General features: G+C 66.1%; 51 protein-coding genes (1 of these 51 running past the window's edge). 18 read left to right on the forward strand and 33 right to left on the reverse strand.

What is annotated here, in order from left to right; translation table 11 throughout:
- From NMD1_RS04880 to NMD1_RS04890, 3 genes are all read left to right on the forward strand, one after another.
- Positions 1-1551, forward strand: a 1551-nt coding sequence (locus tag NMD1_RS04880) for a lipopolysaccharide biosynthesis protein (RefSeq protein ID WP_233497365.1), incomplete at its 5' end; no start/stop codon positions are given.
- A gap of 55 nt (positions 1552-1606) precedes the next feature.
- On the forward strand, positions 1607-2563 hold the full coding sequence (locus NMD1_RS04885; RefSeq protein ID WP_124811314.1) for a retroviral-like aspartic protease family protein: 957 nt from the start codon (positions 1607-1609) through the stop codon (positions 2561-2563).
- Between the two features lie 95 nt (positions 2564-2658).
- Positions 2659-4476, forward strand: a complete 1818-nt coding sequence (locus NMD1_RS04890) for an ABC transporter ATP-binding protein/permease (RefSeq protein ID WP_125953932.1) — start codon at positions 2659-2661, stop codon at positions 4474-4476.
- 21 nt (positions 4477-4497) lie between these two features.
- Here the strand turns inward: NMD1_RS04890 and NMD1_RS04895 are convergent, their stop codons facing one another.
- The 4 genes from NMD1_RS04895 to NMD1_RS04910 all read right to left on the reverse strand — a co-directional run bounded on the left by NMD1_RS04895 (position 4498) and on the right by NMD1_RS04910 (position 7435).
- Positions 4498-4701, reverse strand: a complete 204-nt coding sequence (locus tag NMD1_RS04895) for a DUF1737 domain-containing protein (RefSeq protein ID WP_125953933.1) — start codon at positions 4699-4701, stop codon at positions 4498-4500.
- Between the two features lie 166 nt (positions 4702-4867).
- Positions 4868-6169 carry an ATP-dependent protease ATPase subunit HslU gene (gene hslU / locus NMD1_RS04900; RefSeq protein ID WP_125953934.1) on the reverse strand — a complete coding sequence of 434 codons (1302 nt, stop codon included), beginning with the start codon at positions 6167-6169 and terminating at the stop codon, positions 4868-4870.
- A 111-nt stretch (positions 6170-6280) separates the two neighbouring features.
- Positions 6281-6850: an ATP-dependent protease subunit HslV gene (hslV, locus tag NMD1_RS04905; RefSeq protein ID WP_125953935.1), complete on the reverse strand. Its 570-nt coding sequence runs from the start codon at positions 6848-6850 to the stop codon at positions 6281-6283.
- A gap of 87 nt (positions 6851-6937) precedes the next feature.
- Entirely contained in the window at positions 6938-7435 is a 498-nt protein-coding gene (locus tag NMD1_RS04910; RefSeq protein ID WP_124811319.1) for an outer membrane protein assembly factor BamE, read from the reverse strand.
- Positions 7436-7649: 214 nt separating this feature from the next.
- Between NMD1_RS04910 and NMD1_RS04915 the strand changes: the two genes are divergently transcribed.
- From NMD1_RS04915 to NMD1_RS04925, 3 genes are read left to right on the forward strand one after another with little or no spacing between them, the layout of a single operon-like run.
- On the forward strand, positions 7650-8198 hold the full coding sequence (locus NMD1_RS04915) for a ubiquinol-cytochrome C chaperone family protein (RefSeq protein WP_124811320.1): 549 nt from the start codon (positions 7650-7652) through the stop codon (positions 8196-8198).
- Positions 8195-8728, forward strand: coding sequence for a DUF177 domain-containing protein (locus NMD1_RS04920; RefSeq protein ID WP_125953936.1), 534 nt, complete (start codon positions 8195-8197; stop codon positions 8726-8728). The genes NMD1_RS04915 and NMD1_RS04920 overlap by 4 nt, the downstream gene beginning before the upstream one ends.
- Positions 8729-8769: 41 nt before the next feature.
- Entirely contained in the window at positions 8770-10236 is a 1467-nt protein-coding gene (locus tag NMD1_RS04925; protein ID WP_125954148.1) for an MATE family efflux transporter, read from the forward strand.
- A 284-nt stretch (positions 10237-10520) separates the two neighbouring features.
- Here the strand turns inward: NMD1_RS04925 and NMD1_RS04935 are convergent, their stop codons facing one another.
- The 7 genes from NMD1_RS04935 to NMD1_RS04965 all read right to left on the reverse strand — a co-directional run bounded on the left by NMD1_RS04935 (position 10521) and on the right by NMD1_RS04965 (position 17387).
- Positions 10521-12185 (reverse strand): ATP-binding protein, encoded by a 1665-nt coding sequence (locus NMD1_RS04935; protein ID WP_233497366.1) that lies wholly within the window; start codon positions 12183-12185, stop codon positions 10521-10523.
- A gap of 138 nt (positions 12186-12323) precedes the next feature.
- Positions 12324-13085 carry a TIGR02186 family protein gene (locus NMD1_RS04940; RefSeq protein ID WP_125953938.1) on the reverse strand — a complete coding sequence of 254 codons (762 nt, stop codon included), beginning with the start codon at positions 13083-13085 and terminating at the stop codon, positions 12324-12326.
- Positions 13082-13996, reverse strand: a complete 915-nt coding sequence (locus tag NMD1_RS04945; protein ID WP_124809314.1) for a sulfite exporter TauE/SafE family protein — start codon at positions 13994-13996, stop codon at positions 13082-13084. Before NMD1_RS04945 ends, NMD1_RS04940 begins: the two co-directional genes overlap by 4 nt.
- A gap of 81 nt (positions 13997-14077) precedes the next feature.
- Positions 14078-15226 (reverse strand): hypothetical protein, encoded by a 1149-nt coding sequence (locus NMD1_RS04950; RefSeq protein WP_125953939.1) that lies wholly within the window; start codon positions 15224-15226, stop codon positions 14078-14080.
- Between the two features lie 2 nt (positions 15227-15228).
- Complete coding sequence (locus NMD1_RS04955) at positions 15229-16239, reverse strand: glycosyl transferase family protein (protein ID WP_125953940.1); 1011 nt, start codon at positions 16237-16239, stop codon at positions 15229-15231.
- 72 nt (positions 16240-16311) lie between these two features.
- Complete coding sequence (locus tag NMD1_RS04960) at positions 16312-16986, reverse strand: hypothetical protein (protein WP_125953941.1); 675 nt, start codon at positions 16984-16986, stop codon at positions 16312-16314.
- A gap of 173 nt (positions 16987-17159) precedes the next feature.
- Positions 17160-17387: a DUF6471 domain-containing protein gene (locus tag NMD1_RS04965; RefSeq protein ID WP_125953942.1), complete on the reverse strand. Its 228-nt coding sequence runs from the start codon at positions 17385-17387 to the stop codon at positions 17160-17162.
- A gap of 105 nt (positions 17388-17492) precedes the next feature.
- Here NMD1_RS04965 and NMD1_RS04970 point away from each other — a divergent pair, with 105 nt between their 5' ends.
- The 3 genes from NMD1_RS04970 (at position 17493) to NMD1_RS04980 (ending at position 19545) form a co-directional block, all read left to right on the forward strand.
- Positions 17493-18458, forward strand: a complete 966-nt coding sequence (locus tag NMD1_RS04970; protein ID WP_125954149.1) for an IS1595 family transposase — start codon at positions 17493-17495, stop codon at positions 18456-18458.
- Positions 18459-18702: 244 nt separating this feature from the next.
- Positions 18703-18900, forward strand: coding sequence for a hypothetical protein (locus tag NMD1_RS04975; protein WP_125953943.1), 198 nt, complete (start codon positions 18703-18705; stop codon positions 18898-18900).
- 48 nt (positions 18901-18948) lie between these two features.
- Complete coding sequence (locus NMD1_RS04980; RefSeq protein WP_125953944.1) at positions 18949-19545, forward strand: hypothetical protein; 597 nt, start codon at positions 18949-18951, stop codon at positions 19543-19545.
- Here NMD1_RS04980 and NMD1_RS04985 read toward each other — a convergent pair whose 3' ends face one another.
- Both NMD1_RS04985 and NMD1_RS04990 read right to left on the reverse strand, forming a co-directional pair.
- On the reverse strand, positions 19546-20022 hold the full coding sequence (locus tag NMD1_RS04985; RefSeq protein WP_125953945.1) for a hypothetical protein: 477 nt from the start codon (positions 20020-20022) through the stop codon (positions 19546-19548).
- 55 nt (positions 20023-20077) lie between these two features.
- A complete protein-coding gene (locus tag NMD1_RS04990) occupies positions 20078-20464 on the reverse strand; it encodes a glycosyltransferase (RefSeq protein ID WP_158453914.1) in 387 nt (128 codons plus the stop codon).
- A gap of 330 nt (positions 20465-20794) precedes the next feature.
- Here NMD1_RS04990 and NMD1_RS04995 point away from each other — a divergent pair, with 330 nt between their 5' ends.
- A complete protein-coding gene (locus NMD1_RS04995; protein ID WP_125953947.1) occupies positions 20795-21250 on the forward strand; it encodes a Dps family protein in 456 nt (151 codons plus the stop codon).
- 39 nt (positions 21251-21289) lie between these two features.
- Here the strand turns inward: NMD1_RS04995 and gspN are convergent, their stop codons facing one another.
- The 9 genes from gspN to NMD1_RS21200 form a co-directional block, all read right to left on the reverse strand.
- Positions 21290-22018 carry a type II secretion system protein N gene (gene gspN, locus NMD1_RS05000; RefSeq protein WP_125953948.1) on the reverse strand — a complete coding sequence of 243 codons (729 nt, stop codon included), beginning with the start codon at positions 22016-22018 and terminating at the stop codon, positions 21290-21292.
- Positions 22015-22497: a type II secretion system protein GspM gene (gspM, locus tag NMD1_RS05005; protein WP_125953949.1), complete on the reverse strand. Its 483-nt coding sequence runs from the start codon at positions 22495-22497 to the stop codon at positions 22015-22017. The genes gspN and gspM overlap by 4 nt, the downstream gene beginning before the upstream one ends.
- Complete coding sequence (gene gspL, locus NMD1_RS05010) at positions 22494-23642, reverse strand: type II secretion system protein GspL (RefSeq protein WP_125953950.1); 1149 nt, start codon at positions 23640-23642, stop codon at positions 22494-22496. The genes gspM and gspL overlap by 4 nt, the downstream gene beginning before the upstream one ends.
- A gap of 6 nt (positions 23643-23648) precedes the next feature.
- Positions 23649-24092, reverse strand: a complete 444-nt coding sequence (gspG, locus tag NMD1_RS05015; protein ID WP_125953951.1) for a type II secretion system major pseudopilin GspG — start codon at positions 24090-24092, stop codon at positions 23649-23651.
- A 5-nt stretch (positions 24093-24097) separates the two neighbouring features.
- Complete coding sequence (gene gspF / locus NMD1_RS05020) at positions 24098-25327, reverse strand: type II secretion system inner membrane protein GspF (RefSeq protein WP_125953952.1); 1230 nt, start codon at positions 25325-25327, stop codon at positions 24098-24100.
- Positions 25327-26826, reverse strand: a complete 1500-nt coding sequence (gene gspE, locus NMD1_RS05025; protein WP_125953953.1) for a type II secretion system ATPase GspE — start codon at positions 26824-26826, stop codon at positions 25327-25329. Before gspE ends, gspF begins: the two co-directional genes overlap by 1 nt.
- Before the next feature lie 3 nt (positions 26827-26829).
- Positions 26830-29061 carry a type II secretion system secretin GspD gene (gspD, locus tag NMD1_RS05030; protein WP_233497367.1) on the reverse strand — a complete coding sequence of 744 codons (2232 nt, stop codon included), beginning with the start codon at positions 29059-29061 and terminating at the stop codon, positions 26830-26832.
- A gap of 59 nt (positions 29062-29120) precedes the next feature.
- On the reverse strand, positions 29121-29960 hold the full coding sequence (locus NMD1_RS05035; protein WP_158453915.1) for a type II secretion system protein N: 840 nt from the start codon (positions 29958-29960) through the stop codon (positions 29121-29123).
- A 139-nt stretch (positions 29961-30099) separates the two neighbouring features.
- Positions 30100-30561 (reverse strand): hypothetical protein, encoded by a 462-nt coding sequence (locus NMD1_RS21200; protein WP_158453916.1) that lies wholly within the window; start codon positions 30559-30561, stop codon positions 30100-30102.
- 129 nt (positions 30562-30690) lie between these two features.
- Between NMD1_RS21200 and NMD1_RS05040 the strand changes: the two genes are divergently transcribed.
- The gene (locus NMD1_RS05040; RefSeq protein WP_125953956.1) at positions 30691-31170 is read left to right on the forward strand and encodes an NUDIX domain-containing protein; all 480 of its coding nucleotides are present in this window, start codon (positions 30691-30693) and stop codon (positions 31168-31170) included.
- Between the two features lie 18 nt (positions 31171-31188).
- Here NMD1_RS05040 and NMD1_RS05045 read toward each other — a convergent pair whose 3' ends face one another.
- Positions 31189-32043: a helix-turn-helix domain-containing protein gene (locus NMD1_RS05045; RefSeq protein ID WP_125953957.1), complete on the reverse strand. Its 855-nt coding sequence runs from the start codon at positions 32041-32043 to the stop codon at positions 31189-31191.
- A 106-nt stretch (positions 32044-32149) separates the two neighbouring features.
- Here NMD1_RS05045 and pobA point away from each other — a divergent pair, with 106 nt between their 5' ends.
- The gene (gene pobA, locus NMD1_RS05050; protein ID WP_125953958.1) at positions 32150-33319 is read left to right on the forward strand and encodes a 4-hydroxybenzoate 3-monooxygenase; all 1170 of its coding nucleotides are present in this window, start codon (positions 32150-32152) and stop codon (positions 33317-33319) included.
- Between the two features lie 114 nt (positions 33320-33433).
- Positions 33434-34105: a response regulator transcription factor gene (locus tag NMD1_RS05055; RefSeq protein ID WP_124809329.1), complete on the forward strand. Its 672-nt coding sequence runs from the start codon at positions 33434-33436 to the stop codon at positions 34103-34105.
- A gap of 82 nt (positions 34106-34187) precedes the next feature.
- On the opposite strand, the gene NMD1_RS05060 is transcribed toward NMD1_RS05055, so the two are convergent.
- A complete protein-coding gene (locus tag NMD1_RS05060) occupies positions 34188-36782 on the reverse strand; it encodes a TonB-dependent receptor (RefSeq protein ID WP_124809330.1) in 2595 nt (864 codons plus the stop codon).
- A 93-nt stretch (positions 36783-36875) separates the two neighbouring features.
- A complete protein-coding gene (locus NMD1_RS05065; protein ID WP_125953959.1) occupies positions 36876-38504 on the reverse strand; it encodes a sulfotransferase in 1629 nt (542 codons plus the stop codon).
- A gap of 75 nt (positions 38505-38579) precedes the next feature.
- Between NMD1_RS05065 and NMD1_RS05070 the strand changes: the two genes are divergently transcribed.
- The gene (locus NMD1_RS05070; RefSeq protein WP_125953960.1) at positions 38580-39884 is read left to right on the forward strand and encodes an amino acid permease; all 1305 of its coding nucleotides are present in this window, start codon (positions 38580-38582) and stop codon (positions 39882-39884) included.
- Here the strand turns inward: NMD1_RS05070 and NMD1_RS05075 are convergent.
- Together NMD1_RS05075 and NMD1_RS05080 are read right to left on the reverse strand one after the other, a co-directional pair.
- A complete protein-coding gene (locus NMD1_RS05075; RefSeq protein WP_125953961.1) occupies positions 39838-41451 on the reverse strand; it encodes an NAD(P)/FAD-dependent oxidoreductase in 1614 nt (537 codons plus the stop codon). The genes NMD1_RS05070 and NMD1_RS05075 overlap by 47 nt on opposite strands.
- Positions 41452-41572: 121 nt before the next feature.
- Positions 41573-42754, reverse strand: a complete 1182-nt coding sequence (locus NMD1_RS05080; protein ID WP_125953962.1) for an aromatic ring-hydroxylating dioxygenase subunit alpha — start codon at positions 42752-42754, stop codon at positions 41573-41575.
- A gap of 108 nt (positions 42755-42862) precedes the next feature.
- On the opposite strand from NMD1_RS05080, the gene NMD1_RS05085 reads away from it, so the two are divergent.
- Entirely contained in the window at positions 42863-43477 is a 615-nt protein-coding gene (locus NMD1_RS05085) for a TetR family transcriptional regulator C-terminal domain-containing protein (protein ID WP_233497368.1), read from the forward strand.
- 16 nt (positions 43478-43493) lie between these two features.
- Here NMD1_RS05085 and NMD1_RS05090 read toward each other — a convergent pair whose 3' ends face one another.
- The 6 genes from NMD1_RS05090 to NMD1_RS05115 form a co-directional block, all read right to left on the reverse strand.
- The gene (locus NMD1_RS05090) at positions 43494-44906 is read right to left on the reverse strand and encodes a M20/M25/M40 family metallo-hydrolase (protein WP_125953963.1); all 1413 of its coding nucleotides are present in this window, start codon (positions 44904-44906) and stop codon (positions 43494-43496) included.
- Positions 44907-45041: 135 nt separating this feature from the next.
- The gene (locus tag NMD1_RS05095) at positions 45042-45896 is read right to left on the reverse strand and encodes a p-hydroxycinnamoyl CoA hydratase/lyase (RefSeq protein ID WP_124809336.1); all 855 of its coding nucleotides are present in this window, start codon (positions 45894-45896) and stop codon (positions 45042-45044) included.
- Between the two features lie 45 nt (positions 45897-45941).
- Positions 45942-47342: an aldehyde dehydrogenase gene (locus tag NMD1_RS05100; RefSeq protein ID WP_125953964.1), complete on the reverse strand. Its 1401-nt coding sequence runs from the start codon at positions 47340-47342 to the stop codon at positions 45942-45944.
- Between the two features lie 399 nt (positions 47343-47741).
- Positions 47742-48725: an NADPH:quinone oxidoreductase family protein gene (locus tag NMD1_RS05105; protein ID WP_125954151.1), complete on the reverse strand. Its 984-nt coding sequence runs from the start codon at positions 48723-48725 to the stop codon at positions 47742-47744.
- A gap of 615 nt (positions 48726-49340) precedes the next feature.
- On the reverse strand, positions 49341-50261 hold the full coding sequence (locus NMD1_RS05110) for a response regulator (protein ID WP_125953965.1): 921 nt from the start codon (positions 50259-50261) through the stop codon (positions 49341-49343).
- A 1-nt stretch (position 50262) separates the two neighbouring features.
- Entirely contained in the window at positions 50263-51840 is a 1578-nt protein-coding gene (locus NMD1_RS05115; RefSeq protein ID WP_223806623.1) for an ATP-binding protein, read from the reverse strand.
- A 370-nt stretch (positions 51841-52210) separates the two neighbouring features.
- Between NMD1_RS05115 and NMD1_RS21350 the strand changes: the two genes are divergently transcribed.
- The 3 genes from NMD1_RS21350 to NMD1_RS05130 form a co-directional block, all read left to right on the forward strand.
- Complete coding sequence (locus NMD1_RS21350; RefSeq protein ID WP_194918562.1) at positions 52211-52390, forward strand: hypothetical protein; 180 nt, start codon at positions 52211-52213, stop codon at positions 52388-52390.
- A gap of 302 nt (positions 52391-52692) precedes the next feature.
- Positions 52693-54729 carry a TonB-dependent siderophore receptor gene (locus NMD1_RS05125; RefSeq protein WP_125953967.1) on the forward strand — a complete coding sequence of 679 codons (2037 nt, stop codon included), beginning with the start codon at positions 52693-52695 and terminating at the stop codon, positions 54727-54729.
- A 453-nt stretch (positions 54730-55182) separates the two neighbouring features.
- Positions 55183-56990, forward strand: the 5' portion of a protein-coding gene (locus NMD1_RS05130; protein WP_125953968.1) for a glycogen/starch/alpha-glucan phosphorylase. It continues 604 nt past the right edge of the window; 1808 of the gene's 2412 nt are visible here — the first part of the coding sequence; its start codon is at positions 55183-55185; its stop codon lies off the right edge, out of view.

Consider the following 56990-nt stretch of genomic DNA (forward strand, 5'->3'; position numbering starts at 1 on the left):
TCGCATGAGCAGCGGTGCATGAGCACGGCCGCCGACACGCCGCCGCAGGTGCCCCAACCGCAGATGCCCCCTCCGCAGATGTCCGTGCGCACCGCCGCCGCCTGGGCGCTGGTATCGCAATATACCTCGTTCGCGATCCAGTTCCTGACCAGCGTGGTGCTGGCGCGCTGGTTCATCACGCCGGCGGAACTCGGGCTGTTCTCGATCGCCTTCGCCGCGGTCACCATCGTCGCCTTCCTCCAGGATTTCGGCGTGACCCGCTACGTCAACGGCGAACGCGACCTGACACCCGAAAAGCTCCACATGGCGTTCACCGTCTCGGTGGCTTTCGCCTGGGGCATCGCGATCCTGACGATCCTCTCGGCCAAGCCGATCGCCCTGTTCTACGGCGATCCGCGCCTGCTGCCGATCACGCTGGTCATCGCCTGCTCCTATCTGGCGGTGCCGCTGGCCATCGTGCCGCAGGCAACCTGCCAGCGGCGCATGGACTACAAGTCCAACACGATGATCGAGGTCGGCTCCTCCATCGCCAACGCCGCCACGGCAGTCACCCTGGCGGTGCTGGGCTATGGCGCGCTGGCGCTGGCCTGGGGCGCGTTCGCGCAGCAGGCGGCGCGGCTGGTGGTCAGCCAGTGGCGCGCCGGACTGATGCTGCCATGGCCCCTGCGCGTGCAGGGCGCCGCGCCGGTGCTCAAGCTGGGCGGCACCAATTCCGTGCTGGCGACGTGCTATTCGATCACGGGTCGCGCGCCCGAGCTGGTCATCGGCCGGCTCATCGACAACACCGCCGTCGGCCTGTTCACCCGCGCCTCGGGGCTGGCGCTGCAACTGCGTCTGCTGGTGGCCGGCGCGGTGACCGGCGTGTTCTACCCGGCCTTCCGCCAGGTGCGCGACAGTGGCCAGCCGCTCGGCCCGCCCTACCTGCGCGTCGTCGCCGCCTATACCGGTGTCACCTGGCCCGCGATGGCGGGCATCGCCGTGCTGTCGGAGCCGCTGGTCAACCTGCTCTACGGCCCGAAATGGCTGGCGGCCGCGCCCTTGCTAGGCTGGGTCGCGCTGTCGCAGCTGTGCTATGTCTCGCTGCCGCTGAACGGCGATCTGCCGCTGCTGCTCGATCGCATGAAGGGCCTGATCCACCGCAACATCGTGGAAACGGTGATGTCGGTCCTGCTGATCGCGCTCACCGCGCCGTTCGGCCTGATCTGGGTTGCCATCTCGCGTTTCGCCCACGGGCTGTTCTGGGTAATGATCTACGCCCCGTTCATGCGCGGGATGCTCGATTTCCGCTGGCGCGACCTTTTCCAGATTTACGCGCGCAGCTTGCTGGCCACGCTGGCGGCGGTCGGCCCGCTGCTTGCCAGCTATGTCTTCTGGCACGGTCCGGCGGAAACCGGCTTCGGGCAGGCGGCGAGCATGGTGAGCGCCGGCATCGCACTGTGGCTGGCGACGCTGTGGGCGATCGGTCATCCCCTGTTCGCGGAAGTGACGGCGATGCTGGGCGAGATTCTGGCGGCGCTGCCGCTTCGACGGAAGACGCCCCTTCCCCGATAAACACCATGGCTCCGGCGCCCGAACAGGCGTATGCTGCCAGGCGGAGAGAGAAGCCATGGCACTATATCCGCTATTCGCGGCGGGCGCGTTGCTGCCCCTGTTCACCGCCTACCCCATCGCCGTAGCGCAGGACGGCACGGCCCAGGCCGGTTCGGTCGACATCGTGGCGATCACGCCCGACCTGCAGGCCCGCATGACCGTGCCGGTGCATATCGGCGTCGAGAACGCGCAAACGGGCAGCAAACGGGCTGGTCCCTACCGCTTCATGATCGATACCGGCGCGGAACGCACGATCCTGTCGCGCGATATAGCCCGGCAGCTTGGCCTGGCCAGCGCCGGACAGGCGCTGCTGGTGGGCGTGGCGGGCACGCAGGAAGTGGATCTGGTGGAAGTGGAGGAGATCAACCTCGGCCGCCGCAGCTTCTATGGCCTCACCGCCCCGCTGCTCGACGGGCGCTGGATCGGCGCGGACGGGATCATCGGGCTGGACAGCCTGCAGGACCAGCGCGTCCTGCTCGATTTCGACAAGAAGGTCATGGCGATCGGCGATGCCCGGCAACTGGGCGGCAACAGCGGCTTCGAAATCACGGTGCAGGCGCGGCGCCGGTCGGGCCAGCTGATCATGACCAACGCCATGGTCGATGGCGTCCGTACCGATATCATCATCGATACCGGCTCGGATACTTCGATCGGCAATCCCCCGCTGCAAAGGGCGTTGGCACGCCGTCATGCGCAGGAACAGACCTCGCTCATATCGGTGACCGGGCAATCGATCTCCGCCGACGTGGGGCTGGCGCGCACGCTGGTGCTGGGCGGGTTGACAATGTCGAACACCCCGCTCGTGTTCGCCGATGCGCCGCCGTTCAAGGCGCTCAAGCTGGACAAGCGCCCGGCGATGCTGCTCGGCATGGACCAGTTGCGCCTGTTCCGCCGCGTGGCGATCGACTTTTCGAGCCGGAGCATCCTGTTCGACATGCCACGGGGCCTGCCGATGCAGTTCGGGATGAACTGAACGCAAGAGACGCCAGCAGCGACACGGGCGCGGATAATCCACCCGATCGGGCAACGGGGCTGGCGGATCGGCGCAAAGCGCCTATGTGAAGGCCCATGCCGCCCGAAACCGCCACCGACCGCAACGCCCGCCACGATGGATGGCACACGCTGCGGCGCTTCCTTCCCTATCTCTGGCCCGCCGACAACACGGCGCTGCGATGGCGCATCGTTTTCGCCAGCCTGTTCATCCTGGCCTCCACCGGCACGCAGCTTGTCCTGCCCTATCTGCTGAAGTGGGCGGTGGACGCGATGAACGTGTCCGGCCCGCGCCTGATGCGGTTCGCCATGCTGATGGTGCTGGGCTACGCGGCCGGGCGCTTCGCCGGCGTCGCCTTCGACAACCTGCGCAACATCGTGTTCGAACGGGTGGGGCAGGATGCGACGCGCGCGCTGGCCGAAAACGTGTTCGCGCGCCTGCACCGCCTGTCGTTGCGTTTCCACCTCGCCCGCCGCACCGGCGAAGTAACCAAAGTGATCGAACGCGGCACCAAGAGCATCGACACGATGCTCTACTTCATGCTGTTCAACATCGCGCCCACGGTGCTGCAGCTCGCGATCGTGGCGGTGATCTTCTACTTCACCTTCGGCTGGGGCCTTGTCGCGGCGACGGCGGTGGCGATCGCGGGCTATATCTGGGTTACGCGCACCATCACCGAATGGCGCACCCATCTGCGGGAAAAGATGAACCGGCTCGATGGGCAGGCGCTTTCCCGCGCGGTCGATTCGCTGCTCAACTACGAGACGGTGAAATACTTCGGCGCGGAGGCGCGCGAGGAAGCCCGCTATGCGCAGGCGACGCGTGCCTATGCCGATGCCGCGGTAAAGAGCGAGAATAGCCTGGGCCTGCTCAACATCGCGCAGGCGGTCGTGGTCAACCTGCTGATGGCCGGGGCGATGGCGTGGACGGTCGTCGGCTGGGCCAAGGGCCAGTACACCGCTGGCCAGCTGGTGTTCGTGCAGACCTACCTCACCCAGCTTTTCCGCCCGCTCGACATGCTCGGCATGGTCTATCGCACGATCCGGCAGGGGCTGATCGACATGGCGGAAATGTTCCGCCTGATCGATACGCACGTGGAAGTCGCCGATGCACCCGGCGCGCCGGCGCTGATCGTGCGGCGGCCCTCGGTGGTCTTCGACAACGTGGTGTTCGGCTACGATCCCGACCGCACGATCCTGCACGGCCTTTCGTTCGATGTGCCGGCCGGCAGCCGCGTCGCCATCGTCGGCCCTTCGGGCGCGGGCAAGTCCACCATCGCGCGGCTGCTGTTCCGCTTCTACGATCCGGGATCGGGCCGCATCCTGATCGACGGGCAGGACATCGCCGGCGTCACGCAGGCGTCCCTGCGCGCCGCGATCGGCATCGTGCCGCAGGATTCGGTGCTGTTCAACGACACCATCGGCTACAACATCGCCTATGGCCGCGAAGGCGCGACACAGGCCGACGTGGACGCCGCCGCGCGCGGGGCCGCCATTTCCGATTTCATCGCCCGCCTGCCGCAAGGCCTCGATACCGAAGTCGGCGAACGCGGCCTCAAGCTTTCGGGCGGCGAAAAGCAGCGCGTGGCCATCGCCCGCACGCTGGTCAAGAACCCGCCGATCCTGCTGTTCGACGAAGCGACCAGCGCGCTTGACACCCGGACCGAGCAGGACATCCTGGGCACGCTGCGCATGGTCGCCGCCAACCGGACCACGATCTCGATCGCGCACCGCCTGTCGACGATCGCGGACTCAGACCGCATCCTCGTGCTGGATCAGGGACGGCTGGCGGAAAGCGGTAGCCACCTGGAACTGCTGCGCCGCGACGGTCTCTACGCCGAGATGTGGGCGCGCCAGGCGGCGGAAAGCGAAGAGGTGAGCGAGGCGGCGGAGTAATCCGCCGGCCTGCTCCGGCGTTCACTTCATCACATCGGCTTCATGCCACACGACCGCCTGCGCCGCCTTCATGCAGCTATTCTCGATATCCCACGCGAGCGAGGGCGAGCCATAGAGCCGCCAGCCCTGCGCCAGCGCCTCTGACACGCGCTCGCAAAAGGCACGGTCGTCCTTGCCGGTGAGCAGGCGGTAGATCGGGCGGTCTTCGGGGGTCTGGTGGGTCATCGCATGGCCCTACCAGATCCTCCCCAGGATGGGGAGGGGGACCACCCGAAGGGTGGTGGAGGGGGGGCTTGGCCTTGCGGCCCATCCTCACCGAGACTGCCACCCAGCCGAGAAGCCCCCTCCACCGTCCTGCGGACGGTCCCCCTCCCCGCATCGGGGAGGATTTTTACAGGATATACTTCGACAAGTCCGCGTTGCCGGCAAGGCTCGCCAGCTTGTCCGCCACATAGGCCTCGTCGATCGTCACTGTGGAGCCCACGCGGTCCTCGGCGTCGAAGCTCACTTCCTCCAGCAGCTTTTCCATCACCGTCTGCAGCCGCCGCGCGCCGATGTTCTCGACGCTTTCGTTGACTTGCGCGGCGGTGCGGGCGATCGCGCGAACGGCTTCCGGCGTGAAGTCCAGCGTCACCTGTTCGGTGCCCAGCAGGGCGCGGTACTGTTCGACCAGATTGGCGCGCGTTTCCGACAGGATGCGCACGAAATCGTCCTCGCTCAGCGCCTTCAGCTCCACGCGGATCGGCAGGCGGCCCTGCAGTTCGGGCAGCATGTCGCTGGGCTTGGCCACATGGAACGCGCCGCTGGCAATGAACAGCACGTGGTCGGTCTTCATCGGGCCGTACTTGGTGGCGACGGTCGTCCCTTCGATCAGCGGCAGCAGATCGCGCTGCACGCCTTCGCGGCTGACCGAGCCGCCGCGCACGTCGCTCACCGCGATCTTGTCGATCTCGTCGAGGAAGACGATGCCGTTGGTTTCCGCGTTCTGCAGCGCGACACGGGCAACGTCGTCCTGGTCCATGCGCTTTTCGGATTCCTCGTCCACCAGCTTGTCCCAGGCATCGGCCACGCGCAGCTTGCGACGCTTCATGCGCTGACCGCCGAACGCCTTGCCCATCATGTCGGACAGGTTGATCATGCCGATATTGCCGCCCATGCCCGGCAGTTCCATCGGCATCGAGGGCGCGTCCTCCACCTCGATCTCGACCTCGACATCGTTCATCGAGCCATCGGCCAGACGCTGCCGGAAGCTTTCGCGCGTCGCCTCGCTGGCGCCATCGCCGACCAGCGCCTTGAGCAGCCGATCCATCGCCGCCTTGCTCGCCGCATCGCGCACCGCGTCGCGCCGGCGGTCCTTCTCCAGCCGGATCGCCTCTTCCGCCAGATCGCGCGCGATCTGTTCCACGTCGCGGCCGACATAGCCGACCTCGGTGAACTTGGTCGCCTCCACCTTGACGAACGGCGCGTCGGCCAGCTTCGCCAGGCGGCGACTGATCTCGGTCTTGCCGCAGCCGGTCGGCCCGATCATCAGGATGTTCTTGGGGCTGACCTCGTCGCGCAGGTCGGCCGAGAGATGCTGGCGCCGCCAGCGGTTGCGCAGCGCCACGGCGACCGCGCGCTTGGCGTCCTGCTGCCCGACGATATGTTCGTCCAGCGCGCGGACGATGGCCTTGGGGGTAAGGTTGTCTTTCATTCTGAAGCTCCCCCCTCCCGCTTGCGGGAGGGGATGGGGGTGGGTCTTTGGGGTGTAGCGTGTGAACAGCCCACCCCCGGCCTCTCCCGCAAGCGGGAGGGGGGATGATGCCTATATGGTTTCCACCGTCACGCGATCGTTGGTGAACACGCAGATATCGGCCGCCACCTGCATCGCGCGGCGGGCGATCGTCTCGGCGTCGTCCTCGTAGTCGGTGATCGCCCTGGCGGCGCTCAGCGCGTAGTTGCCGCCAGAGCCGATCGCGGCGATGACCGCGTCGTTCTTGGCTTCAGGCTCCAGCACATCGCCGTTGCCGGTCAGCACCAGCAGCGTCTCCGCGTCGGCCACGATCATCAGCGCTTCCAGATTGCGCAGGTACTTGTCGGTGCGCCAGTCCTTGGCGAGTTCCACCGCCGCGCGCATCAGCTGACCGCGGTGCTGCTCCAGCTTGCGCTCCAGCCGTTCGAACAGGGTGAAGGCATCGGCGGTCGCGCCGGCGAAACCGGCGATCACGTTGCCGTCGCCGATCCGGCGGACCTTGCGGGCATTCGGCTTCATCACCGTGTTGCCCATGGAAACCTGACCGTCGCCGGCAATCACCGTGCGCCCGTTCTTTTTCACCCCGATGATGGTGGTGCCGTGCCACTGGATCAGGCCGTGGCTCGCCCTGCTGTCGTCCATGACCGCGATATGGGGAATGCTCCCGGCTGTTCAAGCTGGCGCCGGTTCAAGTTGGCGGCGGTTCAAGCCGGCCGGGAACGACCAAGATCAGCTTCCGTTCGGACCGGACCCGCCCGGACGGCCGCTCTGGCCCGTCGCGCCCGGCACGGCGCCAACCGCGCCGATATTGCCGAACAGATCCTCGAAGAAGCTGCGGTCGCGTCCCAGTGTCGGCGTCTTGTCGCGATCGGGATTGATCCGCACGACCTTTTCCATGCCACCCCGTTCGACGCTGGCGACATTGCCCGCCGCATCGAAGTTCACCTTCATGATGAACTCGGCATTGGTGCGCGGCCGGGTGAACGGCCTCTGCTTGGTGTCGATCGACACGTAGTACCAGGTCGGCTTGCCGAACTGGCTCTTGAACGTCGGCTGCCCCAGCGCCTTTTCCACGGAAAGGCGGTTGTCCACGCCCGGCTGCACCGAATCGGTCAGCGCGGGATCGATCAGATAGCCGCGATGGTCGCGAATGCTCGAACATCCGCCGGCCAGCACCGCAAGCGTCACCGCCGCAACGCCCCGCACCATCAGCCGATTATCGCGCATTCCCGAACTCCGCTTCTCGATCCGGGCGTCAGGCCCGGCTATGGCAGGCATCCCGTTTGCCTTCGCGCCCGGGTTCCCTATATCGCGCAAGCCTTAGGGGCCAAACGGCGGAACCGCAATGGACAGCGCGATGCCACGTGGCCACAGGCGATTTAATCGGTCCTGAACGAATCCCGCAAGCCGTGCGGGCAGGATCGCAGGGAAGGAAGTTCCGATGTCGTTTCTAGCCCGGCTGTTCGGCCCCGGCCGCGATGACCGCGCCACCGTGCGGCCGTTGTGGCATGCCGTGGTCGCCGCCTCGCGCGGGAAAGCCTGGTACGCGGAATACGGGATCGCCGATACGCTGCCCGGGCGGTTCGACGCGATCACGCTGGTGCTCAGCCTGGTGCTGCTGCGCATGGAACGCGAACCGGCGCTGGTGGAACCGTCGGTGCGGCTGACCGAACTGTTCGTCGATGACATGGACGGGCAGCTGCGTGAAAGCGGCGTGGGCGACATGGTGGTGGGCAAGCACATGGGGCGGCTGATGAGCACGCTGGGCGGACGGCTGGGCGCCTATCGCGATGCGCTGGCGACGGCGGACGACAGCGCGCTGAGCGAGGCGATCACCCGCAATGTCACGCTGGTCGAAGGTCTGGTGGGCGAAGGCCAGGCGGACGAAGGTACGGGACCGCAGGCGCTCGTCGGCCGGGTCCGCGCGCTCGCTGGCGCGCTGGACGCCGTCCCGGCCGAACGCCTGCTTGCCGGGGAGATCCCCGCATGACCGGCACCCCCGAACTCAGCCGGATGATCGACATCCGCCAGATCACCGGCGCCCCCGTAGTGGTCGAACCCGATGCGGACGAGCGCCGCCGCCTGGCCGGCCGCTTTGGCATCAGCGCGATCGACACGATGCGCGCGGACATCCGGCTTTCGGTCGAAGGCGAAACCGTGCTGGCGCGAGGCCGGCTGACCGCGTCGATCATCCAGCCCTGCGCCATTTCAGGCGAGGATTTCCCGGTAGCGATCGACGAGCCGATCCTGCTCCGTTTCGTGCATCCCGGAGCGGAAGGGGCGTCCGAAGACGAAATCGAGATCACCGCGGACGATTGCGACGAGATCGAATACGAGGGGATGACGTTCGATCTGGGCGAGGCCTTGGCGCAAAGCCTCGGTCTGGCGATCGATCCTTTCGCGGAAGGCCCCGAAGCGGATGCCGCGCGCCAGAAGCACGGCCTTGCCGGAGAGGAAGCCTCCGGCCCCTTTGCCGCCTTAGCCGCGTTGAAGGCCGGAAAATCCGACCTGAACGATTGAGGAAAGCACTGGTGACCGATCCCGCCGCTTCACCGCCAGCGATGGCGCAGCCCTCAGCGTCGCGCCCGGCAGCGCCCGGCGGCCATCGCGATCTGACCAAGGGTCCGATCCTGCGCACGCTGCTGCTGTTTTCCGCGCCAACGCTGGCCGCCAACATTCTCCAGTCGCTCAACGGATCGGTCAATTCGGTCTGGGTCGGGCGGCTGCTGGGCGAAAGCGCGCTCGCGGCAACGGCCAACGCTAACGTGGTGATGTTCCTGGTCTTCGCCGCGGTGTTCGGCTTCGGCATGGCGGCGACGGTGAAGGTCGGCCAGGCGTTCGGCGCGCGGAACATCGACGCGGCACGGCGCACTTTCGGCACGGCGCTCGGGTTCTGCCTCGGGCTTTCGCTGTGCGTCGCCACGGCCGGCTGGATATTCGCGCCGGCGCTGCTGCGCGCGATGGCTACGCCCGGCGAAACCTATCATTTTGCGCTGACCTATCTGCGCGTGATCTTCGTGGCCATGCCGGCCTCGATGATTACGGTCATGCTGGGCATGGGCCTGCGCGGATCGGGCGATGCGCAGACGCCGCTCAAGTTCATGATCCTGTCGGTCGTGCTCGACATCGCGCTGAACCCGCTGCTGATCGCGGGCATCGGCCCGTTTCCACGGCTGGGCATCGCCGGGGCGGCCACGGCCACCGCCACGGCGTCCTACGTCTCGATGCTGGCGATGGTAACCTGGGTCTATGCCCGCGACCTGCCGCTGCGGCTGCGCGGGACGGAGCTGGCCTATCTGATCCCGCAACGATCCGAACTGGGCTATATCGTTCGCAAGGGCCTGCCGATGGGTGCGCAGATGCTGCTGATCTCGGCCGCCGGGATCATCATGATCGGGCTGGTCAACCGCGAAGGCGTGCTGATCAGCGCGGCTTATGGCGCGTCGCTACAACTGTGGACCTACCTGCAGATGCCGGCGATGGCGATCTCGGCGGCGGTCAGCGCCATGGCCGCGCAGGCCATCGGCGCCGGGCTGCTGCACCGGCTGGGGCAGATCACCCGTTCGGGCGTGCTGCTGAACTTCGCGATGACCGGGGCGATGACGGTGATTCTGCTGCTGTTCGATCGCGGTTCGCTGGAACTGTTCCTCGGGCCGAACAGCCCGGCGGTGGACGCCGCGCGGCACATCCAGTTCCTGGCGAGCTGGAGCTATGTGCTGTTCGGCGTCACCATCGTCCTGTTCGGCACGATGCGCGCCGGCGGTGTGGTGATCGCGCCACTGATCGTGCTGGCCATCGCGATGTATCCGGGGCGTCTGGGTTTCTACTACCTGGCCTATCCCCACATCGGGGCGGACGCGCTGTGGCTGGCCATGCCGTTCGGATCGGTCATCGCTACTTCGCTGGCCCTCTACGTGTACAGCCGCTCTGGCTGGCGCACGCGCAGCCGCGCAATTCCCGAACTGGAAGCGGAGGAGGAAACTTGCGCCGATGGCGATGTGGCGGGCCGGATGACGCCCACGCTGTAGGCGCTGTCGCGCGTCGACTTAGGGTCAGGACCCATTACTGGCGCGGTCGAGGCGTCCAAATGGCGAACATATCGGGCCGAAAGGCGCGCCGCAAAGGCTGGTTGCCTTTGCAAGCGCCTTTCGGTTCGAGATGGAAGCCATTGGGACGTCCCGCAGGGATTTGACCAAAATGGCCCAGCGCTGCGTCGGAGCGGCTTGAAATATCCACATATTCCTGCGCCCCTCCTCCTTGCGCCGGGCCATTTTGCCTCAAACCTCGACCGCGCCAGTAATGGGTCCTGACCCTAGCGGCTTTGCGATCGCCAACGCTGCACCGTGCGCTGCACGGCCATATCCTCGCCGCCCGAACGCGCCCAGAGTTCGGAGAACGAAGGGTCGGCGGAAGCAGGACGCCGCGCCTCTTCGAGATCGTCGAACGACAGCCGCACCGGGATCGAAACGCCTTCGCCGCAGATGATGCATTCGCGATTGCGCAGCGCCGGGATGGCATCGAGGAAGCCCCGCGCGCCTTCGGGCATGGCCGCGCGCACGAACGCCTGGTCGCGCTCGTTGTTGAGGCGCATCGAGATGATCGTGCCGCACTGCGACAGCACGCCTTCGGCAAGGTCGGACGGACGCTGCGTGATCAGCCCCAGCGAGACGCCGTACTTTCGCCCTTCCTTGGCGATCCGCGACAGCACTTTCGCCGCCGACGAATTGCTCGCCACGCGTTCGTTGGGCACGTAGCGGTGCGCTTCCTCGCAGACCAGGAGGATCGGCTGCGTCTCTTCGTCGCGCGACCATATCGCATAGTCGAACACCAGCCGGCTCAGCACCGCGACCACGGTCGAGGTGATTTCCGAGGGGATGCCCGAAACGTCGATGATGGTGATCGGCTTGCCGCTGGCCGGCAGGCGGAACACCTTGGACAGGAAGTCGACCATCGTATCGCCGACCAGCATGCCTGAGAACATGAACTGGTAGCGCGGATCGCCCTTGATCTCGTCGACCTTGGCCTTGATCCGCATGTAGGGGATCGCGCCGTGGCCCTTGTCGAGCTTGCCCATCTCGTTCTGGAGCACCAGCAGCAGGTCCGAGAGCAGATAGGGTATCGGCGAATCCACGGTGATCCGGCCGACCTGTTCGGCCAGGCGGTTCTTCATCCGGGCCTGCAACAGGCACTTGGCGAGGATGTCGGCATCCAGTTGCCGCTCGGCGCCCTGCGTGGTCAGGAACACCTCGCAATGTTCCTCGAAATTCATCAGCCAGTACGGCATCTGCAGGTTCGTCACGTCCAGCAATTGCCCGGTGTGGCGGAACGCTTGTGCATATTCGCCATGCGGATCGATCATCACGATATGGCCATCGGGCGCCATCTCGCAGATGCGGTGCAGGATCAGCGCGGCGCTGGTCGACTTACCGGTGCCGGTCGATCCCAGCAGCGCGAAGTGCTTGCCCAGCAGCGCGTCGATGTAGACACCCGCGCGGATGTCGCGCGTGGGGAACACGGTGCCGATGACGATGCTGGACCGGCCATCGCTGGCATAGACCTGCCGCAAGTCTGCGCTGGTCGCCGGATAGACCAGCGCGCCCGGCACCGGAAAGCGCGTCACGCCACGCCGGAAGCCGTAAAGCCGCCCGGTCAGGCGTTCCTCGTCGCCTTCGCCCAGGAAATCGATCTGCGCGATCACGCCGCCTTCGAACGCCGCATCCTGCCGCTGGTTGCGCACCGTGGCCAGAAGCCACGAATTGCCCACGCGGATCTTCACCGGACAGCCGACCTGGCCCGACAGCGCGACGGAAGCGTCGTCATCGCCCATGCATTCTTTCAGCCGCGCCAGATCGATGCCGATCACGCCACCCGCCCCCGAGACATCGGCGACGAAGCCGATCGGCTTGCGCGCATTTTCGTGGCTGTTCGCACGAAGATCGGCGGGCTGGGCGGGCGACCCGGTTTCGAAACCCTGCATGCTCATTTCCGACATCACCCAATACCTCGAGCCGATCACGCGTGACCGTCGGGAGGTAATCCAGCTCGGTTAAAATGAGGCTAATGAAGGAGATGGCGCGGTTCTTGACACCGCCAACGCCCGCCTAGGGTCCTGACCCTAGACCAGCGCGAACAGGCGGCCGGCGATCCAGCCCATCGCCACCGACACCAGCACCGCGAACAGGCCATAGAGCAGCCCGTTGCGCTGGGCATTGACCGCCACGAACCGCTCGAACCCCTCCTTGGTCACCTCGACCCGGGTAATGGCTGACGCGACGACCCTGCCATCGCGCACCGCGAAGGTTTCGGCAGTGTAGGTGCCGGTCAGAACGCTCGAAGGCAGGGCGATGCGGGCCTGGTACAGCACCTGCCCGCTGATCTTCACCGCGCCTTCGTCCTGCCGGTACAGCCCCTGCCGCTGCATCAGGTCCACAAGCCCCGCGGAAAAGCGCTTCTGTTCGGCGGGATCGATCACCCCGATCGGCGAAAGCTGCAACCACTTGAGCCCCAGTTCGTAGATAGCCGCCGTCTTGTCATCCACGATCCGCGCGATCGGGCGCGACGAGGCGATCGCGTAATAGCTGGGGGCGGAGCGGAACTCGGTGCTGGCGGCGTTGATCCACATGCCGGCGACCTTCTGCTTCTCGCGCAGCACGATGGAACGGACCGGCCCTTCCAGCACCACGATGATATCGTAATCCTGCGCCGCGCGCGTGCCTTCCGGGCTGAGGATCGCGCCGAACAGCAGCAGGTCGGCCCCGGTAAAGCCCTGCCGCACCTGCACTTCGTGCTGCGAGATTTCCGGCACCAGAATCGGATCACGCGCACCGCCGAGCAGAAGCAGGCACAGTACCAACAGGGCGGACCGCAGCGCGATCACAACGGGATCACCGTGTAGATTTCGTCCGGCCGGTAGCCGAGCCCCAGCGCCATCCGCAGCGCCACCCCCAACACGATCACCGCCAGGATCAGGCGGAGCTGTTCGGGCTTCGCCTTCTGCGCGAACTGCGCGCCGATCTGCGCGCCCGACACCGATCCCACCAGCAGCAGCACCGCCAGCACGATATCGACGGCGCGCGTCGTCAGGGCGTGCATCATCGTCGTCGCCATGGTCACGAATAGGATCTGGAACAGCGATGTGCCGACCACCACGCCCACGCTCATGCCCAGGATGTAGAGCATCGCGGGCACCAGGATGAACCCGCCACCGATCCCCATCAGCATGGTGAGAATGCCCGTGGCCATGCCGAGCAGCAGCGGCGCCAGCGGCGAGATGTACAGGCCCGAGCGGTAAAAGCGCCAGCGCCACGGCAGGCTGGCCACCAGCGGATGGTGCCGTCGCTTGCGCGCGGGAAGCGCGATGCCAGCCTTCTGCGCGCGCAACGCGGTGATGCTTTCGTGCGCCATCAGTCCGCCGATGCCGCCCAGCAGCAGCACGTAAAGGATGTTGATGACGGTATCGATCTGCCCCAGCGACTGGAGCAGACGGAACAGCAACGCACCCAGCCCGGTGCCGATCACGCCCCCGGCCACGAGCACCGCGCCCATCTGATAATCGATGCCACCGCGCCGCGCGTGCGCGAACGCCCCCGAAACGCTGGCGCCCGTCACCTGGCTGGCGGCCGATGCGGCGGCGACCGTGGGCGGCACCCCATAGAAGATCAGCAAGGGTGTGGTCAGGAAACCGCCGCCCACCCCGAACATGCCGGACAGCAGGCCCGTCAGCGCGCCCAGCGCGACGATGACCAGACCGTTGACCGACAGGTTGGCGATCGGAAGATAGACGTCCATTACTGTCACGGCGTAGCGCAGCGCGACCGGCTTGGGAACGGCGGGCGCGCCTCTTTCCGAACAGTTTTCAGCCTTGTTCTGTCAGAACCCCGTGGCCAGGGTCAGCGCCGGTCCCGATCCCGGCGCCGCTTGGCCGGCCACGCGGAAGCGCCAGTCAGCGGAAAGACGCAGGGGAAACCGGCCACGTTGCACCACCAGGCCCGCGCGCGGGCCAAGGTCAAGCCGGACCGCGCCCTTCTGCCCCCCGCTCCACACTCCGCCGCCTGCGCGCAGATCGATCCCCCGCGCCAGCGGAACCAGGGCGCGGTCCACCACCGCCTGCGCGTCGAAGAAGGGTGTTGCCCCGGCACCACCGACCCATCCCGCCTGGGCGTAGACATCGCTCCTCAAACCCAGCGGAAGGGTGATCGGAGGTAGTTCGGTGACCGCCGCGATCGATGGCCGCAGCCGGGTGGCAAAGCTGCCCTGCTGCAATCTTCCCTCCACCAGCAGGGAAACCGGCATGGTCGGAACGGGGCGTGCCGAAAGCCCCAGCGCCAGTTGCCGGTCATCCACGTCGGACCGCACCGCCCCCGTAGCGCGAAGATAGGCCGTCAGCCGATGCCGTTCCTGCGGCATGATGCGATAGCGCAGAACGCCACCGGCCTGGCTGCCGCCATAGGCGGGCAGGCCGGCGGCAAGTGCTGTCCCGCTGCTGCCACGGCGCAGGAGGAACCATGCATCGCCAGACCAGCGCGCGTGGGGCGCGGGCGAGGCCCCGGCAGGCACCGCATAGGCTGCCGGCAAGGGATCGGTCCGCGTCGCGACGGCGGGGGCCCGCCGGACGTCGTCGCGTCCGTGCGGTGCCTCGCCCGGTGGCAAGGACCATCCCCAACCGCTCGCCCTGCTGGACCCTGCGAAGGCTGCATCGGCCGCGCCTGCCCCCTGGCCAACCGGCCATGGCCGCCGTTCCGCTTCCCGCACGGGAGCCATCCCGCCTGACGGCTGCAGCCACATCGAGACGAACGGAACCGACATCGGCGCCGACGACGCGACAGCCGCTTCCGTGGGAACCATCGGCGCCATCTTCCCCGGTGGCGCCAGCGTTTCGGGAGAAGGCAAGGCCAGCGCCATGGTGCGCAGCGCAATCCAGCCAGCAAGCACGAGGGCAAGCGACAGTACCGGCGATCCTCTCCGTCGCGATCCGGTTTCGGCGCCCCCGGTATGGACGCCTGCACCTGCCGGAGCCATCGTCATATCCGGGTTGCCAGTGCTGGATGGTCATGATGGCTGGTGTGATCCCACGCCGTCTGGCCGTGCCGGAGCGACGCCAGATAGGCCATCAACGCCCGCCGCCCGGCCATGATCGCGATCACGTTGGAGACCGGCGCTCTCAACACCGCCCTCACGCCTTCCGCCAGATCGTATTCGCGAGCCGTGAAAACGCCGCGTACCAGCAAACGCCAGCCGAGAAGAAACGCATTCACGCCGATCAGCCAGCGCAAGACATGCCCCAGCGGCACGGGTTCATAGTAGCCCAGAGCCCGCCCGATCATCAGGACCGGCGCCAACACGAGCAGAACATAGGCGGCAAGAAGCACCAGCGCATCCAGCGGCCCGCGCCGATCGCGCAAGCGCATCCATAGTTCGGCCGGCCGCAACCGCCAGCCCAGGCGGTCCCACCCCTGAAACGCGATTCCATGCATCCAGCGCGTCTTCTGGCGCACGGCCTGGTCCAGCCGCGCCGGGAAGAATTCGCGCGTGGCGACAAGGTTCCCGCGCGCATCCCGGACCCGCAGGAAGCGGGAGCGTCCGCCTTCCTCCCCGATCAACAAGCCGCATTCATAGTCTTCGGTCAGGCATTCGGGCGCGAACGGCTGGCTCGCGCCTCGCCGCGCCGCCACGGTTTCCAGAGCCGTGCGGGAAAACGCGCATCCCACGCCGGCCGCCGGCAGCCCCGCGCCCAGCCAGTCGCGCACGACCATGACCTTGCCATGCGCCTCGGCGAATTCATCGCAGTAATGCCCTCCGATCCAGCGCGATGTGCGCTGCGGCTCCGGCCTCACGGGCAACTGGACGAAGTCCGCCTCGTCCAGCGCGCTATCCAGCAGCGAAAGCGCCGCCGGGTGCACCATGTCCTCGGCATCGTGCAGGATCACGCTGCGCACGCGGAAGCGGCCGCGCCGCTCGTCTTCGCACATCGCTTCGTAAAGCCGGTTGAGACAGTCTGCCTTGGTGGTGGGGCCATCGCGATCGTGCGGCATTATGTAGCAAACGCACCAATGCGTAGATGGCTGTCATCCCTCGCGGTGGCGGCTGTCATCGTTTGCGGTGCCCTATGTGTCTGTTGGCATGCGGTAGGGATAAGTGGGCTTGAGTTCTCTGGACTCAAGATCATCCAGCAGATTTACGTCGAGGGGGCCTTCCAGAACGTAAGCAAAATAGGTCTCAAACTGGGCATTATAAATTGTGGTGTATTTGACGAAGCCTGTGAAATGGCAGGGGTAGGACGGTCTCCGACGCATCTTGAATCGGGGGCATTCAATACTCGCGCCAGCCAGAATTTGCAGGTTCAGGCTGTGCCTTCGATATGTCCGTTTACTGAATGCAGGCTCATTGCCGAGGTGGTATTCAATACTGAGAATTCTGGCAGTGCTCTTTCCTCGATTGGACAGTTCGAATTCGACCATAAACCCCTCGGTCGTGCCGAGGGGTGGCGGGTGCAGTACGCAACTGTCGATAGCTACAAACGCACGTTCAGCCAAAATTGCCGCGTTGCGGGTCTCAATAGCGATTTCGGCCGCAACCCTAGCTTCGCGATCGGCGATTTCATTCGATTTTCGAGTTTCTCGGAAAGTTGTCCAAACCAGGAACACGCCTATGGCGCTGAGTGCCATACCAATGACGGCTGCCAACGCCATAATATAGGACCAAAGCGCCGACTCCTTTTGCGCTACCAAGTCCTCTTCTGCACGCTCATTTTCACGCTCTTCGGCCTTGGCCTTGGACAAGCAATTTCTCTTCTCGATAGGGGAAGGGAGATTGCAGGATTGGCTTGCCTCTCGGCTTCTGTAAGTGGCGTATTCTGCTGCATTATTATGGGCCTGAATCTCATATTCCGATGAGATGCTATTTCCCCATGCCAATAGAAGTCCCGACGCAATAACAACGGGCAATCCAATGGCTAATCCAGACGCAACGAGTTTGCCCCTATCGCTTGCAGACATTGGACCAAGAACACCGCTGTAAATTTACCCCTGCTGATCTTGTTCCTGATATTCGGCTCAGAGTCCATCACCCCAATGTCTGCCAGCTTCCCGACCAGTTGCGCGTAAGTTACGTCCTTGCGCTTCAACTCGGCCTTGAGGAGCCGCTTCACGCGATCCTCCCATTCCTTTTCCTGAACCGGCATATGATGCTCCTATGATGCAAAACATCATCATAGGCGATACATTTGCCGTTGACAACGATACGTAATGTCATCATATGAAGTGCATTAGCACTGGAAACGATGACAATGCAGCACTTCCTCCTCTCCGCAGCCGCCCGCACCCTGAGCCTCAAGAAGGTTTTCCGGATGGGCGAGGAAGCCGCTTACCGCACGTTCTGCGAACTCCGCTGGCCGGAGACGGACGGCGAGGCGATCTGCCCCAAGTGCGGCTGCACCGAAACCTACAACATTGCCACGCGCCGCAAGTTCAAGTGCGTTGCCTGCCATCATCAGTTCAGCGTCACCAGCGGGACCATCTTCGCCTCGCGCAAGATGAGCTTCACCGATCTGCTCGCCGCGATCGTCATCTTCGTGAACGGCGCCAAGGGCGTTTCCGCGCTCCAGATGAGCCGCGACCTTGATTGCCAGTACAAGACGGCATTCGTCCTTGCCCACAAGCTGCGCGAGGCAATGGCGCTTGAGGACCAGCACCAGACCCTTGAGGGCGAAGTTGAGGTTGATGGTGCGTACTTCGGCGGTCACGTCCGCCCGGCCAACGAAAAGGCCAACCGCCGGGATCGTCGCCTTGCTGTCAATCAGTCGGGCAAGCGTCAGGTTGTCGTCGTCGGCCGTGAACGTGGTGGTGAATCACTGGTGGTAGTAGCCAAGTCGGAAGCCAAGGGCGGCGAAGCCGTTGCCGCTCGCATCCACCATATGTCTACCGTCCACGCGGACGAGGCTTCGCATTGGGATGACCTGCACGCCAAGTTCGATACGCGCCGCATCAATCACACGGTAGAATACTCGAACGAATGGGCCTGCACCAATCAGGCCGAGTCGTTCTTCTCGCGTCTGCGTCGCATGGAAGTCGGTACGCACCACCATATCGCAGGGCCGTACCTGCACCAGTACGCCGCAGAGGCTTCATGGCGTGAAGATAATCGCCGTGTGGACAATGGTTCGCAGGCTATGACGGTCGTTGCCGCTACTATGGCTTCGCGTCAGAGCCGTGCATGGAGCGGGTATTGGCAGAGAACGAATCAAGACTCTTGACATGTACAAATAGGGCTTTCGTGCGTGGCGATTGCCTCTTGTCGTTTGCGCCGACAAGGCATACACTGCGAACGCAAGAGGAGATAAACGCACTGCATATGATGGCGATGCAAATTTTGCGCTTGCACCACGCAACAAAATCGGCATTGGGCCGTTTTAACGAAGCCTTAGGCTGTTCATGGCAGATGCAGAATCGGTCATATATGTCAATGGCTCGGTCGTAACTCGAACGAAGGAGGAACAGGTGTCGACTTATATCGAACGCGCTGCAGACTTGCTGTTCCCAGCAGAGGGACGGCAAACACTGAACATTAAGTTTTTCGGCGTTGCCGATGGGCGCGTCAGCGCTGCCTCGCTTGCGGAGCAAATCCTCCGTGCCGAAGCCCAAATTACGGCGGGTAACGCTGTTTATGTGGAAGACGTTGACGCGGATTTGACATAAGTCACCGCAACACTTACCCGGCTCACATTAACCAAGTGAGCCGGGATTATGCGTTTCCGCGACTTTTATAATCACGTTTCAGGACTTGATGGTCCGTTTGTTCGCTTCGAAGACTTGAGGCGGATCGTGAACGCATACCACCAGGGCATTGGCCGTGTGGATGTGATCTTCGTGCAGCACCCTGAGCCCAATAGGCAGGCGTTCTATCGCCTAGCTGACAACGAGCGCTCAAGCCCTCACGATGAAGAATTCTCCATCGCCGAGATTGTCTGCTGCGATGGGCTTCGCGAACATCCTCGCGAACGGCGCTATGCTTGCACAAAAGAACTTATGCACGTATTTGATACACTTGAGCAGCGGGCAGACAGCCGAGAAAAATTTATAACTCTCATGCGTGAGATCCAGAACAAGCCCATGCCCCAGCATGAGAGCCCAATGTTCAGAAGTGAACTCGATACTCGCTGGATGGCGGCGATCTCGCTTTGCCCAAAGCATCTGAGAGACCCATTTGTGGCGGCTTATAAGGCCAAGCAAATCGCGGATTTTGATATAGCTGAGACTTTCCGCATACCCGAATGGGTCGCGCCATTTGTTATGGACGACTATTATGATGTTGCGTTTGAAGCTCTGATATCGGCGGAGTAGCTACCCACTCCCATTCCGCCAGCCACCCTCAAGCTGCGCGTCTGGCTTGGTAATCCGCCAAGACAACAGGGCACCTTTCCCCATACGCCGAGATTCGGTCACGCCCTTGCGCTCAAGCCGTTTCAGAGCGTGCCCAACGCGCTTACGGGTAAGAACGCGCAATGCCCTGTCAGCTTCGTTCATGCGCCTCTGCACCATGACCTTGACAGTCAGGTCATCGGTTGTCTGCCAGTGCTTTGCACCCCGGAGCATTTCCAGAAGCGAGCGTTGAAACTCGCCCCGGAACGCTGCGTTGGGCGGTGGCAGCATCTTAACCGGCAGCACCTGAAAATCGATCTCGGGATCAAACAGGCGCAAGGTCTGGTCTATGTGATCCAGCGCGGCGATCAGCCTGCCAGCTTCCTCTTGGATAGCTTGGATGCGCCCTGCGATCTCGGCGCGCTTCTTGATCAGTCCGTTTACAGTGAGGTTTGCCATATGCGGATATTACGCATCGCGTGCGATTACATCTATCCGGATGCTGGTGCGTTTGCTACATAATGCCGCGATCGTGGACGACGATCCGAAGGCGATCGTCGCGGGTGGAAGCGATCGCGGCGGCCAGCGTCGCCGGATCGTTGCGATAGCATCCGACGTAGAAGCGCATTTCCGCATGGGGCCATGCATCCAGGCTGTGCCGGATCATGGCTCCCACAACGTCCTGCTCACGCCAGGCCGGGACCAGCACCGCCGCAATTCCGCGCAAGGGCTGATCCGCCGGCCCTTCCAGCCTCCCCGTGCGGGCGCGGCCCGAGAGACGCAGCCACAGCCACAGCATGTCTATGCCAAGATCGTCGGCAGCGCCGATGACGAACCAAACCGCCGCGAACAGCAGCAATTCACGCTCGACAAGCCCGAGCGCGTACAGCGTTGCTTCCATCGGCATCCATCCCCCGCCTGCTGCATGGGCCAATGCGAAAAATTCGGAACAATATCGCTATGTGGCGATCAGACTAGGTCCACATGGCACCGCTGACAATGCATCCGAACCGGATGGATGCCTCGGATTTGGCGGAAATGCTGGACTTTTCAGAGGTGGCAATGCGCTTGCACGGCTTTTTCAACACGCTGAAATAATTACCAAAACCAAAATAACCTCAAGCTTTTATCGACGCGATCGATCATCGTTACGCGCATTTCCCGTGAAACAAACGGCGCTGGGAAGCGTATACGGATGCCATCATCATCCAACCGCAGGAAAGGGATTCCCATGCCGGGCGACAATGCGAAGAAGGCGCTGATCGACAGCCTGAACGGCCTTCTTGCCGATTACTTCACGCTCTATCTCAAGACCAAGAACTTCCACTGGCACGTCGCCGGCCCGCACTTCCGCGATCTGCACCTGCTGTTCGACGAACAGTCCGCCGAAATCTTCGCGCTGACTGACATCATCGCCGAACGGGTGCGCAAGAACGGCGGGGCGACGCTGACCTCGATCGGCGCGATCGCCGGCAAAGCCTCGATCAAGGATGACGACCGCGCCAAGGTCGACGCCATGAACATGGTCAAGGCCCTGCGCGATGACAACGCCAAGCTGGTGGAAGCGATCCGGAGCGTGAAGGAAGCGGCGACCGAAGCCGGCGACAACGCGACCGAGGGCATGGCCGACGACTGGACCGATCAGGCCGAACGCCGCGTATGGTTCCTGACCGAAGTGCTCGCCTGAAGAATACCGGCCTGAAGAATACTGGCCTGAAGTACGCGGTCAGAACGTTCCGCCGGTCCGGAAGCCGATGCCGCCGGGCCGGGCAGAAAAGCCCTGATCCACCAGAGGGCCGCTGATCTCCACGGGCAAGCCCGCGAGCGAGAGATCGGCGGTCCACCCGCCGGTGCCTGCCACCTTGAGCAGCAGATGGGCCATGCCGCCACTATCGGCCATCGGCACCACCAACGCGCCATCTTGGCACCGCGCCTTGCCCGTAAGCGGTAGCGGCCGGGGCATCAGCGCGCTCACCGGCGCCAGCGTCACCGTCAACGTGCCGGATGCGGACCGGCACCGCCCGTCGGCGAAATCGACCGCGAACTGATCGAAGCCGATCGTGCTGGCCGGCAATTGACCGAGGCCGTCGGGCAAGGGCAGGGAACCGGTGGCATCGGCCAAACGCAGCCCGCCCGCGCCGCCTCCGATCCGCGCGCGCAAGGGCGCTTGCCCGGTCCCCGCTGGCCGTTCAAGCCACGTCTCCGCCCGGCCGATCAGCAGCGGCAAGGGGCGCAAACCCGCATCGACGGTGCCCACCGGCACCGGGCCAATCCGCAGGTCATAAGCCCGGCCCCACCATACCGGCCCGTCGACATAGCGCGCCGACAAGGCCCCGCCGGCCCACCCCAGCACGATCCGCAACGGCATCAGCACGACCAGCGCCGCCAGAAACACCGCCGTCAGCACCGGCACCGCGCCGCGCGGCATCGCAGACGTCTTGCTGACCACAGTCATGTGCCGCTCCGGCGCAAGGTGGCATTCACCGCTACCGATCCGTCGGGCGCGGGCGTGACGGTCAGCGTATCGACAATCACGCCCGTGCCCGCCAACGCATCAAGCCAGGCGAACACTGCGGCGGGCCGGGCCGAAGCGATGACGATCGCGGTCACGTCGCTGCCGCGCGGCTGGTTGGATTGCAGCACAAACCCAGCCTGTTCGGCACTGGCGGCGACCGCCTGTTCGACCGGCCCCGTCCCTGTACGCGAGGCCGGGCCGGCGGGCCGGGCATCGAGCAGCCGCAGCGCCGCCATCAGCCGTTCCGTGCGCTGCACCGCCGCCACATGGCGCGCATCGGCAGCGTCGAAGGCGCGCCCCACGGGCAGCACGATGCCGTAGATCAGCACGATCAGGCCAGCGAGCGCGCCGGCAATCGTCACGAGCGTCCGTTCGCGCGTGGTCAGCCCCGTGTACCAGGCTTGCACCCGCGCGATCATGGCGCCCGCACCGTAATGGCAACCACCGTCGCCCCGGTCGGATCGGAGGCCAGCGACGGCGGCACGGTCACTTTCCAGCCCGCGTTCTGCAAGGCAATCAGCACGGCGTTGACATCCTCGGCGCGAGGCGCCGCCGCGGTGAACCGCAGCGTGCCATCCGCGCTGTAGCCCAGATCGCGCAGCCGGATCGACGGCACCGGCTGCATCGCCGCCAGCACCGCCGCCATCGGCGCGGTGAAGTTCGCCGCGCCCTGCCCGCGCTTTGCCATGTCCGCCGCCACCAGCCGCTCGGCGCTATCGAGATCGCTCGCAGCCGGAAACCGGCGTTGCGCCAGCGCCAGTGCGTCGCGCTCGCGCGCCGACGCCGCCAGCTCCCACTTGGCGATCCACACCAGCATCAGCACCAGCACCAGCAGCGCCACGACCGCCGCCATCCGCGCCAACTGCCCCCCTTGCATCCCGCTCAGGAAGCCCGGCGCGCGTGGCGCGTAAACACCCTGCCGCAAGTTCACCGGCGGCGCGCGATGGATAGCCAGCAAGCGCGCGTCGAGCGTTTCGGCAGCGAGCGCCACCGTTCCCGCGCCATCGGCAAGAAGGCCGATCAAGGCGGGTTCGCCGGCAAAAGCCGCAGCGGGCGTGCGCGCCAGCGGCTCGTCGCCCAGTTCCGCCACCACCATTCCGGCATCGGGGCGCGGCAGCACCAGCGCGGCCGGAACCAGCGCCGCCGCATCGAGCCCCGCTTCGGCCAGTTCCGCCAGCCAGCGGTCCATGTCATCCGCATCGACCGTCACGCACAACAGACGGCCTTCCGCTCTGGCGGCGGCGGCATGGCGGCGCGCGGAACCGATCCCCTGCGCTTCGGCCTCCAGTCTGGCGGCGGCGATCGCCTGTGCCGGCGGCATGTCGGGCATCGGGTGATCGCGCACCGGCGCCCGCGCGGCCGGCACCAGCGCCGTCACCACGTTGCCTTCCGCCAGCCGCCCCCATGGCGCTGTTTCGGCATCGACCATGAACGACCGTTCGCGGCCCAGACCGCCCTGTTCCACGCGCCACCAGCGCCAGCCGCCGCCAGAGCGGGCCGGCAGCAGCACGATCAGGCCGTCCGGCGGCCCGTCGGGCACGGAAAAGGCGCTTGCCGCATCCATCGCGGATCAGGTCTTCCCCGCGTGGATATCGGCGTTCAGGTCGCTGCCGCCGGGCTGCCCGTCCGCGCCCAGCGAGAAGATATCGAAGGGCTTGCCGTCGTTCCCCGGCACCTGGAACTGATAGGGATGTCCCCACGGATCGTTCGGCAGATCCTTCACATAGCCGCCGCTGCGATAGTTCTGCGGCAGCGCGAGATTGGCGGGCGGGGTCTTCAGCGCGGCCAGCCCTTCGCCCTGCCCCGGATAAGTGCCCATGTCGAGCCGGTACATCTCCATCGCCTGATCCAGCGTGGCGATGTCGCTCTGCGCCTTCACCACGCGCGCCTTGTCGGTGCTGGGCAGCACGTTGATCAGCACCACCGTCGCCAGCAGGCCGATGATGAACAGCACCACCATCAGCTCCACGAGCGAGAAGCCGTTGGGCGCGGGCAAGCTGCGTTGGTTTCGCATCGTTCCTAAAGTCCGGTCAGGTTCTGAAGCTGCAGGATCGGCAGCAGGATCGCAAGAATGATGAGCGCGACCAGCGCGCCCATCACCACGATGATGGCGGGCTCCAGCAAGGCCATCGCGGCGCTGGTGAAGCTTTCGAATTCCCGTTCGAGATATTCCGCCGCGCGTTCCAGCATCGGCCCAAGCTGCCCCGCCGCCTCGCCGCTGGCCGCCAGATAGACCAGCAGCGGCGGGAACGTCTCCGCCTCGCGCAGCGCGGTGGACAACGAACCGCCCGCGCGGACCTTTTCGGTGATCGTTTCCAGCGCCTGCCGGTGGACAGTGTTGCGCACCGTGCGCGTCGCCAGCTTCAACCCGTCGACCAGCGGCAGCTTGGCCTCGATCATCGTCGCCAGCGTGCGGGCGAGGCCCGCCGCGTGGACATCGCGCAGCAGCCGCCCGGCGAACGGCAGGCGCAACAGCAGGCTGTCGCAGCGGTACCGGAACGCCGGCCGCCGCAGCGCGCGGGCAAAGCCGAACGCCGCCAGCGCCAGCGCGATCAGCAAGGCCCACCACCACTGCGCCAGGAACTGCGAAACCGCGATGACCACGCGCGTCAGCAGGGGCAGTTGCCGGCTGGCGTTGTCGAACTGTTCGACCACGCGCGGCACCACCGAAATCATCAGCCCGGTCACCACCAGCAGCGCGACCAGCGAGAGCACCACCGGATAGGCCAGCGCCGCCACGATTCTCCCCCGCACTTGCGCCTGCCGTTCCAGCAGGTCGGCCAGCCGGTTGGCGATGGCGGGCAGCGTGCCGGAGTTTTCCCCCGCCGCGACCATCGCGCGATAGACCGGCGGGAAGCTGGGCTCCTCGCGCCGCATCGCCTCTGCCAGCGGCAGCCCTTCCACCACGCCGGCATGGACGCTGGACAGGATCGCGCGGGCGCGCGGCTGCTCGGTCTGCCGGGCGATCGTGCGCAGCGCTTCCTCCAGCGGGCTGACCGTCATCAGCGAGGCGATCTGGCGGGTAAACAGCGCCAGTTGCTTGGCCGAGAGGCGCGGCGCGAACAGGGCGATGCCACTGGTCGAAATCGCCGCGCGACGCGCCGATGCCGCGGCGTCCGGCCCGATCCGCACCACGTGCCAGGATCGGGCGGCCAGCTTCTCCAGCGCCTGCCGTTCGCCCGCCGCTTCGATCGCGCCGCGCCGCTCGTTGCCTTTGGGGTCGATGGCGAGATAGGTGAAACGCGGCATCACCCGTCCTCGCGCCGCATGATCCGTGCCGCTTCTTCCGGACTGGTCACGCCGTCGCGCACCAGGCGGCGCACCGCCTTGGCCAGACGCGGCGAATCGGCAAAGGCGTGCCTTGCGATCTCCGCTTCGTCGGCATTGTCGTGGATCATGCGGCGGATCGTCTCATCCACCCGCAGCGCCTCGAACACGCCGATCCGGCCGACGTAGCCGGTCTGCGCGCATTCTGCGCAACCGCGCGCGAGATAGACGGTGCGGCCCGGTTTCACCCCGATCAGCGCGTGCAGCGCCGCGTCGCTTTCGTGCGCTTCCCGGCAATGCGGGCACAGCCGCCGCACCAGCCGCTGTGCGATCACCGCGCGCAGCGTGGACGCGAGCAGGAACGGCTCCACGCCCATGTCGCGCATCCGCGTGATCGCGCCGGCGGCATCGTTGGTGTGGACGGTGGACAGCACGAGATGCCCGGTCAGCGAGGCCTGCACCGCGATGTCCGCCGTTTCGCGATCGCGGATTTCGCCGACCATGACCACGTCCGGGTCCTGCCGCAGAATGGCGCGCAGGCCGGCGGCGAACGTCAGCCCCACGCGCGCGTTGACTTGCGTCTGCCCCACGCCGTCCACAGCGTATTCCACCGGGTCTTCCACCGTCAGGATATTGCGCGCGCCGTCGTTGAGCTGGCGCAGCGCGGCATAGAGCGTGGTGGTCTTGCCGGATCCGGTGGGGCCGGTGACCAGCACGATGCCGTTGGGTTCGGCCAGCGCGCGGCGCAGCACATCCCCGGCGCGTTCATCGAGACCCAGATGGGCCAGATCCAGCCCGGCGTTCTCCTTGTCCAGCAGGCGCAGCACCACCCGTTCGCCCACGCGGCTGGGCAGCGTGGACACGCGCACGTCGACCAGCTTGCCGCCCAGGCTCAGGCTGATGCGCCCGTCCTGCGGCACGCGGCGTTCGGCGATGTCGAGCCGCGCCATAACCTTGATGCGGCTCACCAGCACCGGCGCGACATGCGGCGGCATCCGCAGCTTTTCCGCCAGCACGCCGTCCACGCGCATCCGCACGACCAGCGCCTGTTCGTAAGGTTCCACGTGGATGTCCGACACGCCCTGGCGCAGCCCTTCGGCGATCAGGCCGTTGATCAGCCGGATCGCCGGCGCATCGTCCGCGCTGTCGAGCAGGTCTTCCGCCGTGGGCAGGCCGAGCGCCAGCGGATCGAGCCCCTCGCCACCGATGCCCATATCCCCCGCCACCGCCGCCGCGCCGTCCATGGCATAGCGTTCGGCCAGCAGCTTCTCGTAGTCCGGCGGCGCGACCTTGCGCAGCGATACCGGCCGGCCAAGCGCGCGGCGCAAGTCCAGCAGCACGAACGGGTCCGCGCCCTCGCGCATCGCCACGGCAACGCCGTCCGCATCCTCGCGCTCCACCAGATAGCCGGCGTCGCGCGCGAAGCCATAAGGCAGCGCCGTCGGCGGGTTCGGGCTGGCGAGGACGGGCGGCTGGTCCATGGCTCAGGGCCGGGCGGGTTGCGCCGCGTCGGCCGGCAACGCTTCCGTCGACGGCAATTCGCTCGCCGCATTCGGGGCGATCACGGTATCCCCCGGCGCGACCGCGACGGCCTTGCCCGGCGCGACCGGCGGTGTGGCGCCGAGATAGTCCTCAACCAGGTCGTCGATGCCCGGCTCGCGCCCCGGCTCGAACGCGCGCTGCGCGTTGCGCACCACGCCATAGCGCCGCGCGGTCAATTCCTGCCGATCGTTGGCGTTGCGCATGATCGTGGGGCGGATGAAGACCATCAGGTTGGTCTTCACATGGCTGCGCCCGCGCGACTTGAACAGTTCGCCCAGCACCGGCACGTCACCCAGCAGCGGCACCTTCTGCAAGGTGCGCTGCTCGTTGTCGTCGAGCAGCCCGCCGAGCGCCACGATCTCGCGATCGCCCACGGTCACCGTGGTCTTGATCTCGCGCTTGTTGACGATGATGTCGTCCGACCGGCTGGAAACCGTGCCCGCGATCGAGCTGACTTCCTGCCGCAGGTCCAGCCGCACCTGGTCGCCCGCGTTGATCTGCGGCGTCACGTCCAGCTCGATGCCCACGTTCTGGCGCGAGATGGTGCGGAAGGTGTTGTTGAAATTGGCGGAAGACAACGCCTCGCCCGTCGCCACCGGGATTTCCTTGCCGAACAGGATCGAGGCGGGGACGTTGTTGTTGGTGGTGATGTGCGGCGTGGACAGGATGTTGGAATTCTTGTCGGTCGCGACCGCGTTGATCAGCGCGCCCAGATAGGTGTTGTTGCCCAGCTGGGTGAGAAAGCCCGAATAGCCGCCGGACGCCGCCAGGATCTTGCTTGCCGCGTTCTGCTTGAGCAGATCGCCCGCCGTGCTGTTGGTCGTGGTGGTGACGGTCGATCCGTTGACCACGGTGGTCGTCTGGTCGAGCTTGTTGGCCAGCAACCCGCCGGCGACATCGATGATGTTGGGCGAGGAATTGCCGAAATTGGTGACGGCGAACGGCTTGTCCTTGCCGCCGAACAGGAACTGCACGCCCAGCTCGCGCGCCACGTCGTTGGAAATCTCGACGATGATCGCTTCCACCAGCACCTGTTCCTGCGGGATGTCGAGCTGGCGGACGAGTTCGGTCAGGCGGCGCTGGTCGTCGGCCGGCGCGGCGATGATGATCGCGTTGGCGCCGGGATAGCGCGTGATCGTGGCCGTGCCGCGCCCGTTGGCGAGCTTGATCGCGCCGCTGCCGAGGCCGCCGGCGGTCGCCCCGGTGGGGTTCACGCTGGCCTTGCTGCCCGATCCCGCTCCGGTGCCCGCCGCCGCGCCGGCCCCAGGCGTGGTGCCGCCCAGCGTGCCCGCGTTCGAGGTCTGGCTGCTGCCAACACCGCCCAGCGAAACCGGGGCCTGCGATCCCGAGGCCACTTCCGTGCCGCCCTGGCCGCCCACCAGCCGTTCCAGCACCGGCACCAGCACCGCCGCATCGGCATAATCGAGCCACAGCACCTTGATCTCGCCGCCCGTCGCCGCCTTGGCATCGAGCTGGCGCGCCATCGCCGCCAACCGCGCCAGCGTATCGCGCTCGCCGCGCATCAGCACGGCGTTGGCGCTGTCCACCGCGACCACCGTGGCCAGCGCGCGGCCGCCCTCGCCGCCCGCCGGGATCAACTGGGTCAGCGCCGTCGCGATCTCGCGCGCGCCGGCGTGTTCCAGCAGGATCGTCTGGGTAGAGGCGTTGTCGCGATCGATCTGCGCCACCAGCGCGCGAATGCGCGCCATGTTGTCGGCATAGTCGACGATCACCAGCGAATTGCCGGACTTGTTGGCGGTGATCGCGCCTTCCTTGCTGACCAGCGGGCGCAGCGTTTCCACCGCCTGCGCCGCGTCGATCGCGCGCAGGCGCACGATCTCGGTGATCATCTGGTTGCGCGCCGCACCCTTGCTGCCGATGCGCGTGGGCTGGCTGGCCGCGCCTTCGGCCGGCTGCACGCGGAACGCGCCGTTGCCGGTCGGCACCGCCACCAGCCCGTTGGCGCGCAGGGTGGACAGGAACACCTCGAAGTATTCGGAGCGCGACAGCGGCCGTTCCGACACGACGCTGACCTTCCCCTGCACGCGCGCATCGACGATGAACGTGCGGCCGGTCACTTCCGCCGCATCCGCCACGAAGGCGCGGATGTCCGCCTCGCGCACGTTGAGCGTGTATTGCGCCATCGCCACCTGCGGCACAGCAATCGCCAGCATGGCCGCGGCGGCGAGAAAAGACCTGAAACGGGATCGGCGGAATCGGGATGATCGATGCTTCATGGTGCCAATGTTATCGCCAGCGGAAGTTGGCGGTCACCGCGACGCACGGTGACCGAAACGGAAGCGCCGGGGCGCAACGCGCCGGCCAGCATCGCGCCGTCGCCGGCGCCGGTGATCGGCTTGCCATCCACGGCGGTCACGACATCGCCGGGCTGGAAACCGGCACCACGAAACGCGGAGCCATCGCCGGTGGGCAGCACTTCGAGCCCTACGATGCGCCCGCTTTCCGCGCGCGGCCCGAAATTGATCCCGCGCCGCGCCGCATCGACGGTAAGGGCGCCTGCCCCTCCGGCCGGTGCGTTGAGGGCAGCTCCGCCAGGCGGGGGAACGGGATTGGCCGCGACCAGCCCCTGCGCGCTCGGCGCCTTGCCCGACTGGTCGATATAGAGCAGCTCCTTGGCGCCATTTCGCATCAGCGCGACGTGATCGAAGGCCACTTCGGCCAGGGTGACGCCAGGTACCACTTCATCGCCCGCGCGATAGACCTGCTGCACGCCGTCCTCGCCGGCGATGATCGCGCTGCCCCCGCCGCCGGGCAAGCCACGCGTTCCGAACAGCACCAGCGTCAGCGACGTCACCGTGCCGCCGCCCTGTGAGCCCGGCGCTGCCATGGCGGGGCCGCGATTGAAGGGATCGACCGCGGCATAGAGCGTCTTGCGCAACGGTGTGGGCAGCACCTTGGCGCTGTCCGGTCGCCAATCGCCCAGCGGAGATACCGGCGTGACGATCGCCCAGCCGATCGCCGCCAGGAGCACGGCGATGGCGATCGCGAGCAGCCACCACACCGTGCGCTGCAGCCCCGCCCCGATGCTCCAAATCCCGCCGTTTGCCGCCACGAATCGCACCCCCGTGCGTCTCCACCCTAACCCCGCGCAGAACGGATGTGCCCGGTCGCGCCCACGTTGTCCACCAACGCCGGCCGATGCCATGATACGCGTCACACCTCCCGCGCAATTCTCCGTCCGATATCGGGACTTACGCTGGTTGTCCCGGCAGCGGGATAGCGCCCGGCGCCGCATCGGCCGGGGGTTGATCGGAAGGAGGAAGATCGAGCGGGGCGTCATCGCCGAACGGACTGTCGAGACGGTTGCACGCCTCGAGCGGCCCGCCCAGAATGCCCTCCAGCGCATCGTCCGCGCGGGAGGCGGCAATGCGGTCGGATATATCGCGCGATGCCCGGTTGAAGTCGGCGAAGGCGCCATCTTCGCCCGTGGCGGACAGGCTCACCGCCTGGCCCAGCCAGGCCTCGGCAATCTGCTGGAAATCGTCGGCCTGCGCCTGCTCCTCCTCGGTTGGCGAACCGGACTGGAGAATGCCAGCCGCCACGGCGTTCGCCGCCGCGCAACCAATCGCCTCGTCATACCGCGCCGGCTGCGCCAGCGCAGCGCCCGGCCCCGTTGCGACCAGCAAGAGGGCCAACGGCCAGCACGGCATCATCCGGGTCGTCCGCCATCGCCTTGTCCGGACGCCGACGGCGATCCACGATCCCATATGCAAAGCCCCCGCGATCACGATCGATCGCCCCACCCTTGCCACCACGGCCCCATCGGGCGCAAGACGGAGGCCATGCTCTCCTTCCTGCCCGCTTCGCTTCATCGGCTGGCCCTGCGCTGCGCCCATGTGGTGCGGCTGCGCCTGTGGGGAGCGCTGCGTCTGGAAGTGCGCGGCTGCGCCGTGCTGGCGTTCGATCGCGACGGGCGGCTTCTGCTGGTGCGCCACAGCTACCAGCAGCCGGATCTGTGGATGCTGCCCGGCGGCGGTCTTGCGCGTGGCGAGGACGCGGCTGTGGCAGCCATGCGCGAGCTGGCGGAGGAGACCGGGTGTCGCCTTGTTCAGCCTGTCTGGTTCGGTTCCGACCGGATCGCCATGCCCGGCGGGTGGCGCAACCGCATCGAAATGGTGACTGGCCAGACCGACGACGCGCCCAGGGCGGACGGACGGGAAATCGCGGAAGCGCGCTTCTTCGCGCTCGAGACCCTTCCCGCCAGCATCAGCGCGGCGGTCCATCGCCGGGTCGCGCTCTGGCGCGAATGGCGCGAAACGTGAAGGCGGCGGGGTATTAACCTAACCCGCCGCGCGGTCTTCTCCGGGCCTAACGCCCGTCATCCTGCGATAGAAGCGCGAGAAATAGGAAGGATCATCGAACCCCAGTTCCGCCGCCACCTGCACCGCGCTGGCGTTGGTGTAGCGCAGCAGGCGCCGGGCCTCGAGCGCGAGGCGCCGGTGGACGACTTCCATGGGCGAACAATCGAGGCCGGCGGCCGTCAACCGGGAGAGCGTGCGCCGCGTCATCCCCAGCGCACCGGCATAGAAATCCAGCGGACGATGTTCGCGATAGTGCAGTTCCACCAGGTGCCGGAAACGGTGCAGCCGCCGGTCCGCCAGCGCCCCCGCATCCTGATCGCGATCGGCATGGGTCAGCGTCCGCACCAATGCCTCGGCCAGCGCCAGGAACAGCGGATCGCGCTCGCGCCATTCGCGCTGGAGTTCCAGCATCTCCTCCGCCAGCCAGAAGGCCCGCGTGGCCGGCCGCGCGTCCATCGTGCCGGCGCCGCCCTGCGCCAGCGCCGCCAGCAGGCTATCCGCCGGCCCCGTGGCGCGCGCGGCAAAGTCGGTCGACAGCGTCAGGACATAGCCCGACGTGCCGTGCCGGAAACGGAACCCGTGGACCATGCGCGGCGGCGCGATCACCCGGCATGGCCCGTCCAGCGACCGTTCCGTGCCATCCAGCGTCAGCAGCACATGCCCATCGCGCACCAGCAGCACCTGGACGAAATCGTCATGCCGGTGCGGCGCGATTTCCCAATCATGCAACGCGCTGCGCGCCGCGATCGTCTCGATATGCGCGAAGCCCCCGGCAACGTGAGCGCCAGTCTCGCCGTAAAGCGCGTAGGTAGGGATGAGCGCAGGGTCAGCCATGTCCCGATAATACCATTTCTTTGTCCGCACTCTCCCTTTCCTCCCGGCCGGGTTTTGTCAACCTTGGGCCGGCAGCCGTCCAGGGCTGCATGCGTGGGAGAAGTCGATGCGTACCCAGGTCGCCATCATTGGCGCCGGCCCGGCCGGCCTGTTGCTCGGACATCTGTTGAAGGCCGAAGGCATCGACTGCGTCGTTCTCGAACGGCAGACCCCCGACTATGTGCTGGGCCGCATCCGCGCCGGCGTGCTCGAACAGATCACTGTCTCGCTGATGGAACGCCTGGGCCTCGATGCCCGGCTCAAGGCGGAAGGGCTGGTCGAGGAAGGGTTCAACTTGGCCGATGGCGAACGGCTGATCCGCATCGACGTGGCCAACCTCACCGGCAAGACCGTGACGGTCTATGGCCAGACCGAAATCACGCGCGATCTGATGGATGCCGCACCCGATCGCGGGCTGGCGGTGATCTACGGCGCCGAGGACGTGGCGCTGCACGCGATCGAAAGCGACGCGCCCTATGTCACCTTCCGCAAGGATGGCGCGGACCAGCGCATCGACGCGCGCTTCATCGCCGGCTGCGATGGCTTCCACGGCCCTTCGCGCAAGGCGATCCCGGCTTCCGCCGCGCGCGAATTCGAGCGGGTCTATCCGTTCGGCTGGCTGGGCATCCTGGCCGACGTGCCGCCGTGCAACCACGAGCTGATCTACGCCAACCACGAACGCGGCTTCGCGCTCGCCTCGATGCGCAGCCACACCCGCAGCCGCTATTACGTGGACGTGCCGCTGACCGAGAAGATCGAGGACTGGAGCGACGAACGCGTGTGGGACGAGCTGGCGATCCGGCTCGGCCCCGATGCGGCGGCGAACATCACGCGCGGGCCGGCGATCGAGAAATCGATCGCGCCGCTGCGCTCCTACGTGTTCGAGCCGATGCGCCATGGCAGCCTGCTGCTGTGTGGCGACGCCGCGCATATCGTGCCGCCCACCGGCGCCAAGGGCCTGAACCTGGCCGCCAGCGACGTGCACTATGCCGCCGAGGCGCTGACCGGCTTCTTCCGGCGCGCCGATGCCGATGCCATCGCCGGCTATTCGGCCAAGGCGCTGGCGCGCGTGTGGAAGTCGGAACGGTTCAGCTGGTCGCTGACCAAGCTGATGCACCGCTTCCCCGATGACGGGCCGTTCGAGCGCGCGATGCAGGTGGCGGAACTGGACTACATCGCCTCCAGCACGGCGGCGCAGACCAGCATCGCGGAAAACTACGTCGGCCTGCCGGTGTGACCGGCGCGCCCCGGGCGGTGGCGCTGCGCCAATAAGGCGCCGGTTTTCGTCATATCGTCACTCAGCCGTCACATAGCTGCATCAGATAGGCGCCATCCATAGCGGATGGGGCCAATGCGTCAGATCGACATCCTCCTCACCGGCACGCTCGCCGGCGGACACGACAGCTTCCTGCACGACGACCTGCGCGTCGTTTTCCACGCGTGGAAATGGTCGTCTCCGCCGCCGCTGCTCGATGGGCGCCCGTGGGCCTTCGTGGACTGGGTGCTGCCCGAGATGTCGGGCCTGGAGCTGTGCCGCCGGCTGCGCGCCGATCCGCAGACCGAAGCCGCGCACGTCACGATGATCCTGGAGGAAGACGATGCCGAGGCCAAGCGCCGCGCGTTGCGCGCCGGCGCGGACGATTACATCGTCGCCCCGATCGACCGGAACACCGTGCTCGATCGCGTGCTGTCGGTCCAGTTGCCGGACCACGAGGCCCCGGCGCGCACGCTGAAGCTGGGCGACCTGACGCTCGATCTGGCCGCCCTGCAGGTGCGCTGGAAGGACAAGCCCGTCCAGCTCATGCCCAACGAGTTCCGCCTGCTGCGCTACCTGATGGAGCAGCCCGGCCACGTCTTCTCGCGCACGCAGCTGATCGCCGCGCTGGGCAAGCATGGCCAGCCTATCGACGAACGCACCGTGGACGCCTGGGTCAGCCGCCTGCGCCGCGCCCTGCGCGAAGTGGGCGCGGGCTATCCGCTGCGGACCGTCCGTTCGATGGGCTACGTCCTCGACCGGCCGTGAGGCTCGTCTCCCCGTAAAAAAACGGGCCGCTCCCGAAGAAGCGGCCCGCCCTTTTTCCGGATCGTCAGGCCCGGTCAGGCCATCAGAACTTGGCCCCGGCGCGCAGACCGATGGTGCGCGGCGTGGTGGGGACGATGTAGGGGCGCTGCCCGCAGCTTCCGCAGGCCTCGAAGCGCGAGAGCTCGCCCCGCTCATCGAACACGTTGGAAACATAGATTTCGAGCGAGAATGCATCCCATTCGGCGCCCGCCGCCAGGTTCATCTGGCCATAAGCCTTCAACCGGCCAAGCTGCGCTGAGGGGTTGATGACATTGCCGGAAAAGGTCTCATAGGTCGCCGTCCGCAGGTCCGACGCCGCCGAACTCTGGTAGGTTCCGTTGACCTGGCCATAGACCTTTGCCGCCCCCATGGGCACCGTATACCGCAGCGTGCCGCTACCCTTGAACTGGGGGGTCACCGGCAGGCGCGTGCCTTTCGGTGCCGACACGAGGTTCGCCTGTCCATTGGGCCCCGACGCCGTACAGGTAAACGTGGGATCGTCGAACAGGCAAAGATTCTGTCGCGTCTTCGCGTCGGCGTAAGCCGCAGCCATCGTCAACGTGAGCGGACCGCGACCAACCCCGACGTCGATATCGACGCCGCGGATACGGGCATTGGGGCCGTTGTGAATCTCCGTAAAGCTGTTCGCACCCAGATAGGCGAACTGGAACCGCTTCCAATCCTGCTGATAGATCGCGCCATTGAGACGGATCAGACCATCCGCCAGCGTCGTCTTGAAGCCGAGTTCGTAGTTGGTGAGGTAATCAGGCTCATAATTCGCCACATCAGCGCGGCGATTGATGCCGCCCGGACGGAACCCGCGTGACCAGGTGGCGTAAAACATCAGGTCCTTGCTCGGCTTCCACGTCGCATTGAAACGGTAGGTGCCGCCACTGCCCTTGGCATGGACGGGATTCACCGATCCCGTGCTGTAGTTGTAAACCCCGAGGTTGGTGCAGGGGCTGCCATCGACGGCGGCGGGCAGCAACGATGGCGTGGGATTGCCGGCAAGTTGCGCGTCACGCAGGCGCAGCCCGCCTGGCGTGAAGCAACCAGCGACGCCGGTCCGTGTCGAATATACCGCGTTCGGCGGCACCGAATTGCTGCTGGATGCCTGATCGAAGGCCGGGTTACGACCAAATCCGAAGAAGCCGATCAGCGAATTGTCGTACATGAATGCACGGCCGCCCGCGGTCAGCGTAACGTTGGGCGCGATATCATAGCTCAGTTCGCCAAACGCAGCGAGATCCCGATCCACGCGGTACTGCTGGGTCAGCCACAGAGTGCCCGGCATACCGTTGACCGACAGGTCCGGGGCAAGACCATTGACCTGGTAGTCCTGGTGAATCTGGTTGGACTGCCGTTGATAGAAAAGCCCCGCGACCACGCGCACCGGCTCGCTACTGGGCGAGGCGAGGCGCAATTCATGGCTCATCTTCTTGAAGTGGTCGGTCCCCACAATCCGCTGACGTGGGTCGATGGTTTTCCCGGTGCTGTCCTGGAAAAAGAAATAGCCCGCGTTGCCCCCTACCGAGGAGTAAAGCGAGTCATACGCTTCGGCGTAGTCGGTGTAATCGCTCGACTGGATATCCTTCCGGTCCAGATAGGCGCCAGCATAGGTCACATCCCAGTTGCCGAGCTTGCCTTCGATCGTCAGCGCGGCCTGGATGAATTTGTCGCTGCGATACTCCGGCAGAAAATGCTGCACCTGAAGATCGCCCACGCGCGGATCGAAGCCATACGAGCCGTGGCTCTTGGTTTCCTGGTACATAACGGCCGGCGTTACCGTCCAGTTGTCGTCCAGATCAACCTTCAACGCCGCGCGCCCACCATAGACCTCGGTATCGTTGTAGTTCTTTTTGACGAACTGCTTGTTGTCCACCGCAATGCCGCCATTCTTGGCGGGCGGGCAGCCAAACGGATTGGTTTCCGGCAGGAAAGAGCGGCAGCCTGCCACGTTATCGATGAAACCGGCATCGCGCTCGTAGAAGCCGACCACACGCAGCGCCGCGCGTTGCGAAAGCGGCAGGTTCAGCATGCCTTCGATCTTGCCGCCCTGGCCGCCCTTGTGAACGGTGTTCACCTCCCCATCGATGCTGCCATAGAAGCCGCTGGTATCGGGCTTGTTGGTGATGATGCGGATCGTGCCCGCTTCCGACGAAGCACCATAGAGCGTGCCCTGGGGACCGGACAGGCTTTCGATACGGGCGATGTCATAGATGTGAACGTCGAGGTTGCCGCCGATCGTCGTCACCGGCTGTTCGTCGAGATAGACGCCGACCGAGGGCAGCGATCCCGAATGGTTGCCGTCCCCGCCCGAAGCCACGCCGCGCATGTATACCACGTTGGTGCCCGGCGTGCCGCCCAGCGCCTGGAACGTCACCGACGGCAATTGCTGCACATAATCGGTGAACTTGGTGACGTTGAGCTGCTCCAGCTTCTGCGTGCCCAGTGCCTGGATCGCGATCGGCACGTTCTGGAGATTCTCGCTGCGCTTCTGCGCGGTCACGATGATGACGTTGGGATCGCTGTTTTCGGCCGCGGACTGCGGTGTTTCCTGCGCAAAAACAGAGGAGGATGCGAGAGCCGATCCGGCCAGAAGCGCGAGCCGGGAGAAGCTACGAAAACCTGCACTCATGATGGAACCGCCCTGATCTGATGCGTTATGACTGCGGTTTGTGACGCGCAGCAACATAACGTCAAGATCGTTGCAATTCGCAACTATCGTTCGTTACCGACCGTGGCCAAATTGCAACGATGCCGGCACTTGCGGATAACGCGTGAGAACATCCCCCAGCGCATCCCGCAACGGCGCCAGAAACGGCTCGAACGGCTTCCATGCCTCGGTGCCGTCACGATAGATCGGCTGGCGCACCTGCTCCGAACTGGCCGTCCGCACGGGGCGCGCGGTTTCGTGAAAGGCCAGGCAGGCTTCCTCGAAAGGCAGGCCGCAGGCCGCCAGAAGCGCACGCACCTCGGCCTCGGTATCGTCGACCATGCGTTCGTAGATCACGCGGTGGACATGCCCCGGCAGCACCCGATCAATATGCGCCATGAGCCGCACATAGTCGCGATAATAGCGCCCCATGTCGGCAAGATCGTAGCTAAATCCCTGACCGCGCGCGAAATGCTGCTTGAAGTTGGAGAAGCAGCAGCCGAGTGGATGCCGCCGCGCATCGATGATGCGGGCACGGGGCAATATCAGCCGTATCAGCGGCACATGCACCCAGTTGTTAGGCATCTTGTCGATGAAGATCGGCCGGGCCGTATGCCGCTGGACGCGCGTCCGCTCGATATACTGTTCGCCCATCTCGCGCAGTTGCGCGGCGGGCAGCGCGGACAGCCCTTCCGGATAATCCGCGACATCCCGCGCCAGCAGCGCGATATCGGGCAGCTCGCTGGTCCCCTCCACCTGGCTGTGGCTGGCGAGAATCTGCTCGACCAGCGTAGAGCCGGAACGCGGCATGCCCACGACGAAGATGGGATCGGCCGCTTCCGCCCCCGCGCCGTCAAATGCCGCGAACAGGGCCGGCGTGGCGGTCGCGATCATGGCGTCCACCTTTCGCTCGGTCTCGTCGGCGCGATAGGGAATACGCGCGCGCCGCCGCGCGTTTCCCGCAGCATAGCTTGCGAAGGCCGCTTCCACCTCGCCCCGGTCTTCGAGAGCCTTGCCCAGCGCGAATTCGAGGTGCCACGCATCCTCCTCGGCGATGCCCGGCGCTTCACGCGCCGCCCGCATCGTGGCGATGTCCTGATCGGTGAAGCGCACGGTCTTGAGGTTGGCGAGGCTCCACCACGCTTCGCCGAGCGTGGGTGAAAAGTCGAGCGCACGCCGGTAGGCGGCGATACCGTCCGCCTGACGTCCTACCGTCTTGAGCATGTGGCCATAGCTCATCCACACGCGCGGCTGGTCGGGCGCCTGCTTCAGCACCAGTTCGTAAAGCGCCAGCGCCTCGTCGAATTCGCCGATGCGACCGAACGCCGCGGCCTGCAGATTGGCGTGCCCGGGATTGTCGGGGTCGTCCGCTGTCACGCGCTGCAGTTCGTCCAGCGCCTCGGCCGCGCGGTTGGTCCGGTACAGTACCAGCGCCAGATTTGCGCGCGCGGGCGTGAAATCCGGCGCCAGTTCAATCGCCCGGCGCAAGAGGTTTTCCGCGTCGGTGTAGCGCCCGATCCGCCCCGCGAGTTCCGCGAACATGCGGATGGCGCGGACGTCGAACGGATCTTCCTTCAGCAGCGCGCGCAACAGCGGTTCGGCTTCGTGCAGCCGGTTCTCGTTCATCGCGGTCGCCGCCGCGATCAGCCGCGGATCGTAGGACGCGGCGGGCGCGCGGCGGGAAGAAATGCCAACATTCGTCATCGCCGCATCACAAACATGCTGACGCCGCGCAATCAAGCGATAGTCTGCATTGAAACGATCTTGAGGGAATCACGGATGGGCAAGCCCGCGCGGGGGTTGGGGTTCTGGATGACGCTGGCGCTGGTCGTCGGCAACATGATCGGATCGGGTATCTATCTGCTGCCGGCAACGCTGGCGCCGCTGGGCATGAACCAGCTGGCGGGCTGGGGCGTGACGCTGGCCGGCGCGCTGTGCCTGGCCGGGGCCTTCGCGAGGCTGGGCGCGCGGATGCCGCTGGCCGGCGGCCCCTATGCCTATGCCCAGGCCGCTTTCGGCCCTGCCACGGGCTTCATCACCGCCTGGAGCTACTGGACGATGATCTGGGCCGGAAACGGTTCGATCGCGGTGGCCGTGGTCAGCAATCTCAGCCTGATCTTTCCGTGGATCGGCCAGACGCCGGGCCTGCCCGCGCTGCTCGCGGTCGGCTGCGTCTGGCTGCTCACGCTGGTCAACATCAGCAGCACGCGCGCCGTGGGCGATCTCTCGATCGTGACCACAACGCTGAAGCTGGTGCCGCTCGTCGCGCTGATCGGCCTGGCGCTATGGTGGTTCGCCACCGGCGCCCCGCGCGCCGCGCAACCGCCGGTGCCGATCTCGCCCGGCGCGATCGCCAGCGCGGCCGGCCTCACCTTCTGGGGTTTCCTCGGCCTCGAATCCGCCACGGTGCCGGCCGACAAGGTGGAAAACGCCGACCGCGTCGTCCCCCGCGCGACGCTGATCGGTGTGGCTCTGACGGGCCTCGTCTATATGGGCATTTCGCTGGCCTTCGCCGCCTATATGCCCGCGCCGGAAGCCGCCGCGTCTCCCGCGCCGGTGGCCGACCTGCTGCGCAAGGCGTTCGGCGGCGGGGTGGCCGAAGTGGTGGCGCTGTTCGCGGCGATCAGCGCCTTCGGCACGCTCAACGGCTTCATCCTGCTGCAAGGCGAAGTGCCGTGGGCGATGGCGCGCGGCGGCGTGTTCCCGCGCTGGTTCGCCAAGGAAAGCAGCCGGGGCACGCCGGTCCGCTCGCACGTGGTTTCCAGCGTGTTGCTCACCATCGTCGCCCTGCTCAACTACGGCAAGGGGATGGGCGACCTGTTCCAGTTCATCGCCTCGGTCAGCCTCGCCGCCGGGATGCTGTCCTACTTCCTGTCGATGGCGGCAGCGATCCGCCTGCTGCCGGGCGAACGGCCGATGATCGCGATCGCCGCCGTCGGCGCCGCGTTCATCGTCTGGGCGGCCTGGGGCCTCGGCGCCGAAGCCCTGGGCTATGGCGCGCTGTTCGTGGTGGCGGGGGTGCCGGTGTACTGGGCGGTCAGCCGCGGTGGAGCATCTTCCACAGCACCGAACGGTCGCGGATGATCGCGTGCGCGGCGTTGTGGCCGGGGGCGCCGGTCACGCCGCCGCCGGGGTGCGTGCCCGATCCGCACATGTAGAGCCCCTTGATCGGCGAACGGTAATCGCCATGCCCCAGCACGGGGCGGGCCGCCCACAATTGATCGAGGCTCATGTGGCCGTGGAAGATGTCGCCACCGATCAGCCCGAACTTGCGTTCCAGATCGAGCGGCGAATGGATCTGGCGCGCGATCACCGCCGCCTTGAAATTCGGCGCGTGGTCGGTGACGGTATCGATGATGTGATCGGCCACCTGTTCGCGCACGTCGTCCCATGATTGCCCGTCGGGCAATTCGGGGGCGAACTGCTGGCAGAACAGGCTGGCGACGTGTGCGCCCTTGGGGGCGAGGCTGTCATCGACGGTCGACGGCAGCTTGATCTCGACAATCGGCTTCTTCGACCATCCGAACTTCTTCGCATCGTTGAACGCGGCGTCCATATAGTCCATGCCCGGCGCGATGATGATACCGGCGGTGTGGTGTTCGGCCCGCTCCTTGCCCGGCAGCACGGTGAAGTCCGGCAGTTCGGACAGCGCCACGTTCATGCGGAACGTGCCCGAACCGGTCTTGAAGTTGGCGATGCGGCGCCGGAAGTCCTCGTCGAGATCCGAACCATCGACCATCTGGCGGTACAGCAGCGCCGGACCGACATTGGCGGCGACGATCGGGGCATAGAGCTCCTCGCCCCCCTCCAGCTTGACCCCGGCGGCCTTGCCATTGTTGACCAGCACTTTCGCGACCGGACTTTCGAGGCTGATCTCGACGCCGGCGTCCTCGCAGGCCCGCGCCATCGCCTGCGTGATCGATCCCATGCCGCCGACCGAATGGCCCCAGGCGCCGAACTTGCCGTTCACCTCGCCGAACACATGGTGAAGCAGCACATAGGCCGAACCGGGCGTCGATACGCCGGCGTAGTTGCCCACCACCGCATCGAACGCGAAGGCGGACTTGACGTGATCGTCCTCGAACCAGCCATCGAGGAATTCGCGCGCGGATTTGACGAAGATGTCCAGCAGATCGCGCTGCGTGGCGATGTCCATCTTCGCCAGCGGCCAGCCCTGTTGCGCCGCCGCCAGCAGCGCGCGCACGCCACCGCCGACATTGGGCGGCGATTGCAGCGCGATGTCGCGCAGCACCTGGGCCACCTTTTCCAGCGCGGCATCGTACTTGGGATAGGCTTCGGCATCCTTCTGCGAGAAACGAGCGAACTCCGCCTCCGTCCGCCCCGGCGCGCCGCCCAGCTTGAGGTAGGTATCGGGGAAGGGAAAGAAGTTGCTGATCGTCCGCTCGATGATGCGGAAGCCGCGATCGTGCAGCCTCATGTCCGCGATCACCTTGGGGCGCAGCAGGCTGACCGTGTAGCTTGCGGTGGAATTGCGGAAGCCGGGATGGAATTCCTCGGTCACCGCCGCGCCGCCCACCACGTGCCGCCGTTCCAGTACGCGCACCTTCATGCCGGCCTTGGCGAGATAGAAAGCGCAGACGAGGCCGTTGTGGCCGCCGCCGATGATGATTGCGTCGTAGCGGTTGGTCATGTGCTGCTCTCCGTCGAAGGGCAGTGATGCCCACCCCTAACCCCTCATCAAGCGGGAGGGGAACCTTGTTGCCCTTCTTTCTCCCCTCCCGCGTGAGGGAGGGGCCGGGGGTGGGCCTTGCTTACTTCCGGCTCCACCCTGCCGGCGGTGCCTTGTGCAGGCGCGCTTCGGGCACGATCGCGCGGATCTTGCGCGCGAAGCTGCGCAGGCAGACCTCGCTCGCGCCGATCGGACCGGCGCCATAGGTCTTCGAAGCCATGCCCTTCTGGATGCGCTCGATCAGCCAGGTATCCTCCTGGTTGACCACGCGGTTCACGCGCCAGTTGGCATAGCGCACCAGCTTCATCTCGCGCCGGTCATCGGGCAGGGCGAACGCCATTTCGCGCAGGACGGTCGTGGTCGGCGATACGGGCAGCCACTGCATGAAATCGATCTGGTCGGCATAGATATCGAACGCGATGTTCGGCCAGAGCTTGTAGTAGAGCCAGCGCTGCCGGCTTTCGGGCGGCAGATGCGGCACGTCGGGCAGGTGCGTCTGGTAGAACCGCTCCCAGAAGTTGGCGGACGGCTTTTCCACCAGATCGCCCTTCATGCGATCGGCCCAGCCGTGGTCGGAAATCTCGTAGGAGCGGCCGAAGATGCGCGTCAGCCCGTCGTGCGCCACCGGGATGTGCAGGTTGTCGGAATAGTTGTCGCCCACGTTCTTCCAGTTCACCGCACGTTCGCGCAGGCGCACGTCGGAAATGCGCCGCATTTCCTCAAAGCGATAGGGCGCGACCTCTTCCTCGAACGGCGCCATCATTTCCGCGACGGACGGGAAGCCCCGGTCCTCCAGCCGCACGAACACGAAGCCACGCCATACCTCCACCGAAACCGGGGCCAGGCCGTTCTCTTCCAGCTTCAGCGCCGGATAGTCCGATTTCATCGGCACGCCCGAAAGGCGCCCGTCGGTTTCGAACACCCAGGCGTGATAGGGGCAGACGAACTTCTTCACGCACCCGGCATGGCCTTCGACCAGCCGCATCGCGCGGTGGCGGCAGACGTTGGTGAAGGCGCGGATCTGCCCATCGTCCCCGCGCACGGCCACCACGCTTTCGCCAAGGTATTCCAGCGTGCGGTATTCGCCGGGGAGCGCAATATCGCTTTCATGGCACACGATCTGCCAGGACGGGCGGAGCACCTTGTCCATTTCCAGCGCGAAATATTCGGGATCGGTGTAGAGCCAGCCCGGCAGGCTCCAATCGGCGTCGGGATCGACATCCGCGGACGAAATGCTTTCGAAGGCAGACGACAGGTCACCCATGGTTCAATCTCCGCGTTTCCCACGACATCGCAGATGCCGGTGTTCCGAATCCGCCACCGAATCCGTCCCGCCGACAGCTTGTTGAACGAACGTACAACAAAAGGTAGAATGCGCAAGATGAAAGAGCCGGCCTTCAAACGCGCCGAACCCGACGCCCGGCGGCAGAGCCTGATCGAAGCCTGCGCGCGCGTGCTGGGCCGCGTCGGCACCGCCGGTGCCAGCGTGCGCGCGATCGCGCAGGAGGCGGGCGTTTCGCCGGGCCTCGTCAACCATTACTTCGACGGTGTGGATGCGCTGGTCGCGGCGACTTACGCCCATGTCGACGGCATGGTGACCGGCGCGCTCGACGCTGCGGTGGGCGAGGCCGGACCGGATGCGCGCGACCGGCTCGACGCGTTCGTCACCGCCAGCTTCGCGCCGGGCATCGCCGACCGGCAATTGCTGGCGACATGGGTCGCGTTCTGGGGCCTCGTCACCGCGCGGCCCGACATCGCCCGCCAGCACGACGAACAGTACGCCGGTTTCCGCGAACGGCTGGAAGGCCTGCTGGCCGGCTGCGGCGTCCCCGCCAGCGAACTGCGCCGCGCCGCCATCGCGGTCACGGCGCTGGTCGACGGCCTGTGGCTCGAACTGTGCCTGTCGCCCGGCTGCTTTGCGGTGGAGGAAGCGAGCGGGATCGCCCGCCGCTTCCTCGATACGATCGTGCCGCCCCGGCCAGCCTGATGCCGGACGCGAGAGCCTACTTGCTCAGGTCGGTCAGCACGCTCAGGTAATACGCCACGCCGGGGCGGATATTGCTGAGCCGGATGCGCTCGTTGAGCCCGTGCGAAAACTCCTCCGACACCTTCCCGAACACCGGGCTGGCGCCATAGCTGGGCACGCCGACATGGCGGAACCACATCGAATCCGATGCGCCCGACGATTGCGAGGGGAACACCGCCACGCCCGGATAGACCTTCGCCATCGCCTTCTCCACCGCCGCGGTGAAATCGGGCCGCATCGGCGATGCCGGGGTGGCCACCGATCCCTCGGTCACATCCGAGAACTTGACGGCGGGCGAAGCGGCGACCTTCTCCAGTTCCGCCATGATCTCGGGCAGCGGATGTCCGGGGAAGATGCGGCAGTTGATATTGGCGGTGGCGCGTTGCGGCAGGGCGTTCAGCGCGTGTCCGCCGTTGACCATCGTGGGCACGCAGGTCGTGCCGATCATGCCCACGGTCGCCGGGTTGGCGCGCAGCGTGGCGATGGCGGCTTCGTCCCGGGGGTTGGCGGCGAAGGCGCGCTTCGCGGCCGCGATTTTCGGATCGCTATCGAACTTCGCCGAGCTTTCGAAGAAGGCCTTGGTCAGCGGGTTGAGTTCCGGCGTGAAATGGTAGGCGCCGATCCGTTCCAGCGCGGTCGCCAGCTGGACGATCGCGTTTTCGGCGCGCGGCGCGGAACTGTGCCCACCGGGGTTGGTCACTTCCAGCTTGAAATCGCCGTAAGTCTTTTCGGCGCCATCCCAGGTCCACAGCAATGGCTTGCCGGTCGCTTCGTCCAGCAGACCGCCCCCGCCGTCGATGTTGAGCACCAGTTCGGCGTCCTTGAGGCGTTCGGCGATGATGCCGCTGGTCTTCATCGTCGTTTCCTCGTCGCCCGAGAATTCGATGATGATCGTGCGCCTGGGCTTGTAGCCTTCGCGCCGCAGTTCGATCAGCGATGCCAGCGCCAGCGCGCCGCTGAACTTCATGTCGCTGGCGCCGCGGCCATAGAGGATGCCGTCTTCCACCACCGGCCCGAACGGATCGCGCACCCAGTCGGCGCGCTTGGCCTCGACCACGTCCATGTGCCCGGAAATGACCAGCGGCTTGAGCGCGGGATCACTGCCCTTCCAGGTGGCGATCAGGTAGGCGGTGTCGTCGACCGGCGTGATCTCGATATCGCCGTCAGCCCAGCCCGCCTTGACCAGCGTGTCCTTGTAAAGCCGCGCAACCTCTATGGTCTTGTTGCCCTCGCCGCGCACCGAACGGATCGCGATGGACTTCATTGACAGGTCAAGCGCCTGCGCTTCGGCCTGCGGATGCGTCGCCTCCTTGGCAGAGGTGGAAACCGAAGCCGCGGACAGCGCCATCACGGCGGACGCGGAAACGAGAGCGGTACGGATGATGGACATGAACAAGCGACTCCTTCGGGCGCGCACGCTGGCTTCAACCGGTTGCGGAAGCAACAATTTTTCTTGCGCCCAAAACGCAGGATGCCCCGGCCGCGCAAACGGCCGGGGCATCCATCGCTTCCGCGGGAAAGCGGATCAGCGCTTGACCTTGCTCGCGTCGAACGTGCCGAGGCCGGGCTTGAAGCTCTTTTCGTCCAGGAACTGACGGGTCGCTTCCTTGCGCGCTTCCACGCCGCCGAAGTTGTGCAGCGCTTCCTGCGCGCGGATCAGGTAATCCTGCGCGTTGTCGTAGGTCATCTCGGTCATGCGGCGCACCGCCCACTTGGTGGCGCGCAGGGCATGGCCGTCCTTCTTGCACAGCGCTTCGGCCACTTCGAGCACGCGCGCCTTGAGCTGGTCGGCGGGCACCGCCTCGGTCACCAGGCCCTGTTCCGCGGCCTGCTTGCCGGTCAGGTTCTCGCCCATCATCGCATGGTACATCGCCTTGCGCAGCGGCATGAGATCGGCTGCGACCTTCGACGCGCCGCCGCCCGGCAGGATGCCCCAGTTGATTTCCGAAAGGCCGAACTGCGCGTCTTCCGCGGCGATCGCGATGTCGCAGGCGAACAGCGGGCCATAGCCGCCGCCGAAGCACCAGCCGTTGATCATCGCGATCGTCGGCTTTTCGTACCAGCGCAGGCGTTCCCACCACGAATAGGCTTCGCGCTGCGACTTGCGGATCGCTCCGAGGCCCTGCGCCTCGGTCTCGCGGAAGTATTCCTTGAGGTCCATGCCCGCGGACCAGGCATCGCCCTCGCCGGTCAGCACCAGCACCTTCACGTCATCGCGGAATTCCAGATCGGCGATCACGCGGCCCATCTGGCGATTCAGCTTGGGGCTCATGCAATTGCGCTTTTCCGGGCGGTTGAACTTCACCCAGGCGATGCCGTTCTCGACGGTGAAGGCAACGGTATCTTCTTCGGCGCGCTCGACGGCGGGCTGGTCAGCCATGTTCTTGTCCTTTCGATGGGAATGTTCGGAAGAATGTTCGGGAAATCAGATCGGGAAGTGCCCCGGCTGGGTCTCGACCGTGATCCAGCGCAGCTCCGTGAAGCTGTCGATGCCGGCCTTGCCGCCGAAACGGCCGTAGCCCGATGCGCCGACGCCGCCGAAGGGCATCTGCGCCTCGTCGTGCACCGTCGGGCCATTGACGTGGCAGATGCCCGAATGGATGCGGCGGGCGACGGACAGGCCCTTGGCGATGTCCCTGGTGAAGACGGCGGCGGACAGGCCATATTCGCTGTCGTTAGCCAGTTCGATCGCATGTTCGGTATCGCGCGCGTGGATGACGCCAACCACCGGCCCGAAGCTTTCATCGCGGAACAGATTCATATCCTGCGTCACGCCGTCGACCACATGCGCCGGCATCAGCACGCCCTGTTCGGTTTCCCCGCCCACGAGCAGTTCGGCGCCCTGGGCCAGCGCGTCGTCGATCAGCGCGCGGCAATGCGCGACGGTCCTGGCATCGACCACCGCGCCCAGCGGCGTGGTGCCCTGGCGCGGATCGCCCACCGGCATGGCGGCGACCTTATCGCGGAAGCGGCGCGCGAATTCGTCCGCCACGGCATCGACCACGATGATCCGCTCCGTCGACATGCAGATCTGGCCCTGGTTCATGAACGCGCCGAACGCGGCCGCCTTCACCGCCTCGTCCAGATCGGCGTCTTCCAGCACCAGCAGGGGAGCCTTGCCACCCAGTTCGAGCAGGCAGGGCTTGAGATGCTCGGCCGCGCGCTTGGCGATGATCTTGCCGACCGCGGTGGAACCGGTGAAGTTGATGCGCTTCACTTCCGGCGCATCGATCAGCGCGCCCACCACCTCGGCCGCATCCGCCGGCGTGTTGGTCACCACGTTGACCACGCCATCGGGGAAGCCAGCCTCGGCAAAAGCCTCGATAATCAGCGCGTGCGTGCGCGGGCAGGTCTCGCTGGCCTTCAGGATCACGGCGTTGCCGCAGGCGAGCGGCACGGCGATGGCGCGCACGCCCAGGATGATCGGCGCATTCCACGGCGCGATGCCCAGGATCACGCCCACCGGCTCGCGCAGCGCCATCGACAGGCAGCCGGGCTTGTCCGACGGAATCACCTCGCCGGCGATCTGCGTGGTCAGCGCCGCCGCCTCGCGCACCATGCTGGCAGCAAGACCAAGGTTGAACATCGCCCAGCCGGCGGTGGCGCCGATCTCGCCCATCATCGCCTCGACGAACGCATCCTTACGCGCCTCGAGCGCGGCGGCGGCTTTCATCAGCACCGCGCGCCGGGCATTCGGCCCCATCGCCGCCCATGCCGGGTAAGCCGCGCCGGCCTTCGCCGCTATGGCGGGAATATCGCCCGCTTTCATGGCTTCCGCAGTGGAGGCGACCGCGCCCGTCAGGGGGTTCAAACGTTCGAAGATCATGAGCGACTCTCCCAATATGTTATATTTCATAGCAATTGAGTCGGGGCATGGCAATGCCTCGCCGCATGTCGTGCCTGCAGGTGCGAAACCCCGGGCGAAAAGCCGCGAAGTGTTCCGTTTCAGAATTGCATCGGCCGCACCGGACCGCGTGAGCCGCAATTGGCGCATACGAATGAACGCCGTGTTTTAACGCTTTTTTCGCCGCGCCATTCCGGGAAATGCCTGCATTTCGGCGCCAATAAGTGCAAAAAACGCAATCGTTCCGTTAACTTTCGCACTTGCGCTGAAACGGTCTGAAACGCACATAGGGCGGGCCTTTCAGGCATCCTCTCCCAAACTATTCAGGGCCGCCCGGCAACGGAGCGGCCCTTTTTTTGCGCCCACTCCTGCCTCGCGGAATCAATCCGCGTGCGGCAACAGCACCGTGCGTCCGATGACCGTACGGGTTTCCATCGCCTCGAAGGCCTCGCGCCAGCGCGACAGCGCAAGCGCAGCGTGAACATGCGGACGAATGCGTCCTTCTCCGGCCAGCCTGACGATGGCCGCCACGTTTTCCTGCCCGAGATCGGGAAAGCGGCGTCCGAACTCCCCGGCGCGCACCCCCACCACCGAAAAGCCCTTGATCAGCGGAATGTTGGCACGGATGTCCGGAATCCGGCCACTGGCGAACCCGACCACCAGCAGGCGGCCGCCGAACGCGATGCAGCGCGTCGATTCGTCGAACGCATCGCCCCCGACCGGATCATAGACAAGGTCGGCGCCGCGTCCGCCGGTGATTTCGAGCACGGCCTCGCGAAAGCCGACCGGGCCGGCGAGCACATGCTCCGGCGCATAGAGGTCGGCGATGCGCCGGCGCTTTTCCTCGCTGGAGGCGACGGCGATCACCCGCAGCCCTAGCGCGCGCGCCAGATCGACCGCGGCCAGCCCCACCCCGCCGGCCGCGCCGTGGATCAGCACCCATTGCCCCGGCTGCGCCGCTCCGCACCGCACCAGGGCGACCCAGGCCGTAAGATAAGCCGCCCGCAACGCGGCCGCTTCGGGGAACGACAGCGCATCGGGCATCGGCACGATCGCATCGGTGGCGTGGACGCCGAATTGCGCGCACCCCCCGGTCAAACCGCCGACGATGACCCGTGCGCCCTCATCCCATTCCGCGCCGGCGCCCACGGCCACCACCGTCCCCGCCGCCTCCATGCCCGGCACGAACGGCAACGGCGGCTTCGCCTGATAGCCGCCGCGCGTCATCAGCAGGTCGGGAAAACCCAGCGCCGCCGCCTCGATCCGGACCAGCACCTGCCCGTCGCCCGGTTCGGGAACGGGCCTGGCGACGATGCCAAGGCCGGTCAGATCAGGCGTCAGCGTGGATACCTCAAGGGCCTGCATGGTCATCATAGCGCGCTTCTCCCACGCCCCTGATGGACGAGCGACGTTGCGCGGGCAAGGTTGGCGGAAACCGGCTATGACGGATTTTTGCACGCTCCCCTTGTCGATCCGGACATCGCTGCATAGCTTGGTTTTCTATCCCGCACAGGGTTGCCATCGCGGCCGGTTCGAGACCGGGCGCGATTGAAAAGCATAAAAGCGTTCGCAGGAATTGGTGTTGTGGAAAGTGCCGCTGCCCCGGGGGCGGATCGCCGCTTTCAGGTCTCGCGGACCGGCGCATGATCCGGCGCGACCACCACGCCAAGCGTGCCGGACGCGGAGATCACCCGCTGGACTGCCGCCGGACTACCCTGGGTCCCGACAGGCCGACGGGCAGGGCAGGGCCGGATCGCGATCGTGTTTTCCCTTGCGATCCGGCGCTGTTTCAAAAAGGCGTTTATGCTTTTTTGCAAACGCACCATCGTCATTGCGAGGAGACGCAGTCGACGAAGCAATCCAGAGTCACGCTCAAGCCGCTCGGGATTGCTTCGCTACGCTCGCAATGACGAACTCATAGAGTAAGAATTTGCAAGCGACGCAATCGTCTTCAGAGCCGGGGCAAGGGCGGGCCTCCGGCTACTGGCCGATGCTCTTGATCGCGATCGCCGCCGCCGCCGCGCGCGTTTCCACGCCCAGCTTTTCGTAGATGCGTTCCAGATGCTTCTGCACCGTGCGCGGGCTGATCGACAGCACGTCACTGATCACGTTGTTGGACTTGCCATAGCTGATCCACAGCAGCACTTCCGCCTCGCGATCGGTCAGCCCCAGCCGCGCCTGCAACCGGGCCACATCGACCTGCGGGTTCAGTTCGTTCAGGCGGATCAGCACCTCGTTTTCGCGGTACTGGGCCACCAGCACCAGTTCCAGCGCGCTGTCACCCTGCTCCAAGCGGACCGAGGCGCCGCGCGCATCCTTGCGCGTCAGCAGCCGCTCCACCGTGCTGCGCAGGGCAACGGGCAATTGCGCGTCCTCCTTGCTCCAGCCGGGCTCGACGCGGTTGATCGCCTGTTCCGCCATGGGCGTACACCACAGCAGGAAGCCACGCGTGTCGGTGGCCATCATGAGGCGACCGGTGGCATCCAGTCCGGTCGTGCTGGCCTGGACCGCGCGCGCGTGGCCCATGTGAACGCGCACGCGCGCCAGCAGTTCGTGCACGTTCACCGGCTTGCGGACATAGTCCACGCCGCCCACCTCGAACCCTTCGATCACGTGCTCGCTCTCGGTGAGGCCGGTCATGAAGATCACGGGCACGTGCGCGGTTTCGGGGTTTGCCTTGATGCGCGCGGTGGTCTCGAAGCCGTCCATGCCGGGCATCACCGCGTCCATCAGCACCAGATCGGGCACAACGTGACCCAGCAGGTCCAGCGCCGCCGCGCCCGATGTCGCCACCAGCACGGTGATCCCGCCCGCTTCCAGCGTATCGGTCAGCAGGCGCAGCGAATCCGCTTCGTCATCGACGACGAGCACGGTGTCACGACGAATCGGCCGCTGATCCATGTCAGAGGCCCTCAAGGGTCTTGGCGAGACCCGACAAGTCGAACCGATCCAGACAGTTGTACAGCGCCTCGACCAGTTCGCGCGCGTCCGGCTGAGCCGCCTCAAGCTTCCTAATTTCGGCTTCCATGCCCCTTACATGCCCGATCCGCAGCAGTTCGCGCAACTTTTCAACATGTTCGCGCGCCGCTTCCGACAGCGGCAGCGCGGGCGAGCCGCCCACCTCCGCCGGGGCATCCCCCTCGTATATCCACTCCAGCTTCAGGCGCGCGCCGATAGCATCGACCAGCGCCCCGAACTCGATCGGCTTCACCAGAAACAGGTCGTGATCGCGCGCGCCGGTGTCTGGCCCGTGGCGTTCATGGGCGTTGGCCGAGAGCATGATGACGCCCATCGCGTGATCCCGCGTGCGCCGCAGACGCGCCGCCACTTCCCACCCGGACAGGCCGGGCATGGACACATCGAGCAGAACGAGATCGAACGCGCGCGCATCGCTCAGCGCCAGCGCGGTGGCCCCGTCGGGGGCCAGTGTCACCTCGAATCCGATGCCTTCGAGAACCCGGCGCATCAATGCGCGCTGTTCCGGGTCGTCATCGGTCACCAGCACCGAACGGCGGTGCCCCTCGTAGCCGATCACCCGCCGCGCCGCTGCGGAGGTTTCGCGATAGCCGGCGACATGCCCCAGCATCAGCCGCACGCGGAAGCACGATCCCTGCCCCGGGGTGCTGTCAAGTTCCAGCGTCCCGCCCAGGATCTGGAGAATCGCGCGGGTGATCGCCAGGCCCAGACCCGCGCCATCCTGCGGCCGGCCGCTCTCGCCAGCGCGCTCGTAGCGGGTGAAGATGCGCTCGCGGTCCGCCTCGGCGATGCCCGGCCCGGTGTCGATCACCTCGAACACCGCCGTCTGCCCGGACCATGCCACGCGCAGGGTCACAGTCCCGGTCTCGGTGAACTTGATCGCGTTCGACAGCAGGTTGATCAGCACCTGCCGCAGGCGCTTCTGATCGGTCCGCACGAATTCCGGCAGCCGTTCGGGCAGTTCGCAGCGGAAGGCCAGGCCCTTCACCGCCGCCGACGGCCGGAACATCGAGACGATCTGGTCGATCAGCGCCGGCAGCCGCACCACTTCGCTGTTCACCCGCAACACGCCGTTTTCGACCAGCGAGATGTCCAGCAGCCCCTCGACAAGATTGGTGAGGTGTTCGGCGCTGCGCCGGATGACGCGGGCCGCTTCCTGCGGGTCGACCCCCGCTTCATGCTCCACGAGTTGGGCGTAGCCATAGATCGCGTTCAGTGGAGAGCGGATTTCATGGCTGACATTGGCCAGATAGCGGCTCTTGGCCGCATTGGCGGCCTCGGCGGCTTCCTTGTCGCGCAGCAGGTCCACCAGTTCCGGAACGGTGTCGACCGGGCTGTTGACGGGCGCGGAAACCCTGCCGCTGCGCCAGCCCAGAACCGCAACGCCGGCAAGGCACAGCACGGCCAGCGCCGCGAGGACGTGAAACAGCGTCGAACCGTTCTCGAAAAGCTCGGCCCCGACGATGAGCGCGACCGCGGCCAGCGCGCAAACCGCCAGCGCCACAGCGCGGGGTGCGGGGAAGTGTCCGCCCTGCAGGAATGACCAAGCGCTCGCGCGTGACCGCGGGCCACGCCAAGCAGCGTCAGCTCCGGACGGCAGGCGATGCGGCATCGCGTTCAAAGGTCCCTCACCCTGAACGGCGGTATGGCAGTTCCTAATCTGTCAGGGGACACGGCATTATGCGCCGGCCCCCTCCCCAACGCATCGGACATTGTACTTTATCGACCCCAGGCGCCGGGCATTGTGTGTTGCGCCATTTTGGATTGTGCATCGCAAACGCGATGAACTCAACCCCTCCCGAACAGATTCAGGACGATTGTACGAAATCGGGAACGGGCACAAAAATGCCCGATCGCGCGGAGGTTCAGATCAGATGATCACGCTGCAGGCGCTGGAGCAGCCGGATCGCGACGGAATGGCGAATCGCCTTTCCTTCCCGCAGCTTAACCCACGTATTCAGGCCGATTCCGAAGTTCGCTTGGATCACTTCGGGCTTCTGGCAGTGGATCACCGACGCCATCCGAGCAACGACATCGGGCTCGACATGGGTTAGCCTTTGAGCGGACATATTTCCTCGCACAGTGTTACGATCTGGCAAAAGAGTATTATGAGATAGAGCATTCAACATACGTCATTTGCCGAATGCTCAACCGCCGCGACTCGCCCTAGTGAGTGGAAGTTTCCGCACCGCACCATGCCAGAGCGGGCCGCAGGCGCCCGCAAAATGCCCTCCGCAGCGCGAATCCGGCTGGCGAAACGCCCGCATTCGGCTAGGCGTGCCGACGCGCCTTTCCCGGTGCCCCGGGAGGCCTTCGTCCGGCCGGTTCCCGGAACCAAGAGGAGTTGAGTTCGCCCATGCGGCCGTTTGCCCGCCCTGCCCTTGCCTTGCCGCTTGCCGCACTCCTGCCAACCATCGCCCCGGCGCAGGAGGCACCCGCCGATGCGTCGCAAGGTCCGGCGCAGGCGATCGTCGTCACCGGTCGCGGACTGATCGATGCGCCCGCCACCGCGGCCTACGACGTCCAGCAGATCGACCGCGAAAAGCTGCTGCTCGCGGCATCGGGCCGGATCGAGGACGCGCTGTCCTCGGCGGCGGGCTTCCAGCAGTTCCGCCGTTCCGACAGCCGCTCGTCCAACCCGTCATCGCAAGGGGTCACGCTGCGCGCGCTCGGCGGCAACGCCACCAGCCGCACGCTCGTCCTGCTCGATGGCGTGCCCATGGCGGACCCGTTTTTCGGCTATATCCCGTTGAGCGCCATCGCGCCCGAGCGGCTGGCCTCGGCGCGTGTCACACGCGGGGGCGGCGCGGGCGCGTTCGGTGCGGGCGCGGTGGCGGGCACGATCGAACTGAGCAGCGCGAATGCCGATCAGCTCGGCCTCGTCAGCGCCAGCGCGCTGGCCAACGATCGGGGCGAAACGGAAACATCCGGCACCTTCGCGCCGAAGCTGGGTCAGGGCTTCGCCGTGGTCAGCGGTCGCTGGGATCGCGGCCAGGGCTTCTGGACCACCCCGGTGGCGCAGCGCGTGCCCGCCAGCGTGCGGGCGCGGTACGAAAGCTGGTCGGCCGGCATCCGCGGCGTCGCGCCGGTCGGTCCCGATACCGAGCTTCAAGTCCGTCTGCTGGCCTTCGAGGACAACCGCACCCTCCGCTTCGCTGGCGCGGACACGGGATCGAGCGGGCAGGACGCCAGCCTGCGCCTGATCGGGCGGGGGCGCTGGCAGTTCGATGTCCTCACCTACGTTCAGGCGCGCGATTTCAACAATATCGCCATCAGCTCCACCAGCTATCGCAAGACGCTGGACCAGCGCCGCACCCCCACAACCGGATGGGGCGGCAAGGCCGAACTGCGCCCGCCGGTGGGCGGCGCGCACGTGCTGCGGCTGGGCACGGACTGGCGCGTGGCATCGGGCGAAGGGATCGAGGATGCTTATAACGCGACGACCGGCGCGGTCACCGCGCGTCGCCGCGCCGGAGGGCGCAACAGCGATGTCGGGCTGTTCGCCGAAGACGACTGGACGCTTGGCCCGGTGATCCTCACCGCCGGGGCACGGGCGGACCGCTGGACCATTGCCGACGGGCATCTCGTCACCAGCAACGCGGCGGGCGTGTTCACCGGCACTGCGACGTATGCCAACCGCGCGGGATGGACCGGCAGTTTCCGGGGCGGCGCGGTGATCCATGCGGGCCATGGCCTTGCCCTGCGCGCCGCCGCCTACACCGGGCTGCGCCAGCCGACGCTGAACGAACTCTATCGCACCTTCACCGTGTTTCCCATCGTGACACAGGCCAACCCCGGCCTGCGCAACGAACGGCTGGTCGGCTATCAGGCCGGCTTCGATTTCACCCCGATTCCGGCCGTGACCTTCACGTTTACCGCCTTCCAGGACCGGGTGGAACACGCCATCGCCAATGTAACGGTCGCCACCAACACCCGCCAGCGCCAGAACGTCGATGCCATCCGCGCGCGCGGGCTGGAGCTGGGCACGTCGGTCAAGCTGGGGCAGTTCGCGTTCGACGGATCGCTGGCGCTCACCGACGCCAAGGTCGAAGCCAGCGGCGCGGCGTTCGCGCTCAACGGCCTCCGCCCCGCGCAGACGCCGAAGATCGCCGCCAGCGGCACGCTGTCATGGCAGCCCGCCCCGCGCTGGACGCTGGCGATGACGCTGCGCCATGTCGGCGCGCAATACGAGGACGATCTCCAGACCGACACGCTGAAAGCCGCGACGACACTGGACGCCTTCGCCCGCGTGCCACTGGCGGGGCCGTTCAGCCTGATCCTGCGCGGGGAGAACCTGACCGATGCCGAGATCGTGACCCGCAACGCCGCCGGTTCGATCGATCTTGGCACGCCGCGCACGGTCTGGGCGGGGCTGCGCGTCGACATCCGCTGAACGCGCGCAGACGTATTTCCCGCGCCGCATGGGCAGACATAGCCCATGCGGCCGCGTAGGGGGATCATGACGACAAGATCCGCGCCGGCATCGCCGCCGGCCCGAACGGGAGTGGGGGCATGAACCGAACGGGAGTGGGGGCATGAAAGCGAAGCGCTGCGCCACGGCCGGATCCAGTCTTGCACGCGCCACAATGGCTCAATTTTTTGCACCGCAGCATTATCGCGCCTTGTCGAACCGCGCTCCTCTGTCATACCCATCGATTCGGGAGAGCCTCCTGCGGGGGAGGCACCCCGGGCGGCACGGCGAAAACCGGAGGCAATCCGGAACGGGCGTGCTCCGGCGCAAGTCGGTCGGGGGGCCGGTGTCAGAGAAAGGCCGGGATAACATGCCCGGTCGGACGGACGTTTGCGTCATGCCGGTCGGCCGGGCCTTCAGGGTGGAGCTTGTTCCATGAGCCTCGAGATCACTTCCACGGCTGCCGAGATCGACGCCCATATCATCGATGTGCTGCGCCATCGCGTCGGCAAGGACGAACGCGCCGCCAAGCCGCACGACTGGTTCACCGCCACCGTGCTCACGCTGCGCGACCACGTGATCGACCGCTGGATGGAATCGACCCGCAAGACCTATGCCGAAAGCGGCAAGCGGGTCTATTATCTCAGCCTCGAATTCCTGATCGGCCGCTTGCTGCGTGACGCGCTGTCCAACATGGGCATGACGCGCGACATGGAAAAGGCGCTGCGCGAACACGGTCTGGACCTGGCCGCGCTGGAAGATCTGGAGCCGGACGCGGCGCTGGGCAACGGTGGCCTTGGCCGGCTGGCCGCGTGCTTCATGGAAAGCCTCGCCAGCCTCGACATCCCGGCCTACGGCTACGGCATCCGCTACAAGAACGGCATGTTCCGCCAGCGCATCGACGATGGCTGGCAGGTCGAGCTGCCGGAAACCTGGCTGAGCCACGGCAACCCCTGGGAGTTCGACCGGCGCGAAAGTTCCTACCGCATCGGCTTCGGCGGCGAGGTCGTCGACGATGGCGAAGGCGTGGTGTGGAAACCGGCCGAACAGATCGAAGCCTATGCCATCGATACGCCGGTGGTGGGGTACAAGGGCAAGCGCGTGAACACCCTGCGCCTGTGGACCGCCGCCGCGCTCGATCCGATCCGGCTGGACCGATTCAACGCCGGCGACCACGTGGGCGCGCTGGTGGAAGAAGCCCGCGCCGATGCGCTGGTGCGCGTGCTGTACCCCGCCGATTCCACCGCCGCCGGGCAGGAACTGCGGCTGCGGCAGGAGTTCTTCTTCACCTCCGCCTCGATCCAGGACATCGTGCGCCGCCACGCGCAATACAACGGCGACGTGCGCACCCTGCCCGACAAGGCGGCGATCCAGCTCAACGATACGCACCCCGCCGTTGCGGTCGCGGAAATCATGCGCCTGCTGCTCGACGAACACGGGCTTGAATTCAACGAGGCGTGGGACGTCACCAAGCGTACGGTCGGCTACACCAACCACACGCTGCTGCCCGAAGCGCTCGAATCCTGGCCGCTGCCGCTGTTCGAACGGTTGCTGCCGCGCCACATGCAAATCATCTACGCGATCAATTCGCGCGTGCTGCGCGAAGCGCGCAAGGCCGGGCTGGACGATGGCGCGATTTCGGCGATCAGCCTGATCGACGAAGGCGGAGAACGGCGCGTGCGCATGGCGAACCTTGCCTTCAGCGGCGCGCACAGCGTCAACGGCGTGGCCGCGCTGCACACCGAACTGATGAAGAGCACGGTCTTTTCCGACCTGCACAAGCTCTATCCCGATCGCATCAACAACAAGACCAACGGCGTCACCCCGCGCCGCTGGCTGCAGCAATGCAACCCCGGCCTGGTCTCCGTGCTGAAGGACGCCATCGGCGACGGCTTCCTCGATGACGCGGAAAAGCTGGTCGAACTGAACGCGCTGGCGGACGACAAGCTGCTGGGCGAGCGCATCGCGGAAGTGAAACGGTCGAACAAGGTGGCGCTGGCCGCGCACATCAAGGCGATCACCGGCGTACGGCTCGATCCCGATGCACTGTTCGACGTGCACATCAAGCGCATCCACGAATACAAGCGCCAGTTGCTGAACCTGATCGAGACGGTGGCGCTTTACGACGAAATCCGCAGCCACCCGGAACGCGACTGGGTTCCGCGCGTAAAGATCTTCGGTGGCAAGGCGGCGTCGAGCTATCACAACGCCAAGCTGATCATCAAACTGGCTAACGACATCGC

Source organism: Novosphingobium sp. MD-1 (assembly GCF_001014975.1).
In the GTDB taxonomy this organism is placed as follows: Bacteria; Pseudomonadota; Alphaproteobacteria; order Sphingomonadales; family Sphingomonadaceae; genus Novosphingobium.

What these genes read in the sequence shown, in the direction of transcription:
- NMD1_RS04885 (WP_124811314.1), top strand. Translation starts at nt 1,607, where the DNA reads ATGGCACTATATCCGCTATTCGCGGCGGGCGCGTTGCTGCCCCTGTTC.
- NMD1_RS04890 (WP_125953932.1), top strand. Translation starts at nt 2,659, where the DNA reads ATGCCGCCCGAAACCGCCACCGACCGCAACGCCCGCCACGATGGATGG.
- NMD1_RS04895 (WP_125953933.1), bottom strand. Translation starts at nt 4,701, where the DNA reads ATGACCCACCAGACCCCCGAAGACCGCCCGATCTACCGCCTGCTCACC.
- hslU (WP_125953934.1), bottom strand. Translation starts at nt 6,169, where the DNA reads ATGAAAGACAACCTTACCCCCAAGGCCATCGTCCGCGCGCTGGACGAA.
- hslV (WP_125953935.1), bottom strand. Translation starts at nt 6,850, where the DNA reads ATGGACGACAGCAGGGCGAGCCACGGCCTGATCCAGTGGCACGGCACC.
- NMD1_RS04910 (WP_124811319.1), bottom strand. Translation starts at nt 7,435, where the DNA reads ATGCGCGATAATCGGCTGATGGTGCGGGGCGTTGCGGCGGTGACGCTT.
- NMD1_RS04915 (WP_124811320.1), top strand. Translation starts at nt 7,650, where the DNA reads ATGTCGTTTCTAGCCCGGCTGTTCGGCCCCGGCCGCGATGACCGCGCC.
- NMD1_RS04920 (WP_125953936.1), top strand. Translation starts at nt 8,195, where the DNA reads ATGACCGGCACCCCCGAACTCAGCCGGATGATCGACATCCGCCAGATC.
- NMD1_RS04925 (WP_125954148.1), top strand. Translation starts at nt 8,770, where the DNA reads ATGGCGCAGCCCTCAGCGTCGCGCCCGGCAGCGCCCGGCGGCCATCGC.
- NMD1_RS04935 (WP_233497366.1), bottom strand. Translation starts at nt 12,185, where the DNA reads ATGCAGGGTTTCGAAACCGGGTCGCCCGCCCAGCCCGCCGATCTTCGT.
- NMD1_RS04945 (WP_124809314.1), bottom strand. Translation starts at nt 13,996, where the DNA reads ATGGACGTCTATCTTCCGATCGCCAACCTGTCGGTCAACGGTCTGGTC.
- NMD1_RS04950 (WP_125953939.1), bottom strand. Translation starts at nt 15,226, where the DNA reads ATGGCTCCGGCAGGTGCAGGCGTCCATACCGGGGGCGCCGAAACCGGA.
- NMD1_RS04955 (WP_125953940.1), bottom strand. Translation starts at nt 16,239, where the DNA reads ATGCCGCACGATCGCGATGGCCCCACCACCAAGGCAGACTGTCTCAAC.
- NMD1_RS04965 (WP_125953942.1), bottom strand. Translation starts at nt 17,387, where the DNA reads ATGCCGGTTCAGGAAAAGGAATGGGAGGATCGCGTGAAGCGGCTCCTC.
- NMD1_RS04970 (WP_125954149.1), top strand. Translation starts at nt 17,493, where the DNA reads ATGCAGCACTTCCTCCTCTCCGCAGCCGCCCGCACCCTGAGCCTCAAG.
- NMD1_RS04980 (WP_125953944.1), top strand. Translation starts at nt 18,949, where the DNA reads ATGCGTTTCCGCGACTTTTATAATCACGTTTCAGGACTTGATGGTCCG.
- NMD1_RS04985 (WP_125953945.1), bottom strand. Translation starts at nt 20,022, where the DNA reads ATGGCAAACCTCACTGTAAACGGACTGATCAAGAAGCGCGCCGAGATC.
- NMD1_RS04990 (WP_158453914.1), bottom strand. Translation starts at nt 20,464, where the DNA reads ATGGAAGCAACGCTGTACGCGCTCGGGCTTGTCGAGCGTGAATTGCTG.
- NMD1_RS04995 (WP_125953947.1), top strand. Translation starts at nt 20,795, where the DNA reads ATGCCGGGCGACAATGCGAAGAAGGCGCTGATCGACAGCCTGAACGGC.
- gspN (WP_125953948.1), bottom strand. Translation starts at nt 22,018, where the DNA reads ATGACTGTGGTCAGCAAGACGTCTGCGATGCCGCGCGGCGCGGTGCCG.
- gspM (WP_125953949.1), bottom strand. Translation starts at nt 22,497, where the DNA reads ATGATCGCGCGGGTGCAAGCCTGGTACACGGGGCTGACCACGCGCGAA.
- gspL (WP_125953950.1), bottom strand. Translation starts at nt 23,642, where the DNA reads ATGGATGCGGCAAGCGCCTTTTCCGTGCCCGACGGGCCGCCGGACGGC.
- gspG (WP_125953951.1), bottom strand. Translation starts at nt 24,092, where the DNA reads ATGCGAAACCAACGCAGCTTGCCCGCGCCCAACGGCTTCTCGCTCGTG.
- gspF (WP_125953952.1), bottom strand. Translation starts at nt 25,327, where the DNA reads ATGCCGCGTTTCACCTATCTCGCCATCGACCCCAAAGGCAACGAGCGG.
- gspE (WP_125953953.1), bottom strand. Translation starts at nt 26,826, where the DNA reads ATGGACCAGCCGCCCGTCCTCGCCAGCCCGAACCCGCCGACGGCGCTG.
- gspD (WP_233497367.1), bottom strand. Translation starts at nt 29,061, where the DNA reads ATGCTGGCGATTGCTGTGCCGCAGGTGGCGATGGCGCAATACACGCTC.
- NMD1_RS21200 (WP_158453916.1), bottom strand. Translation starts at nt 30,561, where the DNA reads ATGATGCCGTGCTGGCCGTTGGCCCTCTTGCTGGTCGCAACGGGGCCG.
- NMD1_RS05040 (WP_125953956.1), top strand. Translation starts at nt 30,691, where the DNA reads ATGCTCTCCTTCCTGCCCGCTTCGCTTCATCGGCTGGCCCTGCGCTGC.
- NMD1_RS05045 (WP_125953957.1), bottom strand. Translation starts at nt 32,043, where the DNA reads ATGGCTGACCCTGCGCTCATCCCTACCTACGCGCTTTACGGCGAGACT.
- pobA (WP_125953958.1), top strand. Translation starts at nt 32,150, where the DNA reads ATGCGTACCCAGGTCGCCATCATTGGCGCCGGCCCGGCCGGCCTGTTG.
- NMD1_RS05055 (WP_124809329.1), top strand. Translation starts at nt 33,434, where the DNA reads ATGCGTCAGATCGACATCCTCCTCACCGGCACGCTCGCCGGCGGACAC.
- NMD1_RS05060 (WP_124809330.1), bottom strand. Translation starts at nt 36,782, where the DNA reads ATGAGTGCAGGTTTTCGTAGCTTCTCCCGGCTCGCGCTTCTGGCCGGA.
- NMD1_RS05065 (WP_125953959.1), bottom strand. Translation starts at nt 38,504, where the DNA reads ATGACGAATGTTGGCATTTCTTCCCGCCGCGCGCCCGCCGCGTCCTAC.
- NMD1_RS05070 (WP_125953960.1), top strand. Translation starts at nt 38,580, where the DNA reads ATGGGCAAGCCCGCGCGGGGGTTGGGGTTCTGGATGACGCTGGCGCTG.
- NMD1_RS05075 (WP_125953961.1), bottom strand. Translation starts at nt 41,451, where the DNA reads ATGACCAACCGCTACGACGCAATCATCATCGGCGGCGGCCACAACGGC.
- NMD1_RS05080 (WP_125953962.1), bottom strand. Translation starts at nt 42,754, where the DNA reads ATGGGTGACCTGTCGTCTGCCTTCGAAAGCATTTCGTCCGCGGATGTC.
- NMD1_RS05085 (WP_233497368.1), top strand. Translation starts at nt 42,863, where the DNA reads ATGCGCAAGATGAAAGAGCCGGCCTTCAAACGCGCCGAACCCGACGCC.
- NMD1_RS05090 (WP_125953963.1), bottom strand. Translation starts at nt 44,906, where the DNA reads ATGTCCATCATCCGTACCGCTCTCGTTTCCGCGTCCGCCGTGATGGCG.
- NMD1_RS05095 (WP_124809336.1), bottom strand. Translation starts at nt 45,896, where the DNA reads ATGGCTGACCAGCCCGCCGTCGAGCGCGCCGAAGAAGATACCGTTGCC.
- NMD1_RS05100 (WP_125953964.1), bottom strand. Translation starts at nt 47,342, where the DNA reads ATGATCTTCGAACGTTTGAACCCCCTGACGGGCGCGGTCGCCTCCACT.
- NMD1_RS05105 (WP_125954151.1), bottom strand. Translation starts at nt 48,725, where the DNA reads ATGCAGGCCCTTGAGGTATCCACGCTGACGCCTGATCTGACCGGCCTT.
- NMD1_RS05110 (WP_125953965.1), bottom strand. Translation starts at nt 50,261, where the DNA reads ATGGATCAGCGGCCGATTCGTCGTGACACCGTGCTCGTCGTCGATGAC.
- NMD1_RS21350 (WP_194918562.1), top strand. Translation starts at nt 52,211, where the DNA reads ATGATCACGCTGCAGGCGCTGGAGCAGCCGGATCGCGACGGAATGGCG.
- NMD1_RS05125 (WP_125953967.1), top strand. Translation starts at nt 52,693, where the DNA reads ATGCGGCCGTTTGCCCGCCCTGCCCTTGCCTTGCCGCTTGCCGCACTC.